The organism is Geomonas propionica (assembly GCF_016458235.1).
Lineage (GTDB): Bacteria > Desulfobacterota > Desulfuromonadia > Geobacterales > Geobacteraceae > Geomonas > Geomonas propionica.
On the sequence record NZ_JAEMHK010000010.1, the window covers coordinates 1 to 57671 of the forward strand.

The 57671-nt window shown below is 62.2% G+C and carries 49 protein-coding genes (1 of these 49 running past the window's edge); 17 read left to right on the forward strand and 32 right to left on the reverse strand.

All coding sequences use genetic code 11. The features are described from left to right. Nucleotides 1-795: 795 nt before the first annotated feature. From JFN90_RS13475 to trxB, 7 genes are all read right to left on the reverse strand, one after another. Nucleotides 796-1002 (reverse strand): hypothetical protein, encoded by a 207-nt coding sequence (locus tag JFN90_RS13475; protein WP_199395644.1) that lies wholly within the window; start codon nucleotides 1000-1002, stop codon nucleotides 796-798. A gap of 17 nt (nucleotides 1003-1019) precedes the next feature. Further along, a complete protein-coding gene (locus tag JFN90_RS13480; RefSeq protein ID WP_199395645.1) occupies nucleotides 1020-1235 on the reverse strand; it encodes a hypothetical protein in 216 nt (71 codons plus the stop codon). A gap of 119 nt (nucleotides 1236-1354) precedes the next feature. Continuing rightward, on the reverse strand, nucleotides 1355-1573 hold the full coding sequence (locus JFN90_RS13485; protein ID WP_199395646.1) for a hypothetical protein: 219 nt from the start codon (nucleotides 1571-1573) through the stop codon (nucleotides 1355-1357). Beyond that, complete coding sequence (locus tag JFN90_RS13490; protein WP_199395647.1) at nucleotides 1566-1811, reverse strand: hypothetical protein; 246 nt, start codon at nucleotides 1809-1811, stop codon at nucleotides 1566-1568. Before JFN90_RS13490 ends, JFN90_RS13485 begins: the two co-directional genes overlap by 8 nt. A 169-nt stretch (nucleotides 1812-1980) precedes the next feature. Continuing rightward, nucleotides 1981-2823, reverse strand: a complete 843-nt coding sequence (locus tag JFN90_RS13495) for a replication initiation factor domain-containing protein (RefSeq protein ID WP_199395648.1) — start codon at nucleotides 2821-2823, stop codon at nucleotides 1981-1983. Between the two features lie 380 nt (nucleotides 2824-3203). Then, nucleotides 3204-3908 carry a magnesium chelatase domain-containing protein gene (locus JFN90_RS13500; protein WP_199395649.1) on the reverse strand — a complete coding sequence of 235 codons (705 nt, stop codon included), beginning with the start codon at nucleotides 3906-3908 and terminating at the stop codon, nucleotides 3204-3206. A gap of 163 nt (nucleotides 3909-4071) precedes the next feature. Continuing rightward, complete coding sequence (trxB, locus tag JFN90_RS13505; RefSeq protein WP_199395650.1) at nucleotides 4072-5022, reverse strand: thioredoxin-disulfide reductase; 951 nt, start codon at nucleotides 5020-5022, stop codon at nucleotides 4072-4074. Nucleotides 5023-5168: 146 nt separating this feature from the next. Between trxB and JFN90_RS13510 the strand changes: the two genes are divergently transcribed. From JFN90_RS13510 to ilvA, 3 genes are read left to right on the forward strand one after another with little or no spacing between them, the layout of a single operon-like run. Beyond that, nucleotides 5169-5906 carry a hypothetical protein gene (locus JFN90_RS13510; protein ID WP_199395651.1) on the forward strand — a complete coding sequence of 246 codons (738 nt, stop codon included), beginning with the start codon at nucleotides 5169-5171 and terminating at the stop codon, nucleotides 5904-5906. Nucleotides 5907-5946: 40 nt separating this feature from the next. Then, on the forward strand, nucleotides 5947-6960 hold the full coding sequence (locus tag JFN90_RS13515; protein ID WP_199395652.1) for a cation diffusion facilitator family transporter: 1014 nt from the start codon (nucleotides 5947-5949) through the stop codon (nucleotides 6958-6960). 19 nt (nucleotides 6961-6979) lie between these two features. Next, nucleotides 6980-8188, forward strand: coding sequence for a threonine ammonia-lyase (gene ilvA / locus JFN90_RS13520; protein WP_199395653.1), 1209 nt, complete (start codon nucleotides 6980-6982; stop codon nucleotides 8186-8188). A 160-nt stretch (nucleotides 8189-8348) separates the two neighbouring features. Here ilvA and recQ read toward each other — a convergent pair whose 3' ends face one another. The 24 genes from recQ to JFN90_RS13640 form a co-directional block, all read right to left on the reverse strand. Then, a complete protein-coding gene (gene recQ, locus JFN90_RS13525) occupies nucleotides 8349-10151 on the reverse strand; it encodes a DNA helicase RecQ (RefSeq protein ID WP_199395654.1) in 1803 nt (600 codons plus the stop codon). 161 nt (nucleotides 10152-10312) lie between these two features. Then, nucleotides 10313-10984, reverse strand: a complete 672-nt coding sequence (locus JFN90_RS13530) for a TIGR04282 family arsenosugar biosynthesis glycosyltransferase (RefSeq protein WP_199395655.1) — start codon at nucleotides 10982-10984, stop codon at nucleotides 10313-10315. A gap of 125 nt (nucleotides 10985-11109) precedes the next feature. Continuing rightward, on the reverse strand, nucleotides 11110-11907 hold the full coding sequence (folE2, locus tag JFN90_RS13535) for a GTP cyclohydrolase FolE2 (protein ID WP_199395656.1): 798 nt from the start codon (nucleotides 11905-11907) through the stop codon (nucleotides 11110-11112). Nucleotides 11908-11916: 9 nt separating this feature from the next. Then, the gene (gene queC, locus JFN90_RS13540) at nucleotides 11917-12594 is read right to left on the reverse strand and encodes a 7-cyano-7-deazaguanine synthase QueC (RefSeq protein ID WP_199395657.1); all 678 of its coding nucleotides are present in this window, start codon (nucleotides 12592-12594) and stop codon (nucleotides 11917-11919) included. 205 nt (nucleotides 12595-12799) lie between these two features. Beyond that, a complete protein-coding gene (gene rpoD / locus JFN90_RS13545) occupies nucleotides 12800-14554 on the reverse strand; it encodes an RNA polymerase sigma factor RpoD (protein WP_199395658.1) in 1755 nt (584 codons plus the stop codon). 52 nt (nucleotides 14555-14606) lie between these two features. Continuing rightward, nucleotides 14607-16364: a DNA primase gene (gene dnaG / locus JFN90_RS13550; RefSeq protein WP_199395659.1), complete on the reverse strand. Its 1758-nt coding sequence runs from the start codon at nucleotides 16362-16364 to the stop codon at nucleotides 14607-14609. A gap of 12 nt (nucleotides 16365-16376) precedes the next feature. Further along, complete coding sequence (locus JFN90_RS13555) at nucleotides 16377-16943, reverse strand: CvpA family protein (protein WP_199395660.1); 567 nt, start codon at nucleotides 16941-16943, stop codon at nucleotides 16377-16379. 116 nt (nucleotides 16944-17059) lie between these two features. Then, nucleotides 17060-17503 carry a GatB/YqeY domain-containing protein gene (locus JFN90_RS13560; RefSeq protein WP_199395661.1) on the reverse strand — a complete coding sequence of 148 codons (444 nt, stop codon included), beginning with the start codon at nucleotides 17501-17503 and terminating at the stop codon, nucleotides 17060-17062. Between the two features lie 12 nt (nucleotides 17504-17515). After that, on the reverse strand, nucleotides 17516-17713 hold the full coding sequence (gene rpsU, locus JFN90_RS13565) for a 30S ribosomal protein S21 (protein WP_011940832.1): 198 nt from the start codon (nucleotides 17711-17713) through the stop codon (nucleotides 17516-17518). Nucleotides 17714-17844: 131 nt separating this feature from the next. Beyond that, entirely contained in the window at nucleotides 17845-18174 is a 330-nt protein-coding gene (locus JFN90_RS13570) for a phosphoribosyl-ATP diphosphatase (protein WP_199395662.1), read from the reverse strand. A 137-nt stretch (nucleotides 18175-18311) separates the two neighbouring features. Beyond that, nucleotides 18312-19070, reverse strand: coding sequence for an imidazole glycerol phosphate synthase subunit HisF (gene hisF, locus JFN90_RS13575; RefSeq protein WP_199395663.1), 759 nt, complete (start codon nucleotides 19068-19070; stop codon nucleotides 18312-18314). A gap of 20 nt (nucleotides 19071-19090) precedes the next feature. Next, nucleotides 19091-19822, reverse strand: a complete 732-nt coding sequence (gene hisA / locus JFN90_RS13580; protein ID WP_199395664.1) for a 1-(5-phosphoribosyl)-5-[(5-phosphoribosylamino)methylideneamino]imidazole-4-carboxamide isomerase — start codon at nucleotides 19820-19822, stop codon at nucleotides 19091-19093. 13 nt (nucleotides 19823-19835) lie between these two features. Then, nucleotides 19836-20459: an imidazole glycerol phosphate synthase subunit HisH gene (gene hisH / locus JFN90_RS13585; protein WP_199395665.1), complete on the reverse strand. Its 624-nt coding sequence runs from the start codon at nucleotides 20457-20459 to the stop codon at nucleotides 19836-19838. A 151-nt stretch (nucleotides 20460-20610) separates the two neighbouring features. Beyond that, the gene (gene hisB / locus JFN90_RS13590) at nucleotides 20611-21198 is read right to left on the reverse strand and encodes an imidazoleglycerol-phosphate dehydratase HisB (protein ID WP_199395666.1); all 588 of its coding nucleotides are present in this window, start codon (nucleotides 21196-21198) and stop codon (nucleotides 20611-20613) included. 46 nt (nucleotides 21199-21244) lie between these two features. After that, complete coding sequence (gene hisD / locus JFN90_RS13595; protein WP_199395667.1) at nucleotides 21245-22534, reverse strand: histidinol dehydrogenase; 1290 nt, start codon at nucleotides 22532-22534, stop codon at nucleotides 21245-21247. A 198-nt stretch (nucleotides 22535-22732) separates the two neighbouring features. Beyond that, a complete protein-coding gene (gene hisG, locus JFN90_RS13600; RefSeq protein WP_199395668.1) occupies nucleotides 22733-23371 on the reverse strand; it encodes an ATP phosphoribosyltransferase in 639 nt (212 codons plus the stop codon). A gap of 123 nt (nucleotides 23372-23494) precedes the next feature. Next, a complete protein-coding gene (murA, locus tag JFN90_RS13605; protein ID WP_199395669.1) occupies nucleotides 23495-24760 on the reverse strand; it encodes a UDP-N-acetylglucosamine 1-carboxyvinyltransferase in 1266 nt (421 codons plus the stop codon). Between the two features lie 99 nt (nucleotides 24761-24859). After that, complete coding sequence (gene prmC / locus JFN90_RS13610; RefSeq protein WP_199395670.1) at nucleotides 24860-25714, reverse strand: peptide chain release factor N(5)-glutamine methyltransferase; 855 nt, start codon at nucleotides 25712-25714, stop codon at nucleotides 24860-24862. A 57-nt stretch (nucleotides 25715-25771) separates the two neighbouring features. Beyond that, the gene (gene prfA, locus JFN90_RS13615; protein WP_199395671.1) at nucleotides 25772-26845 is read right to left on the reverse strand and encodes a peptide chain release factor 1; all 1074 of its coding nucleotides are present in this window, start codon (nucleotides 26843-26845) and stop codon (nucleotides 25772-25774) included. 146 nt (nucleotides 26846-26991) lie between these two features. Continuing rightward, nucleotides 26992-27897 (reverse strand): DUF1385 domain-containing protein, encoded by a 906-nt coding sequence (locus tag JFN90_RS13620; protein WP_199395672.1) that lies wholly within the window; start codon nucleotides 27895-27897, stop codon nucleotides 26992-26994. A 22-nt stretch (nucleotides 27898-27919) separates the two neighbouring features. Further along, nucleotides 27920-28609: an FAD-dependent thymidylate synthase gene (gene thyX, locus JFN90_RS13625; RefSeq protein WP_199395673.1), complete on the reverse strand. Its 690-nt coding sequence runs from the start codon at nucleotides 28607-28609 to the stop codon at nucleotides 27920-27922. A gap of 97 nt (nucleotides 28610-28706) precedes the next feature. Beyond that, entirely contained in the window at nucleotides 28707-28928 is a 222-nt protein-coding gene (rpmE, locus tag JFN90_RS13630; protein WP_015722394.1) for a 50S ribosomal protein L31, read from the reverse strand. 99 nt (nucleotides 28929-29027) lie between these two features. Further along, nucleotides 29028-30275, reverse strand: a complete 1248-nt coding sequence (gene rho, locus JFN90_RS13635) for a transcription termination factor Rho (RefSeq protein ID WP_199395674.1) — start codon at nucleotides 30273-30275, stop codon at nucleotides 29028-29030. A 356-nt stretch (nucleotides 30276-30631) separates the two neighbouring features. Then, a complete protein-coding gene (locus tag JFN90_RS13640; protein ID WP_236019006.1) occupies nucleotides 30632-31060 on the reverse strand; it encodes a peptide chain release factor family protein in 429 nt (142 codons plus the stop codon). A 164-nt stretch (nucleotides 31061-31224) separates the two neighbouring features. Between JFN90_RS13640 and JFN90_RS13645 the strand changes: the two genes are divergently transcribed. Next, nucleotides 31225-32079 carry a metallophosphoesterase gene (locus JFN90_RS13645; RefSeq protein WP_199395675.1) on the forward strand — a complete coding sequence of 285 codons (855 nt, stop codon included), beginning with the start codon at nucleotides 31225-31227 and terminating at the stop codon, nucleotides 32077-32079. On the opposite strand, the gene JFN90_RS13650 is transcribed toward JFN90_RS13645, so the two are convergent. After that, a complete protein-coding gene (locus JFN90_RS13650; protein ID WP_215906801.1) occupies nucleotides 32076-32774 on the reverse strand; it encodes a cytidylate kinase-like family protein in 699 nt (232 codons plus the stop codon). The two genes, JFN90_RS13645 and JFN90_RS13650, sit on opposite strands and share 4 nt — an antisense overlap. A 272-nt stretch (nucleotides 32775-33046) precedes the next feature. Here JFN90_RS13650 and JFN90_RS13655 point away from each other — a divergent pair, with 272 nt between their 5' ends. From JFN90_RS13655 to JFN90_RS13715, 13 genes are all read left to right on the forward strand, one after another. Continuing rightward, nucleotides 33047-33916, forward strand: a complete 870-nt coding sequence (locus JFN90_RS13655; protein WP_236019007.1) for an EamA family transporter — start codon at nucleotides 33047-33049, stop codon at nucleotides 33914-33916. 442 nt (nucleotides 33917-34358) lie between these two features. After that, nucleotides 34359-36164: a tetratricopeptide repeat protein gene (locus tag JFN90_RS13660; RefSeq protein ID WP_199395676.1), complete on the forward strand. Its 1806-nt coding sequence runs from the start codon at nucleotides 34359-34361 to the stop codon at nucleotides 36162-36164. A gap of 150 nt (nucleotides 36165-36314) precedes the next feature. Further along, the gene (locus tag JFN90_RS13665) at nucleotides 36315-37508 is read left to right on the forward strand and encodes a tetratricopeptide repeat protein (RefSeq protein WP_199395677.1); all 1194 of its coding nucleotides are present in this window, start codon (nucleotides 36315-36317) and stop codon (nucleotides 37506-37508) included. Nucleotides 37509-37944: 436 nt separating this feature from the next. Continuing rightward, nucleotides 37945-39141, forward strand: coding sequence for a nucleotide sugar dehydrogenase (locus JFN90_RS13670; RefSeq protein ID WP_199395678.1), 1197 nt, complete (start codon nucleotides 37945-37947; stop codon nucleotides 39139-39141). Further along, nucleotides 39141-40160, forward strand: a complete 1020-nt coding sequence (locus tag JFN90_RS13675; protein ID WP_199395679.1) for an NAD-dependent epimerase/dehydratase family protein — start codon at nucleotides 39141-39143, stop codon at nucleotides 40158-40160. Before JFN90_RS13670 ends, JFN90_RS13675 begins: the two co-directional genes overlap by 1 nt. After that, nucleotides 40161-41480 (forward strand): class I SAM-dependent methyltransferase, encoded by a 1320-nt coding sequence (locus JFN90_RS13680; protein WP_199395680.1) that lies wholly within the window; start codon nucleotides 40161-40163, stop codon nucleotides 41478-41480. A gap of 9 nt (nucleotides 41481-41489) precedes the next feature. Continuing rightward, nucleotides 41490-42413 carry a glycosyltransferase family 10 domain-containing protein gene (locus JFN90_RS13685; protein WP_199395681.1) on the forward strand — a complete coding sequence of 308 codons (924 nt, stop codon included), beginning with the start codon at nucleotides 41490-41492 and terminating at the stop codon, nucleotides 42411-42413. Between the two features lie 16 nt (nucleotides 42414-42429). Continuing rightward, entirely contained in the window at nucleotides 42430-43788 is a 1359-nt protein-coding gene (locus JFN90_RS13690) for a B12-binding domain-containing radical SAM protein (protein ID WP_199395682.1), read from the forward strand. 14 nt (nucleotides 43789-43802) lie between these two features. Further along, nucleotides 43803-47744: a glycosyltransferase gene (locus tag JFN90_RS13695; RefSeq protein WP_199395683.1), complete on the forward strand. Its 3942-nt coding sequence runs from the start codon at nucleotides 43803-43805 to the stop codon at nucleotides 47742-47744. 20 nt (nucleotides 47745-47764) lie between these two features. Further along, complete coding sequence (locus JFN90_RS13700; protein WP_199395684.1) at nucleotides 47765-48532, forward strand: glycosyltransferase family 2 protein; 768 nt, start codon at nucleotides 47765-47767, stop codon at nucleotides 48530-48532. Then, nucleotides 48529-53100: a glycosyltransferase gene (locus JFN90_RS22555; RefSeq protein ID WP_199395685.1), complete on the forward strand. Its 4572-nt coding sequence runs from the start codon at nucleotides 48529-48531 to the stop codon at nucleotides 53098-53100. The genes JFN90_RS13700 and JFN90_RS22555 overlap by 4 nt, the downstream gene beginning before the upstream one ends. Further along, the gene (locus tag JFN90_RS13710; protein ID WP_199395686.1) at nucleotides 53097-56414 is read left to right on the forward strand and encodes an O-linked N-acetylglucosamine transferase family protein; all 3318 of its coding nucleotides are present in this window, start codon (nucleotides 53097-53099) and stop codon (nucleotides 56412-56414) included. Before JFN90_RS22555 ends, JFN90_RS13710 begins: the two co-directional genes overlap by 4 nt. A 1-nt stretch (nucleotide 56415) precedes the next feature. Next, a protein-coding gene (locus JFN90_RS13715; RefSeq protein ID WP_199395687.1) for an O-linked N-acetylglucosamine transferase, SPINDLY family protein crosses the window boundary here: on the forward strand, nucleotides 56416-57671 show its 5' portion. 520 nt of this gene lie beyond the right edge of the window; the window shows 1256 of its 1776 coding nt (coding positions 1-1256); its start codon is at nucleotides 56416-56418; the stop codon falls past the right edge of the window.

Genomic DNA, 57671 nt, shown 5'->3' on the forward strand with positions numbered 1-57671 from the left:
AGACAAGACATTTCAACTTCGGTGGATTACCCACCCCAGCAGAGACAAGACATTTCAACTTCGGTGGATTACCCACCCCAGCAGAGACAAGACATTTCAACTTCGGTGGATTACCCACCGCTAGACCTCCCACGGTACGTTGTCAGCGTCGTCGGCTGCGGGATCGTGGATCATGTCGAGTTGGGCGCGGTACGGGGCTAGTTCGTCGTGGTCTTGCTGCGGGTCTCGGTCTGCGAGGCCGTCGTGCAAAGGCCTGTAAATGTCGAGGGTAGACGGCGGGAGCTTCCGGCGCTTTGTCGGCCTGGGCTTCTTGTAGCTGTTCTCGCTGGGGTACCACACCCCGCACCGGCACTGCTTGCCGGGGGCGATGCTACGGGAACCGCAGAAAAGGCACGCTTGCCTGTCGCCTGCGTAGGGGATCTCAAGTTTGTTTCGTCTGGGGAGATGGAGAATATGTTCGAGGGGCATGATTACTTATTTACCTATTTACCCCACACCACGGTATGGGTCTGACTGAGAAATGCCTTTTTAGGCCTAATTTTGGAAGCCTCAGCTAGGAGGCTGCAGTGATTGAGAGCGGGGTTAGATGCTGGATCATGAGCCAGGAGCGAACCACACGTTCAGCTACCGTTGATGAGATAGCCGGGACGGTGACTTGCCGGGTGACAGTGCGGCCTCTGGATTGGATCGAGTAGAAAACCGGGAAGAGCTGCAATGGATCTCCTTGAACGACAAGAGCCGCCCTTTTCGGGGGCGGCTCCTGTGTGTTTGGTCTGGGGTGTCGGTGGTGCGGGGTTAAGCGACGCCGATGCACTGCACGGAGAGGTCTTCTACCTGGCCCGGGTCAATGCCTACGAGAGCCGGGTGTCGGGTGTATTTGGTATTGTGACTGCGGATGGCACCTGCGACTGCACGGCAGGCTGCGGCGGGGTCGGTACCGGGAACGGCTACAGTGCCAGAGGTGACGGTGCCGTCGATCATCTCGACTCGAAAGGCCAGCATCAACTGCGGGGTGCTCATTATGCTACCTCCTGGGGAACTGGCAGGAGAAGCAACCTGAAGGTGCGCCCCTGAACGCACTTGGAATCCAGGATGGTGAACCGCTCACCGTTGAGGGCGGTTACAGTGTTGCCGATGTAAAAGCCTTCCATATCGCTGTCGGTGTAGATCTCGATGGGGTTCAGCGACAGAGAGGTGAAGGTGCAACCGGATTGGTTTCTATAGGTCTGAATCATTTTTGTCCTTTTAGTTTTGATTGGGCGGCTGGCCGTAACTCCAGCCGCCCCGGTATAGGAGAGCCGGTTAGTACCTGAACCGGCGGCAGGTTGCCGGGTTGCTGAAGCCCGGAAAGTGGTTAGTGTTGGTTCGCCAGTACGCGGAGGGCCTTAACGATCTCGGTCATGGTGACCGTTGCAATCAGCGCGTCTGCTTCGTCCTCGGCGTGTTGGCGGGTCTTGTCCAGGATCAACGCCTTTAACTCGAAGTCGTCCAGGTGAGCGACTGTTTCGGGATCTTCTTTGCGGATCTCTGCGGCGGTGCGGTCGATGTAGGCTTTCAAGTTCGCACTAAGCAAGATCTGCCTCCAAGATCTCCAGGAGACACTTTGCGATGTCTCGAAGTTGGGCGAGGGTTGTGTAGTCGTGCTTGGTCTTCATGGTGTCCAGGTGGCTGAGGAGGATCGCCGGGGTCTTGCGGTAGACGGCCTCGATGGTGGCTTTCACGGTGTTGACTTGATCTTGATGGAGATCCTTGTCGGCTTCGTTGCGGTCAAAGATGTCCTGGATCTGGTTGTAGAGTGCTTCGGTAGTCATTGGTAAAGCTCCTATGTTGATGTGGTTGGTACTAAGTAGATGGCGGTGCAGGGCCTGCGGCCCTAAGAACGCACCTCCATTGCCTCGGCTAAAGCCTCGGCTCCCCACTCTTACTGGGTGGGGTAAGTAGTTAAATTTTCAGCGTGAGTGGTCAGACACTACTATATGGTTATAGAGAAGCGCGTCGGAGTAGTTCATTCCACCAGGGCTGCAGTTTTCTCCGGCTGGATCTCCGACCGGGAACCACAAAAGCAAAGTGCTTTCCGAATAGGTCAACTACGGCCTCCCCCATCGTGGTAATCGTGCCGCCGAAAGCAGCGATGCTGGATAGCTTTGAAAGCAGCGATGCACCTTGCCGCTGGGCCGCTGCTCCGCGCAACTTTAGTTCGTACCGGATATACGGATACTTCAACTGGTTGTCAGGTTCGTAAACCCGCTGATTAGGGCATAGGCTCTTCTGGTAGAAGAGCACTTTGCAGTAGCAGCGGCCCCGTCTCCCGTAGTAGATCGACGTTCCCCCGTACAGCTCCGGTTCAGTCGGCTTCCCCCGGTAGTCCTTCAGAAACGTGGACCGGATGAAATCCTTGTAGCGGTGCGGTAGGGACTGTTCATAGACCTGGGCTATCGGCGTGATGCCTGCGGCATCGTCAATTACGAGATCGATCTCCGACACGTGGGCGTCGAGTTCCGCAGCACCGTCAATCAGCTTCTGCAGGTCAAGAGGCCGAAGAGCGTTGAGTGCTGAATCGCTGAATGCTAGGCCGTGGACCTGGAGTAGATTACGACGCCCGAAGGTCGAGGTTGACTCTGAATGGAAGGCGGCGAGGACATCGCCGTTAGTGGTTGTGAGTAGCCGGGTTGAACGGTACCACTTCTGCTTTTTCTTCTTCCTCGCCGGTCTGAAGTCGTTGGCAGTGATGCCGGTGAAGAGTGTCTGGATTATCGTCTCCAAGCTGTGTGCTTCGGAGAATGTGAGATGAAGGTGGTCGATGCCTGTTGTAACTCGCTGCAAGATGCCCTCTATAGCATTAGTAAATTTTTACCATCTACAGAGTTATATACGTCTGAGTCGCCGTTTTTTCCGCGAGATCGGAAATTTTGTTCATAGTGGCTCTATATGCTGAAGTTGCCATAGGCACATCCGGCGAGAGTTTCGACAACTCCAGGTAAAGGAAGGAGTGTGGGGTAGTTCCCCGTTTTGGCTGGGGTCGCTGCAGCGTGGTGACGTGTACTAGATATGGGAGGAGGATGACGGCGAGGAGAGGGCTAGGGTAACACCCGACGCATTATAAACATTCATATATTTATATTTAATACTGAGGGGGTTGGTGGGGTCTGTATCGGGTGAGGTTGTTTCACGGCGACGGCCTAAAACACCTTGGAATTAGGGTCTTAAGATTGAGAAGGCGGCGGGGCGTTTAATTGGTCTTGTAAAAACAACCTCAGTAGATTGTGCGAGCCGGCGGCAGCGACTTCGAGAGCGCGCTTCGCGTGCTCCTGCCCCTTCACCTCGGAAAAGTCGTCGCCGGCCTCGCACCCCTGGCTGAAAAGGGCCTCGACGTCGGCGCGGTACGGGTCGATGGCGAGGTTGCCGTTCAGGAACTCCACCACTTGGGAGAGCTCGGTGACGCCGATTACCTGAACCCCCTCGACGACGCCCCCTTCGCAAACGTTCTCCGCCGGAATGATGATGCCGGCGAGCCCCGCTTCCTTGGCGGCGACGGCAACCGAAAGGCAGCCGCGCACGGGCTTGACGCCACCATCCAGGGACAGTTCGCCCAAGAGGATATAGCGCTGCAGCAAATCTTCCTTGATTACGCCGGTGGCGGCGAGGATGCCGATGGAGATGGGAAGGTCGAAGGAAGCCCCCTCCTTCTTGACGTCGGCGGGGGCGAGGTTAACGGTGATCTTGCGGTTGGGGAAATCGTAGCCGGAGTTCTTCAACGCGGCCTTGACCCGGTCCTTACTTTCCTTGACCGCGCCGTCGGGGAGGCCGACCGTGGCCAGTTGAGGGAGTCCTTGGGTGATGTCGACTTCCACGTCGACCAGGATGGCATCGATGCCCAAAAGCGCGCTGGCGAGAACCTTGGCAAGCATGAGAACCCCCAACTAACGGTGAAGGGTGAGTTCCTGCGGTGGCTGCGGTGGTGCTCTGCGTCTGGTTAAGCGGCCCTCTTGCCTTCGCTCGCCCCAAAGGGGGTAAAAGGGGACAGGCACCTGACGGAGCCAGTCCCCTTACGGGGAAGGAGAAGGTGGTTAATCAGGCTTTCAGCATCTCGAGGTAACGGTCGGCGTCGAGGGCGGCCATGCAGCCGGTGCCGGCGGAGGTGATGGCCTGCTTGTAGTTTCTGTCCTGCACGTCGCCGGCGGCGAAGACACCCGGGGTGCTGGTGGCGGTGGTGTTCCCCTCGTAGCCGCAGTTGGTGCGGATGTACCCCTCGTCCATCTCAAGCTGGCTGTCGAAGATGTAGGTGTTGGGCTGATGCCCGATGGCGATGAAGCAGCCGTGCACGTCGATGTGCTTGTCTGAGCCGCTCTTGTGGCGCAGCCTGATGCCGGTCACACCGGATTCGTCCCCGAGCACCTCTTCCAGTTGGTGGTTCCACTCGATGGTGACGTTGCCGTTCTTGGTCTTCTCGATGAGCCGGTCGGCCAGGATCTTCTCGGCGCGGAACTTGTCCCTTCTGTGCACGACTGTCACGTGGCTCGCGATGTTGGAGAGGTAGAGCGCCTCTTCGACCGCCGTGCTGCCTCCGCCGATGACGGCCACCGGCTTGTTGCGGTAGAAAAAGCCGTCGCAGGTGGCGCAGGCGGAAACGCCCTTCCCTTTAAAGGCATGCTCGGAGGGAAGCCCCAGGTACTTGGCCGAGGCGCCGGTGGCGATGATGAGGGCGTCGCAGCTGTAGCTGCCGCTGTCGCCTTCCAGTACGAAGGGAGGCTTCATCACCTGCGCCTTGTTGATATGGTCGAAGATGAACTGGGTGCCGAAATGCTCGGCATGCTGGCGCATGCGCTCCATGAGATCGGGCCCCATCACCCCGGCCGGGTCGCCCGGCCAGTTATCCACCTCGGTCGTCGTCATCAACTGCCCCCCCTGCTGCAGCCCGGTGATTAGGACAGGGTTCAGGTTGGCGCGCGCCGCGTAGATCGCGGCAGTGTACCCCGCAGGACCTGAGCCTAATATGATGAGACGATGGTGAATCGGTTCCATTTGTACAGACCTCCGACATAATTTTGCCGGAAAGATAACAGTATATAGTTAAAATTGCAAGGCGCCATGCCGCTAACACATTGACCCAAATAGGGAGCTCTGCTAAGATTCAATCCGTTGTGCCATATAATGAAAAGGAGGGAAACATGAAAAAGCTCGCGGTTTTACTCGCCTTCACCTGCGCACTTTGCGGTGCGTCCCAGGCGCTGGCCAAAGACATCAGCTTCACGAGCCCTCTGACCCAGAAGAACTTCAGGGAGCTCACCAGGGAGGCGGGTGCCGCCATCTCTTACAAGAACGTGGCCCCGGCCGAACCGCTGGGGATCCCCGGATTCGACGTCGGCGTCGAGCTTTCGGCGATCGACATCAGCAACAGCAGCTACTGGAACGCCGCGTACGGCAACGACGCCCCCTCGTACCTGGTGATCCCGAAACTGCGTGCCAGGAAAGGCCTCCCCATGGGGATCGACGTCGGCGCCATGTACTCCTACGTGCCCGACTCCAACATCAAGCTCTGGGGCATCGAGGTGAGCAAGGCGATCCTCGAGGGGACCGCGGCGACGCCGGCACTGGGAGTCCGCGCCACCTACAGCCGACTTTCCGGGGTCAACGACCTCGACTTGCAAACCGCCGGCATCGACGCCTCCATCAGCAAGGGCTTCCTGATCCTGACCCCTTATGCCGGCGTGGGCGGAGTGTGGGTGAACAGCGAGGCCAAAGGGCACCTGAAGGCGCTTGCACCGACCCTCGACTCCGAGAGCGTCTTCCAAACCCGCGTTTTCGGCGGCATCAAGTTCTCGCCCCTCCCCCTTGTCGGCGTCACCGCCGAGGTGGAATACCAGGAGCGCTTGATCTATTCCCTGAAAGCCGGGCTCAGCTTCTAACCAAGAGGGAGGGGCCCGCCCCTCCCATCGGGACACGCCTATGCATGCTCATGCCGACAGCCACCTGGACCAGAGCATAACCGGACGCTTCAAGTATGCCATCCTGTTGACCTCGCTGACCCTGGTCGCGGAATTGGCCGGCGGCATCTGGACCAACTCGTTGGCCCTCTTGTCCGACGCGGCGCACGTATTCCTCGACCTGTTTGCCCTGCTTCTTTCCCTGGGCGCCATCAAGCTCGCCTCCTACCCCGTCAGCGACACCCGGACCTTCGGCTGGCACCGCACCGAGGTCTTCGCCTCCTTCATCAACGGCAGCACCGTCTTCATCATCGCCGGCATCATCTGCTATGAGGCCTTCGAGAGAATGATGGCCCCACAGGCCGTGAAGAGCCTGGAGATGCTGATCATCGCCGCCGTGGGCCTGGCCATGAACCTCCTTTCCGCCGGCGCGCTGCACTCGCACTCGCACGACGACCTCAACGTGCACAGCGCCTTCCTGCACGTGATCGGCGACGCGGCCGCCTCGGTAGGCGTCATCGTGGGCGGCATCATCATGTACTTCACCAACTGGTACCTGCTCGACGCCATCATCTCGGTCGGCATCGGCTTCATCATCTTCTGGGGGTCGTGGCGGGTAATGCGCGAGTCTGTGCACATACTCCTGGAGGGGGTGCCGCGCGGCATCGACATCAACCAGGTCGCGTTCTCCATGCAGGAGGTCGAGGGGGTGGCAGAGGTGCACCACCTGAACATCTGGACCATCTGCTCCCACATCATCGCCCTGTCGGCACACGTGGTGGTCCCCGACTGCTCCGCCAACGATCAGGCCGAGATCCTGCGCAAGATCGAGGAGAAGCTGTTCCAGCATTTCCACATCTCGCACACCACGCTGCAGGTGGAGAACACCCGCTGCACCGAGACGGCAGGCGCCAAGCAGTTCCGGCACCGTCCCCGCGCCGCCTCCCTGGCGCATGCCCACGCGCACCCGCACCATCACCCGCACGGCACGTGCCAGGGGCACCATCACTGCCACGACCACGACCACACACATTAACCTGCGAATGGAACCATAGATGCTCGATTACAACCTGATCCTCGACGCGGCCCAACGACTCAAGAAAAGGGTGCGTCGCACGGAGCTGATCCAAGCCCATCACTTCAGCGAACGACTCGGCCTCCCCCTCTATTTCAAGTGCGAGAACCTGCAGCGCACCGGCGCCTTCAAGATCCGCGGCGCGCTGAACTTCATGACCGCCCAGTCCCGCGACGCCCTGGCCGGCGGCGTGATTACCGCCTCGGCAGGTAACCATGCCCAAGGTGTTGCGTTTTCCGCCGACCTCCTCGGCGTGAAGGCGGTGGTCTACATGCCGGAAAGCACCCCGCCGCAAAAGGTGTTCGCGACCCGCGACCTGGGGGCGGAGGTGGTGCTGGAGGGGAAGAATTTCGACGAGGCCTGCGCCGCCGCCCTGAGGCAGGCCGAGCGAACCGGGGCCCTTTTCGTGCACCCCTTCAACGACCCGTTGGTGATGGCTGGCCAGGGGACTATCGGGCTTGAGCTGTTGGAGGACATTCCCGATCTGGCCAACGTGCTGGTGCCGATCGGCGGCGGGGGGCTGATTGCCGGGATCGCGCGGGCCATCAAAGAGACCCATCCGCACGTGCGTATCATCGGCGTCGAGTCGGCCGCGGCTCCCTCCATGCGGCAGGCGCTGAAAGCGGGCGAGGTCATCACCGTCCCCATTCGCGCCAGCCTTGCCGACGGCATCGCGGTGAAGACCGCCGGGAGCAACACCTTCCCGGTGGTGCGGGATTACGTGGACGAGATCGTGCTGGTGGACGAGGAAGAGATCGCGCTCGCCATCGTTTCGCTGATGGAGCGCAACAAGTTGATGGTGGAGGGCGCCGGGGCGGTCGGCCTGGCGGCGTTGTTGAACGGCAGGGTGAAAAAGATTACTGGCAAGACCGTGGCGGTATTATCGGGCGGGAACATCGACGTAAAGACCATCGCGGTGGTTGTGGAGCGAGGTCTGCTGGCGGCGGGGCGTTACCTGAAGCTGAAGGTGGAGTTGGATGACGTGCCGGGTGCGCTGGCGCGGCTCGCGGCCGAGATTGCCGAGGCTCGGGCCAACATTTCCATCATCACCCATGACCGGCGTTCCGAGTCTTTGCCGATAGGAAAGACCGAGGTGTTGGTCGAGTTGGAGACCCGTGGCGCCGAGCATATCCAGGAAGTGATCCGCCACCTCGGCAAGTGCGGGTACCAGATCGAGGTCATTAAGTAAAAAACCTAAAACCATTGGCCACGGAGAAAATCTGAGGACATCTGAGAAAATCAAAACCTTTAAAAAGGTTTCTCCGCTTTTACTCAGATGTCCTCAGATTTTTTCCCAGTGAATGGTTTTAGGTTTGTTTCTCTCCGATTTTCTCAGATTTTCTCCGTGGCTAATGGTTTTCAGTTTTCGCCTCGTGCTCTTTAATGACCCGCAGGAACGCATCACCATAGCGCGCCAGCTTGTGCTGCCCGACGCCCGTGATCTTCAGTAGCTCCCACTTGTCCTTGGGCATCTGCGCCGCCATCTCGGCCAGCGTCGCATCCGGGAAGACGACATACGGCGGCACCTGCTGCTCGTCCGCGATCTGCTTGCGCAGCTCCCGCAACTCCCCAAACAGCTCGCCGTCGTAACTCGGCTTCTTCGCCGCAGCCTTCTTCTCGACCACCCTGGTATCCCTCGGTTTCGCCAACTCCAGCGCCATCTCCCCCCGCAACAGCGGCCGCGCCTTTTCCGTCAGCTTCAGCACCGAATAATTGGCCATATCCTGCTCCAGGTACCCCAGGTGGATCAACTGGCGCAAGAGGTTGCCCCAAGCCTCCTGGGAGTGGTGCTTGCCAAGGCCAAAGGTGGAGAGCTGGTCGTGCTTCAGCTCATGGATCCTCTGGTTCTGCGAACCGCGCAACACGTCGATGACGTGCCCCATCCCGAAGCGCTGCCCGACCCGGTAGACGCAGGAGAGCGCCTTCCTGGCATCGTCGGTGGCGTCGAAGCGCTCGGGAGGACTCTCACAGATATCACAGTTCCCGCACCCGGCCGCGAGGCTGTCCCCGAAGTACCCCAAAAGCACCTGGCGCCGACAGGTCTGCGCCTCGGCGAACCCCACCATGCAGTTGAGCTTGTGCAGCTCGATCCGGTTCTGCTCTTCGTTGCCGCCGTTGCCGATCAGCCCCCGTGCCACCGCGATGTCGCCGTAGCCAAAGAGCAGCAACGCATCGGCGGGAAGCCCGTCTCGGCCGGAACGCCCCGTCTCCTGGTAATAACTCTCGATGCTCTTGGGCATGTCGTAGTGCACTACGAAGCGAACATTGGACTTGTCGATCCCCATACCGAAGGCGACCGTTGCGACCACGACCTTCACGTCGTCGCGCAGAAACGCTTCCTGGACTTGGTGGCGCTCCTTGTCCGGCAGCCCCGCGTGGTAGGCGGCCGCCTTCACTCCCGCCTCGCATAGCTTCCTGGCCACTTCCTCCACCCTTTTGCGGGATAGGGCATAGACGATGCCCGCCTCGTCCTTACGAGTGGATAGAAAGGCCATCAGCTGGTTGAACGGTTTGTTCTTCTCCATGACGCTGTAGCGGATGTTGGGACGGTCGAAACCGGTGCAGAAGCAGGTGGCATCCTGGAGCCCGAGCCGGGAGAGGATGTCGCCGCGGGTCTGGGCGTCGGCCGTGGCGGTGAGAGCGATCATCGGGATCTGCGGGAAGATCTCGCGCAATTGGCCCAACTGTGCGTACTCGGGACGGAAGTCGTGTCCCCATTGCGAAACGCAGTGGGCTTCGTCGACGGCGAACAGGGAGATTGGGAGGGTCTTGATGCGGTCGATGAAGCCGTCGGAGAGGAGCCGCTCCGGCGCCACGTACAGGAGTTTCAGCTCACCCGCGTGTAACTCCGCCAACACCCGGCGTGCCTCGGCCTCCCCCAGCGAGGAGTTGTAGCAGGCCGCGGCGACACCATTCTCACGCAGGGCGTCGACCTGGTCCTTCATCAGCGAGATCAGCGGCGAGACGATGAGTGCGGTGCCCGGTAAGCAGAGGGCGGGGACCTGGTAGCAAAGGGACTTGCCGCCGCCAGTCGGCATCAGCACGAAGGCGTCCTTCCCGGAGATCACCGTCTCCACGATCTCCTGCTGGCGCGGCCGGAAGGAGTTGAAGCCGAACACCTCGTTTAGGATCTGGATATGGGAAAGCGACATGTAAAACCCTTTGAGTGGAAGGTTGATTGGTGGCCTTCGCCTTTGCTAGCTCCCAGCCCCTAGTCCCGCTCTTAAAGCGGTACCGTTGAGAAAACGAAAAGCGTGGCCTGAGCCACGCCATAGATCAAAACAGGTCTGGAAACCTTGTCAACTGAACAGCGTCAAACCGCATCGGCGGCAAGCGGAGCGACAAGATCCAGCGCCGCGATAAAAGCCCGGGTGCGCGGCGCTCTGTTGGCCGGCTCCAGGAGGCTCGGGCGCTGCAGATCATCCCAGCTGTCGACATCGTACCAGCAAGGGAGCATGGCGGCGGTCAGGCACGATGCTTCCGACCGCCTGAGGCTCGTTTCCAGCACCTTGTCGCTGGACCAGGGGATGTCCTGAAAAAGGGTGCCGTAGCCGCCCCTCACCCCGACCAGGTAGTAACCGCCGTCCTCAGCCGGACCGAACACCGCCTTGCTCCCCTGTTCCAGCTTTTGGAAAGCCTCCTCGATGAAAGCCAAGGGGAGGTCGGGGGAATCGGTTCCTATCACCACGCGGGCGCCATAGCCGTGCGTGGAGAGCTCATCAAAGGCGTGCTCCAGTCGCTCGCCGAGCCCTCCGGCACTCTGGTGCACCAGAAGCGCATCGGGCGCTGCGTCCCTGAAGAAGTCCGCGCTCCCCTCGTAGAAGATCACCATGTCCGCCCTGAGCTCCGCCGCGCGCCCGATGATGTCGAGCAGCATGCAGCGGTAAAGCTCGGCCGCCTGGTCCGGCGACAGGGGAGGTGAAAGGCGGGTCTTCACCCGTCCCGGCAGCGGCGTCTTGGCGAAGATGGCGAGCGCACGTTTCATTAGAGAGAGAAACCTTAAGGGAGTTAAATGAAGGGGTAAAAGCTAGAGTTGTCCACAATTTTGGTACTTTTCAACAAAGTTATCCACAGGCGGTGCCAGTCAAGCTGTTGACGTGGTGGAAATGGCTACCCTTTTTTTCGCTCTATTGCGGCGTAGGCGGAGTGCTTGTGGATCGACTCGAAGTTCTCCGCTTCTACGGAAAACCACGTGATATTTTGCATAGATAGCAGACGCACCGTCGCCTCGCGCACCATATCCTCGACAAAGCGCGGATTCTCGTAGGCACGCTCGGTCACGAACTTCTCGTCCTCGCGCTTGAGGAGCGAATAAACGGGCGACGAACCGCACTCTTCGATGATGTCGATCAAGTCCTCGATCCAGATGAATTCGCTGTAGCGGATCTGGACGGTCATGATGGAGCGCTGGTTATGGGCGCCGTAGCTGGAGAGTTCCTTGCTGCAGGGGCAAAGCGATGTCACCGGCACCTTGATCCCCAGCACGAAGTCGAATTGGTCGGAAAGCGAGGCGCTGAAGGTGCAGGTGTACTCCATGAGGCTCTTCGCCTTGGAGACCGGCGCCTTTTTCTCCACGAAGTAAGGGAATTCCATCTCGAGGTGTGCGTTGGAGGCGCCCAGTTTCTCCTTCATGGTGGAGAGAATCACCTCAAGCTTGTCGAGGGCAATGTTCTCCCGGTACTTGTTCAGGATCTCCACGAAACGGCTCATGTGGGTCCCCTTGAAGTGGTGCGGGAGGTCGACGTACATGTTGATGCGCGCGATGGTGTTTTGGAACTTCTTGTTCTTGTCCATCACCACGATCGGGTAGGAGACGTCCTTCACCCCGACCTTGCCGATGGGGATGTTGCGCGTGTCGCGGGTGAGCTGCACGTCGGTGAGTGCCTTGTCTTCTTTCTTCTGCTCCATAGTTTTGCTCTACCTCTTGATGTAGCGGACCGGGTCGGTGACGCCCAACTCGCCGAAACCCTTCAGGCGCAGACGGCAGGAGTCGCACAGTCCGCAGGCGGCGCCGTCCTCGGTCGGATCATAGCAGGAATGGGTCTTGCCGTAGTCCACCCCCAGGGTCAGGCCGGTCTTGATGATCTCGGCCTTGGTGAGGCTGATGAGCGGCGTGTGGATGGTCATTTTCTTCCCTTCCACCCCAGCCTTGGTGGCGAGGTTGGCCATCGTCTCGTAGGCCGCGATATATTCCGGTCGGCAGTCGGGATAGCCCGAGTAGTCGAGGGCGTTCACGCCGATGAAGATGTCGAATGCTCCCAGCGTCTCGGCCCAGCCCAGGGCGAAGGAGAGGAAGATGGTGTTCCTGGCCGGCACATAGGTGACCGGGATCTCCTCACCCACCCCTTCCTTGGGGACCGCGATGTCGGAGGTGAGCGCGCTGCCCCCCATCATCCTCAGGTCGAATTCGACCAGCATGTGGTCCACCGCCCCCATCGGGCGCGCGTTCTGCTTGGCGAGGGCCACTTCGTGCTGGTGGCGCTGACCGTAGCTGAAGCTCATGGCGTACGGCTCGAAGCCCTGGTGCTTGGCGATCGCCATGCAGGTCGTGGAATCGAGCCCGCCGCTGTATAGGATTACCGCTTTCTTCTTCATCGCTTACCTCTATTGGGAATCATCAGGGCAGAGGCCCCTCACCCGGCCTGCGGCCGCCCTCTCCCGGAGGGCGAGGGCTTTGGGGAGCTCAAAGGAACTTTACTCTGTGTCCGCTCCGGCTTTTCCTCTGTGCCCTCTGTGTTCCGGGTTTCGTTTTCGGCAAAAGAAAAAGGCCGCGCCGGCGATTCCGGTGCGGCCTTGGTGACTACTCTACGAAGCTTTTCAGCTTCTTCGCCCGGCTCGGGTGCCGCAGCTTCCTGAGCGCCTTGGCCTCGATCTGCCGGATCCTCTCGCGGGTTACCTCGAAGTCCTGACCGACCTCTTCCAGGGTGTGGTCGCTCTTCTCGCCGATGCCGAAACGCATCCTGAGCACCTTCTCTTCACGGGGGGTGAGGGTGGAGAGCACGCGGGAGGTCTGCTCGGAGAGGTTCGCCTTGATGACCGCCTCCAGGGGGGATACAACGCCCTTGTCCTCGATGAAGTCGCCAAGATGGGAATCTTCCTCCTCGCCGATCGGGGTCTCCAGGGAGATGGGCTCCTTGGCGATCTTGAGGACCTTGCGGACCTTGTCCAGCGGCAGCGCCATGCGCTCCGCGATCTCCTCCGGGGAGGGCTCGCGGCCGATCTCCTGCACCAGCTGGCGGCTGGTACGGATCAGCTTGTTGATGGTCTCGATCATGTGCACCGGGATACGGATGGTGCGGGCCTGGTCCGCGATGGCGCGGGTAATGGCCTGACGGATCCACCAGGTGGCGTAGGTGGAGAACTTGTAGCCGCGCTGGTACTCGAACTTGTCCACCGCCTTCATCAGGCCGATGTTCCCTTCCTGGATCAGGTCGAGGAACTGCAGGCCGCGGTTGGTGTACTTCTTGGCGATGGAGACCACCAGGCGGAGGTTCGCCTCGACCAGCTCGCTCTTGGCCAGCTTGGCCTTGTGCTCCCCTTCCTCGATGGCGAGGAGCGCGTTGGCAAGCTCGCTCGCCTTGAAGCCGGACTCCTGCTCGATCTTCTTCAGCTTCGCCTCGCTGGAACGGTAGCGCTTCTCGAGCTTCTGCCCTTCCTCGAGGGACATATTCATCTTCTTGGAGAAGTCGGCGTCGGATGCGTTCTTGAGCCCCTCATATGCGGCCAGGAACACGTCCTTGACGGTGCTGGTCTCCTTCTCCAGTTCCGTGATCTCCTGCATCACGGTGTCCACCTTGCAGGAGAGTTCCTTCAGACGCTGGGCGATCTTCTCGATATGGCGGTCTTTGAGGCGCAGCGACTTCAGGGTCTCCGCCATCTTGACCTTCAGCTCGCCATGCTCCACGTTGAGCGCCTCGCCTTCCTTGGCGGAGACCTTGCCTTCCAGCGTGTTCTGGATCTGCTCCATGCGCTGAGACATCTCGTGGATCTCGTCGATGATGCCGAGAACGCGCAGGGCCTGCAGGTCCTCCTCGCCTTCCTCCAGCACCTCTTCCTCGACGTCCTTGGAGATCTCGATGGCGCCGATCTGCTGCTTGCGCAGACGCTCGCCCAGGGCGACGACCTCACGCACGGTAATCGGGGTGTTCAGGATGACGCTGGCCACGTCGCGCTCGCCGACTTCGATCCTCTTGGCGATCTCGACCTCGCCCTCGCGGGTCAAAAGGGACACCGAACCCATCTCACGCAGGTACATGCGCACGGGATCGCTGGTGCGGCCGAGGGTGCCGGGCTCGAACTCGACTTCTTCACCCTCGCCACCTTCGTGCTCTTCCTCTTCCTCGAGGTCCATCTTGATCTTCGGGATCTTCACCTTTTGGGCAGAGTCCACGATCTCGATGTCCATATCGCCAAACATGCTCATCACATCGTCAATCTGGTCGGAAGAGACAATGTCAGGGGGGAGGAGGTCGTTCACCTCTTCATAGGTGAGGAAACCTTTCTCCTTGCCCAGGTCGATGAGCTGCTTCACTTCGTCCATGCTTTTCTTGGCCATTTACCACGCTCCGCTACAGCTTGAATCCAGCACCTCTACCGCTTGAATCCTACTATAGTAATTTCGATTTTTTATTACGCAACCGCTCAAGTTCAGACAGGATCTCCAGGTATCTCGGAGAATCCGGATCGACCGTGGCCAATTCCCTTGCCAGGGCCTTGCCGTCCCCCTTGAGCGCTCGCCGTTCCAGGGCTTGGCAGCACTGCTCGAAAGCCTTGACGGGATCAAGGTCCTCCAGGTGCGCGTCCTCCACGAACAGCGAATAGAGACGGCTTCTTTCCTCGTGCGACTCGATCTGTTCCAACACCAGGGGGAGATCGAGATCCCCCGTTTCCGAATCGGCCACGATGGCCTGTGCCAGCTTCAGGTGGCTGGCGCTGAAGAGCTTATCGGCACCGTGATCCCGAACCCTTAGCACGACGTCCGGATACTTGACCATCAGGGTCAGCAGCACCTCTTCCGTCCCCTTCTGCTGCGGCGCCCCCTTGGGCTGCGGGCGCGGCGCCTGGGGCCGGGCCGGGATGCCCACTTTCTGGAGCAGCATGGCGCGGTCGATGCCGAGTGCTCGGCAGATCTCCTTCTCGTAGAGGCCGCGTTCCACCGGATCGCCAATCTTCAGCAGCCGGGGCGAGACCTCGTTCACGACGGCGACCTTCCCTTCCACGCTCTTCACGTCCATGCGCTTGAGGAGTCCCTTGTAGAAGGACTCGAAGATGGGGAGCGCCTTGTCCAAAAGCGGCTGGAAGGCGTCGCCGCCTTCGCGGTTGATGAAGGTGTCCGGGTCGTCCTCCGCCGGAACTTCGACCACCCGCGCCGGGAACCCCTCTTCCAGGAACAGTTCCATGGAGCGGACCGTCGCCTTGCGCCCCGCCTCATCGCCGTCAAAGAGCATGAAGGCCCGGTCGGCGTAGCGGCGCAGCAGCTTCACGTGCGGCGGCGTGAGCGCCGTGCCGCAGGTGGCCACCACGTTGGTGAAGCCGGCCCGGTACAGTGCCAGGTGATCGAAATATCCCTCGACCACGATGGCACTCCCCTTCTCCCGCATCCCCTTCTTGGCCAGGTCGACCCCGAAGAGGACCTCGCTTTTGCGGTACACGATGGACTCCGGGGAGTTTATGTACTTGGGGAGCGAGTCGTCCATGACCCGCCCGCCGAAACCTATGGCGCGGCCGTGCAGGTCCGCGATGGTGAAGAGGAGACGGTTTCGGAAGGTGTCGTAGTAGCCGTCCTTCCCTTCCCTTTTCCGTAAAAGGCCGAGCTTCTCGGCCGCATCCAGCGGGATCCCCTTGCGCCGAAAAAAGGTGGTCAGGTTGTCCCATCCCGCCGGTGCGAAGCCCATGCGGTAGGTGGCGGCGGTGGCTTTATCAACCCCGCGCTTCTCCAGGTACGCCCTGCCCGCGGCACCCGCCTCGTCCGTTTCCAGCACCCGGCGGTAAAACTCGCAAGCAGCCTCGTTGATCTGGTAGGCCTGCTCTTGCTCGTCCACCTTGCGCTTCTCTTCGCGGGTCAGCGGACGTTCGGGGATTTCCACCCCCACTTTCTTGGCCAGAAACTTGACCGCCTGCGGGAAGGAAAGCCCTTCCATGCGCATGACGAAATCAACCGAATTGCCTCCCACGCCGCAACCAAAGCAATGGAAGATGCCGCGCGCCGGGTTCACGTTGAACGACGCGGTCTTCTCGCCATGAAAGGGGCAGACCCCCTGGTAGTTGGCCCCGGACTTCTTGAGGCTCATGTAGTCGGAGACAACCTGGAGGATCGGGGCCCTCTCGCGTACTTCCCTGATCTTCTCGTCCGGTATCGTCGACACTGCGGTTGTTCCTTATTTCTTATGCGCTCCGTGCGGAGTCGACGCCTTTACTTCCTTTTTTTCCCCGGGTTCTGCGGCGTCCTTTGGTTCCCTGTGCTGGGCTATGGCACCTTCCCAGCCGGCGGCTATATCCGCTCCGGTCGAGGCGAAGGCCGCCCCGGTCTTTGAGCCGTGGATCCAGATCTTCACCTTTTCCGGCATCGGCTTGGTGGTCGCCAGGTAGAGGAGCACGCAGAGGATGAAGCCCCCCTGGAGGAAACCGAAGACGATCCCGCCGGCGCGGTTGATTCCGCCCAGGAGCATGACTTTCAAGACGACGGTGAGCAGATGACCGAGGAAGTAGAAAAGCATGCCGAGCAGCATGAAAATAAGGAGGAACGCCAGCGGCTGCGCGACCTGCGGGGGGAGGTTGATGAAGTGCCTGATCCCCAGACTGAGAGTGGAATAGTATCGGAAAGCGGCCCAGCCGCCCGTGACGAGGCCAAGCAGGGAGCACGCCTCCCGGACCAGCCCCTTCGAGAATCCCTTCGCCACAAAGAAAAGCAGTACGACCCAGATAAGGATGTCAAGAAGGATCATGCAAACACCTGGTCACTAGCCACAAAGCAAAAGAAGGGGGAATCGCTGCGATTCGCCCCTACTCATGACACCCATAACTCGCAAGCTCCCCCGGGAATAGGTCCCGGGGGAGTTCTTTATGCGAGTTTTTCCTTCACAACTTCGCTCACCAGTTTGCCTTCTGCACGGCCTGCGACGAGGGGCTGGAGGGCCTTCATGACCTTGCCCATATCCTTGCCGCCGGTAGCGCCGACTTCCGTGATGACTTTCGCCACCAGGTCGCCCAGCTCTTCCCGTGTCAGCTGCTGGGGGAGGTAGTCCATAAGGAGCGCGAGCTCCGCTTCCTCTTTATCCACCAACTCCTGCCTGCCTGCTTCCTTAAAGAGTCGGATGGATTCCCTGCGCTGCTTGCAGAGGGTAACGATGGTTTCGGTGATCTCGCTATCGCTCAGTTCACGTCTGAGCTCGATATCGCGGTTTTTCACCGAGGAGAGCACCATGCGGATGGTAGATAAACGCAGGGCGTCGCGACTTTTCATCGCCTCCTTCAGTTCCGCGTTGAGTCTCTCCCTCAGTTGCATGAAACCCTCTTCTTAGTCGACCATCTTGCGCTGTTTTTTCAGAGCGCGCTTGCGAGCGGCAATGGCCTTTTTCTTCTTCTTGATGCTCGGCTTCTCGTAGTGCTCTCTTTTGCGGACCTCAGAAAGGATTCCGGCTTTCTCGCACTGCTTCTTGAACTTCTTGAGCGCAAGCTCAAACGGTTCAGCTTCTTTTACCTTTACTCCCGGCATTCATATTCCCCCCCCTTCTCTAGCTAGATTTACAACTTGTGTGGGTACGGGCCGGCAGACATTATTCAAGGAACCAGCAATATACCATCGCGGTCTTTTTTGTCAAGGCATTTGTGCCATTGTGGAACGAACTAGCCGATGCGGGAATTCTTCTCTTCGATGCCGGACATGCCGAAGCGGCGCCTGAGTTCAGCGTAGACCTCCTCCGGATCGATGTCGTAGAAGCCCAGCAGGACCAGGCTGTGGAAGAAAAGGTCGGCGGTCTCGTAGACGATCTCCTCGCGCTTGCCGCCCTTGCCGGCGATAACGACCTCGGTCGCCTCCTCGCCCAGTTTCTTGAGGATCTTGTCGATCCCCTTCGCCATGAGGCTCGCGGTGTAGGAGTTCTCGCTCGGGTTGGCCTTGCGTTCCTGGATCACGCGGTAAACCGCGGTGATGATGTCGTCTTTATGCTGCTCCATGATGAAGCTCCTTCGTTTGTTCTTCTGCTCCTCACCCCGGAGGGGGGAGGTTGGGAGGGGGGCTATTCTAGCAGGAGAAAACCATCCCCCTCCCTGACCCTCCCCCTCCGGGGGAGGGAACAAGAATGGTCAAGGGATTACAGCCTGACCGGCACGCCGCGCTCGCGGAGGTAGGTCTTGGCTTCCTCGATGGTGTACTCGCGGTAGTGGAAGATGGATGCGGCGAGGCAGGCGCTGGCGCCGGCCTGGGTGAAGCCGTCGTAGAGGTGCGACAGGCCGCCGACCCCGCCAGAGGCGATGACCGGGATGCTGACCGCATCGACCACGGCCCGGGTCAGCGGCAGATCGTAGCCGTCCTTGGTGCCGTCACGGTCCATGCTGGTGAGCAGGATCTCGCCGGCGCCCAACTCTTCCATGCGCTGCGCCCATTCGACCGCGTCGATGCCGGTCGGGTTGCGGCCGCCATGGGTGTAGACTTCCCAGCCGCCATTGGCGCGGGAGCGGGCGTCGATGGCGACCACGGTGCACTGCGAGCCGAACCGCTCGGCCGCCTCGTTCACGAACTCGGGACGGTGCACCGCGGCCGTGTTGATGGAGACCTTGTCGGCCCCTGCGTTCAGCAGGCGCCTGATGTCGTCGACCGTGCGGACGCCGCCGCCGACAGTGAGCGGCATGAAGACGCGCTCGGCGGTCCTGCGCACCACGTCAATGATGATGTCGCGCTCGTCGGAGGAGGCGGTGATGTCGAGAAAGGTCAGCTCGTCGGCGCCCTGCTGGTCGTACAGCTCGGCGATCTCGACCGGGTCGCCCGCATCGCGCAGGCCCAGGAACTGGACACCTTTAACTACCCGGCCACCTTTGACGTCCAGGCAGGGGATGATTCTTTTTGTAAGCATCTTAAAACTCCAGCTTTGTCTTAGCGCTGCTTCTTGGTCAGTGCGATAGCTTCGGCGAGGTTGATGGCGCCGGAGTAGATGGCCTTGCCGGTGATGACACCGGTGACTCCGGAGGACTCGATGGCGATCAGGTTCTCGATGTCCTTCAGCGAGGAGAGTCCGCCGGAGGCGATCACCGGGATGTTGATGGCTTCAGCCAGTGCCTTGGTGGCCTCGATATTCGGCCCCTGCATCATGCCGTCGCGGCTGATGTCGGTGTAGATGATGGCGGAGACGCCGTCCCCTTCGAACTGCCTGGCGAGTTCGGTCGCCGTGATGCCGGTCACTTCGGCCCAACCCTGGACCGCGACCATGCCGTTCTTGGCGTCGATACCGACCACGATCTTGCCGGGGAACTTGGCGCAGGCTTCCTTCACAAAAGCAGGGTTTCTCTGCGCGGCGGTGCCGATGATGACGCGGCCGATGCCGAGGGAGAGATAGGCTTCGATGGTGGCGATGTCGCGGATGCCGCCGCCCAACTGGGTCGGGATGGTGACGGACTTCACGATGGACTCGATGGCGGAGCGGTTCTTCGGCTCGCCCGCAAAGGCGCCGTCCAGGTCGACGATGTGCAGGATCTCGCCGCCCTGACGCTGCCACTCGGCCGCCTGTGCGCCCGGATCGTCGTTGAAAACCGTGTCCTTCTCCATCAGCCCCTGCTCCAAGCGGACGCAGCAGCCGTTCTTCAGATCTATTGCCGGAATAATGATCATTTCAATCCCTCAGTTATTTCATTGCAGCGAAGTTCTTCAGCATGGCGAGCCCCTTGTCCTGGGACTTCTCCGGGTGGAACTGGGCGGCCACGACGTTGTCGCGCCAGATGGCGGCGCAGAAGTCGATGCCGTAGTTGGTGGTCGCCGCCACCACGCTCTCGTCGTTCGGCTTCACGTAGTAGGAATGCACGAAGTAGACGTTGGAACCGTTATCGACGCCATTGAACAGCGGCGAAGGGCGCTTGATGTCGAGCTGGTTCCAGCCCATGTGCGGCACCTTCAGCTCCTCACCCGCCTGCTCCATCCCTTCCGGGAAGCGAAGCACCTTGCCGGGGATCACGTCGAGGCCCTTGTGGATGCCGAATTCCTCGCTCTCGGTGAAGAGAAGCTGCAGCCCCAGGCAGATGCCGAGGAAGGGTTTGCCTTCCTTGATCACCTTGAGGATCGGCTCCACGAATCCACCTTCCTCGAGGTTCCTGATGCAGTCGCGGAAGGCACCGACGCCTGGCAAGACGACGCGTTCGGCGTCCAGAAGCACTTTAGGATCAGAGGTAACGATGGCCTCGCAGCCGACCTTCTCGAACCCTTTCTGCACGGAGCGCAGATTCCCCATGCCGTAATCTATGATCGCGATCATCTCTTTATCCTTCTGTATGCCAGTTCTTGTTGCGGTAGTCAGATCTCAAATAGTGCCAGCGCCCTCATCCGCCCCTGCGGGGCACCTTCCCCCGACGGGGGAAGGAAGGCCCCCCCTCGCCCTCCGGGAGAGGGCCGGGGTGAGGGCAGGCTTACAGCTTGCCCTTGGTGGACATGACCCCTTCGATGCGGGGGTCCATCTGGGTCGCCATGTCGAGGGCGCGGGCCGCGGCCTTGAAGCAGGCTTCCAGGATGTGGTGTACGTTGTCGCCGTACATCACGTTGATGTGGAGGTTCGCGCCGCAGTGGTTCACGAAGCCCTGGAAGAACTCGCGCACCAGCTCGACGTCGAAGTCGCCGATCTTCACCTTGGGGAGCTGAACGTTGTAGACCAAGTAGGGACGCCCGGAAAGGTCGGTGGCGACGCTCGCCAGGGTCTCGTCCATCGGCACGGTGGCCTGGCCGTAACGGCGGATGCCGCACTTGTCGCCAAGGGCTTCCTTGAACGCCGAGCCGAGCACGATGCCGATGTCCTCGACCGTGTGGTGGAAGTCGATGTCGATGTCGCCATGCGCCTCGATCTTGAGGTTAAAAAGGCCGTGCCTGGCGAAGAGGTCCAGCATGTGATCCAGAAAGGGGACCGAAGTGCAGAGCTGCGCCTCGCCTTTGCCGTCGATTTCAAGGGAGAGCTTGATCTGCGTCTCCTTGGTGATGCGTTCGATGTTTGCCGACCTGGCCATGCCTGCCTCCTTTAATTACATGATCAAAGCTGCCATGAATTTGAAACTAGCTGTCCAGCCTGAAGCTGACCGACTTGCCGTGGGCTTCCAGCCCTTCCAGCGTGGCGATGCGGACGATATCGGCACCGACCCGCTGCAGGCCGCCCTTGGTGAAATAGATGAGGGAGCTTTTCTTGATGAAGTCATCCACCGACAGCGGCGAGAAGAAGCGCGCCGTGCCGCCGGTCGGGAGCGTGTGGTTGGGGCCGGCGAGATAATCGCCGGAGGCCTCGGGGGTGTAGTGTCCCATGAAGATCGCGCCGGCGTTGGTGATGAGCGGCATGATCTCGAACGGGTTCTCCACTGCGAGTTCCAGGTGCTCCGGGGCGATGCGGTTGGAGAAGGCAATGGCCTCTTCCAGGTCGCCGGCCACGATGATGACGCCAAAGGATTCCCAGGACTTGCGGGCGATCGCCTCGCGGGAAAGTTCCTTCAACTGGCGCTCCACCTCGGCCGCCACCTTCTCGCCGAAAGCGCGGTCGGTGGTGATCAGTACGGAGGAGGCAAGTTCGTCGTGCTCGGCCTGGGAGAGAAGGTCCGCCGCTATGTGGGTCGGGTTGCCGCTGCCATCGTTGATGACCAGGATCTCGCTCGGGCCGGCGATCATGTCGATGCCGACCTGGCCGAAGACCAGCTTCTTGGCGGTGGCGACGTAGATATTGCCCGGGCCGGTGATCTTGTCGACTTTCGGAACGGTGGCGGTGCCGTAGGCGAGTGCCGCGACGGCCTGCGCGCCGCCAATGCGGAAGATGCGATCGACGCCGGCAAGCTTGGCGGCTACCAGCACGTGGGCGTTGGTCTCACCGCCCGGGGTGGGGACGACCATGATGATCTCGCCGACGCCGGCGACCTTGGCGGGCACGGCGTTCATGATGACGCTGGAGGGATAGCAGGCCTTGCCGCCGGGGACGTAGATGCCCACCTTGGCGAGCGGGGTAACCTTCTGGCCCAGCATGATGTCGGCTTCCTCGGTGGAAAGCCAGGTCTGCTGCTTCTGCTTCTCGTGATAGCGGGCGACGCGCTCGACGGCGAGTTTCAGCGCCGCGAGGTCCTTCTCGTCCACCTGGGCGAAGGCCTTGGCGAACTCTTCCTCGGTGATCTCCAGCCCAGCCGCGTCGCACTCCAGCCGGTCGAAACGGCGGGTGTAATCAAGGAGCGCCGCGTCGCCGCGCTTGCGCACATCCGAGATGATGCCCAGCACCACCTCTTCGACCTCGCGCCCCGACTCCTCGCCACGCTCAACAATGGCATCGAACTTCGCCTGAAAATCTGCTTCCCTGATGTCGAGGAACTGCATCTTTAAACCTCGCGAATGGTGGAAATAAAATCTTTATACTCTCGCATTCACCCCTCTCGAGCACCCTGCCCGAAGGAGGGGACTGGCTCCGCCAGGTGCCTGTCCCCTTTGGGCTTGGGTAAGGTGGGTGGGCGGAATGGAGCGTTCCGCTAGAGGGCCTGGCACCTAACGGAGCCAGTCCCTTCTGCGATCCGGTCGTTATATATGCTGCTCCAGCCCTTCGATGATCTTGGAGATGCGCTCGTGCTTGGTCTTGAGGCTCGCACGGTTGACGATCAGGCGGCAGGTGATCTCTGCGATGGTTTCAATCTCCACCAGGCCGTTCTGCTTCAGCGTCTCGCCGGTGGAAACGAGGTCGACGATGCGCTCGGAAAGGCCGACCAGCGGAGCAAGCTCGATGGAGCCGTAAAGCTTGATCAGCTCGACCTGTATGCCCTTCGCCGCGAAGTACTTCTCCGTCACGTTAGGATACTTGGTGGCGATACGGATGTTGTTCCAGGCGGAGGGGTCGTCCTTGCTGGAAAGTTCGACCGGCTCGGCGACCATGAGGCGGCAATAGCCGAATTTCAGGTCCAGCGGCTCGTAGAGATCCTTCTCCGCCTCCATCAGGGTGTCCTTGCCGACGATGCCGAGGTCGGCACAGCCGTACTCCACGTAGGTGGGGACGTCGGTGGCGCGCACGATCATGTAGCGCATCTTCTGCTCGTGGTTCTCGAAAACAAGCTTGCGGGTGTCGGAGAGGAGCTCTTCACAGTCGATGCCGATCTTCTTGAACAGGGCAACGGAGTCCTGCAGGATGCGGCCTTTCGGGATGGCGATGGTGACGTAGTCGGTCATTTTAAAAACTCCGTGGGAGCATGGCATTTATGTGTTACGGATCTTGCGGGCACCCTCTCCCAGAGGGAGAGGGAAGGTAAAGCTTGGGGGCACGACATCAGCGTGTCATGCCCCCAATATGCACTACGGCCCGTCGACGTCCGGGACGCGGACGATGTCCGCGCCGAGTCCGGCGAGCTTCTTCTCGATGTTCTCGTAGCCGCGGTCCAGGTGGTAGATCCTGGAGATCTCGCTGGTGTTGTCAGCGGCCAGGGCGGCAAGGATCAGCGACGCGGAGGCCCGGAGGTCGGTCGCCATGACCGGCGCGCCGGAAAGCTTCTTGACGCCTTTGACGGTTGCGGCGTTGCCTTCGCAGATAATGTCAGCGCCGAAACGCAGCAGCTCGGAGACGTGCATGAAACGGTTCTCGAAGATGTTCTCCGAGATCACGCTGGCGCCTTCCGCGACGCACATGAGGGCCATGAACTGGGCCTGCATGTCGGTCGGGAAGCCCGGGTAGGGACGGGTCTTGATGTTGACGTTGCGAATCTTCTTCGGCCCCTTGACGCGGACCACATTGTCCTTGTTGATGATCTCCACGCCGGCGTCCTGCAGCTTGAAGGTCAGGGCGTCCAGGTGCTCCAGGCGCATGTTCTTGATCTTAATGTCCCCGCCGGTGATGGCGGAAGCGATCATGAAGGTACCGGCCTCGATGCGGTCCGGCATCACCGCGTGCTCGGCGGCGGTCAATTGCTCGACCCCTTTAATGCGGATAGTGTCGGTGCCGGCCCCTTCGATGTTGGCGCCCATCTTGGTCAGGATATCGGCGAGGTCCACGATCTCCGGTTCGCGCGCCGCATTCTCCAGGATGGTCTCCCCCTGCGCGGTGGCGGCCGCCATCAGGAGTTGCTCGGTGCCGCCCACGGTGGAGATGTCGAAGTTGATGCGTGCACCCTTCAGTTTCTTGGCCTTCGCTTCCACGTAGCCATGCTCCAGGGTGATCTCAGCGCCCAGCGCGGCAAGACCTTTCAGGTGCAGGTTGATGGGACGCGCGCCGATGGCGCAGCCGCCAGGGAGCGATACGCGGGCCTGGCCGAAACGGGCCAAAAGCGGGCCGAGCACCAGCACGGAGGCGCGCATGGTGCGCACCAGGTCGTATGTGGCTTCCCAGCTGTTCAGGTTGGTGGTGTCGATCTTGACCACGTTGCCGCGACCGTCGACCGTGGCGCCGAGTTTCTCCAGCACCTTGATGGTGGTGTTGATATCCCTCAGGAAGGGAACGTTGCTGATGGTGTGGCACCCGGGCGCCAGAATGGTGGAGATGAATATGGGGAGGGCGGCGTTTTTCGATCCGCTGACGGTCACTTCTCCGGAAAGTTTGTTGCCACCTTTGATTATCAGTTTTTCCACTGTTACCTCTGTGTTCTTTTCTTTTGTTCAACGCCCCGAGGGGCGGAGGGAAATGTCTCAGTCCCTAAGGGGACAGGCACCTGGCGGAGCCAGTCCCCCTCAGAGCCTGCCGCCGACCACGCGCTCGATGCCTGCAGGATCGGTCTGGGTGAAGGTTTCCCCGGCGAAGCCGCCGGACTTCAAAAGTCCCAGCACCTGGGGTGCCTGTCCGGCGCCGACCTCGAAGATCAGCCAGCCGCCGGGGTTCAGATAGCCGGGCGCGTCGCTCACGATACGCCGGTAAAAATCGAGGCCATCGGCCCCGCCATCGAGCGCGCCCATCGGCTCGAAGCCGCGCACCTCTGCCTGCAAGGTCGCCAGTTCGGAATTGGGAATATAGGGCGGGTTGGATACTACCATGTCGAAGCGTCGTCCCGCAAACGGTTCGAACATAGAGCCCTGGAAAAATTGCACGGCGGCCTCGTTGCGCTCGGCGTTGCCGCGGGCGACCTCGAGGGCTTCCGCGGAAACGTCCACGCTGCAGACTTCCGCCTGCGGCAGTGCCTTGGCCAGCGCGATGGCCACGCAGCCGCTGCCGGTGCCGATGTCGAGGATGCTCCGGGCGGCGGAACCGCGCTCGATCGCCTCGGTCACCAGCACCTCGGTGTCGTGGCGCGGGATCAGTACCGCCGGGGTGACCCGAAATTCGAGTCCCATGAATTCCTGGGTCCCCAGGATGTACTGCAGCGGCTCGCGCTTGCCGCGTCGCGCCACCATAGTGCGGTAAGCGGCCAGCTCGGCGTCGGAAAGGGGCTTGTCGAAGTTCAGGTAGAGACCGACCCGGTCCAGGGACAGCGCCTCGCACAGCATCCACTCCGCCTCCAGGCGCGGGTTTTCCACGCCTTTCTCGGAAAGGTAGCCTTTGGTCCAATTAAGGATCTTGAGGACATCCCATTTTTCGGGGGTGGTGGTCATGTCAAATTACCTGGACATTGTGGGTCCGTCGAAGGTGGCCGACCCGGAAGGCATGAATTACATGCCTTCGCTTTGGGCCTGCAGGGCTTCCATCTGGTAGTGGGCGCGCAGGGAATCGGCGATCTCGGAGATGTCGCCGGCCATGATGGAATCGAGGCGGTACAGGGTGAGCCCGATGCGGTGATCGGTCATGCGCCCCTGCGGGAAGTTGTAGGTCCTGATGCGCTCGCTGCGGTCGCCGCTGCCCACCTGGCTCTTCCTGTCGGCGGCCATCTTGGCGTTCTGCTCCATCACGATGTTGTCCAGGATCCTGGACTTCAAGACCTTCATGGCTTTCGCGCGGTTCTTGATCTGGCTGCGCTCTTCCTGGCAGGCGACGACGGTGCCGGTCGGAAGGTGGGTGATCCTGACCGCGGAGTCGGTGGTGTTGACGTGCTGGCCGCCCGCGCCGGAGGAGCGGTAGACGTCGATCTTCAGGTCGGTCGGGTTGATGTCGATGTCGACGTCCTCAGCCTCGGGCATGACCGCCACGGTGCAGGCCGAAGTGTGGATGCGCCCCTGCGCCTCGGTCTCGGGAACGCGCTGCACGCGGTGGGTGCCGGACTCGTACTTCAGTTTGGCGAAGACACCGTCGCCCTCGACCAGCGCGATTACCTCTTTGAAGCCACCCCGCTCGGACTCGGATGCGGAGATCACTTCGACCTTCCAGCGGTTGGTCTCGGCGAAGCGGCTGTACATGCGGAACAGGTCGCCCGCGAAAAGTGCCGACTCGTCTCCGCCGGTGCCGGCGCGGATCTCCAGGACGACGCTCTTGTCGTCGTTGGGGTCCTTGGGCAGCAGGAGCACTTGGATCTCGCTTTCCAGCTGCTCGCGGCGCTCCTCCAGGGTTTCCAGTTCGGCCTGGGCCATCTCGCGCATCTCCTGGTCCGGCTCCTTCAGGAGTTCCTTGTTCCCTTCCATGTCGGCGAGCACTTTCTTGTACTCGCGGTAGGCGGCGATCAACTCGGTGAGGCCGGCGTGCTCCTTGGAGAGCTTCCTGAACTCAGTCTGGTTCGCCAGCACCTCCGGATCGGAAAGGAGCGATTCCAGCTCGCCGAAACGGGTTTCAAGATCTGCGATTTTATCGAACATGGACATACAACACCTCAAAAGACCCTTGGGCCTGATTCAATCAAAAACATTCTGCCTGGTCACCCAAGCGGCAAGGCGGGCGAATGATTATTCGCCCCTACAGGTGCGGGATCCCCGCTGAGAGCTCCCCTTACCTCACGTGCCGGCTAAACGACCAGCCGGTCGTCTTTGAAGCCGTCGTTCAGCTCGAGGGCGACCTGCATCGACTTGATGGCGACCTCAATCTGGCTGTCGTCGGGCTCGCGGGTGGTCAGCCGCTGCAGCGCTAGGCCCGGGGCGATCACCATCCGCACCAGCGCGTGGCTGTCGTGCTTGGCGGTCCACTTGAGGACCTCGTAGGAGAGCCCGGCGATCATCGGCAGCAGGACGATCCTGGAGCCGGCCTTGAAGTAGAAGGGCCACAGCTTCGGGATCAGGGAGAACACCACGATGCTCACCAGCATGACGATCAACAGGAAGCTGGTACCGCAACGCGGGTGCAGGCAGCTGTACTTCCTCACGTTGTCGACGGTGAGCTCCTCGCCCGCCTCGAAGGTGAAGATCGACTTGTGCTCGGCGCCGTGATACTGGAACACCCGCTGGATGTCCTTCATGCGCGAGATGCCGATGATGTAGATCAGGAACACCGCGACCCGAATCACGCCATCCACCAGGTTGAAGACGATGTTGGAGTCACCGATGATCGGGATGAGCAGCTTGGTCAGGTAGAGCGGCAGGATGAAGAAGAGCAAGATGCCGAAACCGAAGGCGACGGCCATGGTGCCGGCGATGGCCCAGTCGTTGATCTCTTCTTTTTCCTCGCCCTCGGTGAGCGCCTCGTTGGCGGAGAAGTTGAGCGCCTTGATGCCGATGATGAGCGACGAGAAAAGCGCCACCGCTCCACGGACGATGGGGAGCTTGGTGATGGGGAAACGCTCGGAAAGCGGGATCACCGTCTCGCTCTTCACCGAGATGTCGCCGTCGGGCCTTCTCACTGCAATGGCCATGGAGCGGGGGGCCCGCATCATGACGCCTTCCAGAACCGCCTGTCCGCCAATGTTTATCTTTGACACGTTGTTACCTCGTGTTGAAAGGCTATAGAGCCCGGAAGAACTCCCGCACCTCGGCCATCTTGCCGCAGCACATGGCGCCTTCAGGGCAGGGGCCGGCAAGGCAGCCGGGGCCGGCCTTGTCGAAAACGGTGGGCGCCACCGGCTTCACGAGACGCAGCATCTCGACGGCCATGGCGCGAATCTCCCACTGGGCCCGCTCGCAGCAGCGCACGGCGAAGAAGTGCAGAAGCTCCCGGGCGTTCATGGTGATGATGATCTTGGTTTCGGTGGCGTTGGGAAGCAGGTAGCGTGCATCCTCGGCCGGGACACCCGCCTCGACCAGGGTGGCATAGGCCGCGTGTAGCGAGGCGACCTGGGCCTCGAAGAGCTGCAGGTGCTCGGGGTTGTCCGCTATCGACTGCGGCGTCACCACGGCAAAGCGTTCTTTATGCGAGACGTAGCGCTGGGACTGCTGTGAAAAGGAGGCGACCCGGTGCCGCACCAGCTGGTGGCTGGTGACGCGCGAGATCCCGTCCACGCCGAAGGTGAACGAAGCGTGCTCCAGCACCGACTGGTGCCCAAGCGACATGATCTTGTCCAGGAATTTTTTGACGTCGGCGCCGGAGAGTTTATCCTTGAGCGCCTCGATGTCGGCCGACGAATAGCAGAGCCGGGCCGCCAGTGCGATGGTCAACTCGGGCTCGGGGGTGTGCTGCAGGAGGGCAACCTTCATGAAGATCCTTCAAACACTGTCGTGCTGTAGAAAACGAAATAAGGGGATTTCGCCATAGACAAAATCCCCTCGAACCGATTCGCGAACGCGAAAGCCTCTAGCTTTCTTCGGTCGGCGCCGCAGCGATGTTGTAGCGCTTGCGGAAGCGCTCGACGCGGCCTGCGGTGTCGATAAGCTTCTGCTTGCCGGTGTAGAACGGGTGGCACTGCGAGCAGATCTCGGTGGAGATCTCCGCTTTGGTGGAACGGGTCTGGAACTGGTTACCGCACAGGCACTTCACGGTAATCTCTTCGTACTTGGGGTGGATCCCTTCTTTCATATCTTCCTCCTGGCGGGGCGCACCCCGTTATCTGACTTTGATGTTCTTGCCGGAAAGTAGCCATAAATAGCACCTTCACTGCAAGATTTCAACACTTTTTTACTTGCTCATGGAATCGAGGAAGTCCTGGTTGGTCTTGGTCCCCTGCAGCTTGGAGATCAGGAACTCCATGGAATCCACCACGTTCATGGGGTGGAGCACCTTCCGGAGGATCCAGATGCGGTTCAGAGAAGACTTCTCGATGAGCAGTTCCTCTTTCCTCGTGCCCGACTTGTTGATGTCGATGGCGGGGAAAGTCCTCTTTTCGACCAGCTTACGGTCCAGGTGCAGCTCCATGTTGCCGGTGCCCTTGAACTCCTCGAAAATGACCTCGTCCATCTTGGAGCCGGTATCGACCAGCGCGGTGGCGATGATGGTGAGCGAGCCACCTTCTTCGATGTTGCGCGCCGCGCCGAAGAAGCGTTTGGGCTTGTGCAGCGCGTTGGAGTCGACGCCGCCGGAGAGGATCTTGCCGGAAGGCGGGATCACGGTGTTGTAGGCGCGGGCCAGACGGGTGATGGAGTCCAGCAGGATGACGACGTCGCGCTTGTGCTCGACCAGTCGCTTGGCCTTCTCGATGACCATCTCGGCTACCTGGATGTGGCGGGAAGCCGGCTCGTCGAAGGTGGAGGAGATGACCTCGCCCTGCACGGAGCGCTGCATATCGGTAACCTCCTCCGGACGCTCGTCGATCAGGAGGACGATCAGGAACACCTCGGGGTGGTTGACGGCGATGGAGTTGGCGATGTTCTGGATCAGCATGGTCTTGCCGGTGCGCGGCGGAGCGACGATCAGGCCCCTCTGCCCCTTGCCGATCGGCGCCACCAGCTCCATGACGCGGCTGGACATGTTGTCCGGCGCGGTCTCGAGCTTCAGCTTCTCTTCCGGGTAGAGCGGAGTCAGGTTGTCGAAGAGGATCTTGTCGCGGGCGACCTCGGGAGACTCGTGGTTCACGGTCTCGACCTTCAAGAGGGCGAAGTAACGCTCCCCTTCCTTGGGCGGCCTGATCTGGCCGGCCACGGTGTCGCCGGTGTGCAGGTTGAAGCGGCGGATCTGCGAGGGCGACACGTAGATGTCGTCGGGACCCGGCAGGTAGTTGTAATCCGGCGCCCTCAGGAAGCCGAACCCGTCCGGCAGAGTCTCGAGAACCCCTTCGCCGAAGATCATCCCGTTCTTCTCGGTCTGGGCGTTGAGGATGGCGAAGATCAGGTCCTGCTTCCTGAGACTGGACGCCCCCTCGATGTTCAACGCCTTGGCAATGGCCGTGAGATCGTTGATTTTCTTTTCTTTAAGTTCCTGTAGGTTCATCTGTTCTCCTGATATGGCGCAAATATAGATCTAACGGCAAATTGCCTGACTGGAATACGGGAATGTTTCACCGATGCGGCATGGGTAACATGCGAGGCGTGCCTGACGAGCGCTATCGTGTAAAGGATCTGTGAGTAAGTAAGCCTTGAGTTTATCTTGAGGTGTCGGTACCGGTTCGGTATGAGATAAAAATCGGGGTATTTAAAGGTGTCTGCAAAAGGTCTGATTGAGGATATTGAGAATTTATACCCTTCCCCTCATTACCTTGTCAACTTTATTTTTTCCGCCCTTTACGGCCCGGACCGCGTCGGACCACTAAGAACCTCAAGGGGTTCCGCCCACCGCGAGCGGTCAAATTATTGGCACTCTTCCGGGCCCGTTGACGCTGCAGACCCCGTTTCCGGCTCCCGCCCCGCATCAGTTGCAGCATCGGTGCCATACTTGGCGCCGCCGCGCCGTTTTCTGCGGGCCTTCTGCCTTTTCAGCTTTTCCGCGGCCAATTCCTTCTTGGTCATGCCGCCGCCGGCGCCCTCGATCTTCTCCAACAGTAGGCGGCGGGCAAGGAACCGGTTCAGCGACTGGCTGCGCGATTCCATGCATTTCACCTCGAGCCCGCTGGGGAGGTGTTTCAGGTAGACGCAGGAGGAGCTCTTGTTGACGTGCTGCCCGCCCCGCCCCGATGCATGGACGAAACGCTCCTCCAGGTCCTTCTCCGCGACCCCGAGCTGTTCCATCTTCGCTTTCAGCCAGCGGTTCTTTTCCTCGCTCACCGCGAAATCTGCCATCGCCCCCCCTTTCGTTCCAGGGGAGCATGATAGCGTCCGGCAATGGGGAAGTCAAAAGGTGTCGACGAGAGGCCCGGGTGCCGCGGGAAGGGCGAATAATTATTCGCCCCTACAGGTCCGGGGCCTCCTTGGTATAATCTCCGGCTGATTCCGGAGGTGCGTTCATGACAACTATCAGCAGGCGCGCATTCCTGGCCGGCGGGATCGCCTTTTTGCCCTACCTCTACTATCAGCGGGTCTCGGTGGCGGTGCGGCGCTACCGGGTGCCGGTGCAAAACCTCCCCCGACCTTTCCACGGCTTCACCATCCTGCATATCACCGACCTGCACGACAAGGAATTCGGCGAACACGGCAAGGATCTGCTGGCGATACTGCGCGGATTATCCTTCGATCTCCTGGCCGTCACGGGAGACCTGGTGCTGCGGACTTCGCCAAAGGTCGATGCGGCTCTCGAACTGATCCGGGGGATTGGCGGCTTTTCCAAAAGCCCGGCCTTCTCGGTGAGCGGCAATCACGAGTGGGGCGCGCAACTGGCGCCGCAAGTCAACGCGAAACTTGAACAGGCTGGAGTCAGGGTTCTAACCAACGAATCGGAGGTGCTACGGAGGGGGGAGGACCGGCTCTGGGTGGTCGGGGTGGACGACCCCGTCACCGGGAGGGCGAACTTGACGCAGGCGCTAAGCCCTACCGATGCCCGCCAACCGCGCCTGTTGCTGGCCCATGCGCCGCACCCCTTCCCGCAGGCGGTGCAGGCCGGTGTGGACCTGATGCTGGTTGGCCACACCCACGGGGGACAGATCCGCGTCCCCTTGATCGGCGCGCCCTACATCCCCTCCATGGGCTACTTGCCGAGGTGGGATTACGGCCTGTACCGCCAAGGGAAAAGCACCATGATCGTCAACGGCGGTCTGGGGGAGAGTTGGTTCCCGATCCGCATCAACAACCCTCCCGAAGTGGCGCTGGTGACCCTGTACCCTTCGGACCCCGCACAGTTCTCCGGCAAGGAGGGCCTCGGCTAGCCGCGCGTCGTCGGCATGACTACGTCAGCCATGACCTCCGCCATCCGCTGCGCCGACAGGCGGGCGTTGTTGAAGACGAGGTGGTACAGGGTCGGGTCGGTGATGTCACGCCCGAGGAAATCTTTGAGGAAGGCGTCGCGCTGGCGCTGTTTCTCCGTAACCATGTCTTGCGCCTTGTCAGGCGAGATCCCGCAGCGGGCCGCCACCGCCTTCACCTTGAAACTCATGGGGGCGATGATGCGGAAGTGATAGCAGTTGCCCGTGTTCTGGGTGAGGATGGAAGCGCCCCTGCCGACCAAGATCACGTTTCCCTCGGTGGCCAGCGCAACGATCTGGCGGCAAAGCAGGCGGTAGTAGTCCTTGTCGCTTTTCCAGCGCGAGGAAAAGCTGGAAAGCATGTCGTCGAGGAAACGGTTCTTGGTGCCGAGGTTGCGTAGGATCCCTTCCGAGAGGTTGTGGTCCTTGGCCACCGCGTCGAGCAGGGCCCGGTCCATGACGACCCACGGTTTGCCGCAGCGATGTTCCAGTATCCCCTGCAGCCTCTCGGCAACCGGGTACCCCTCACAACCGAACTCCCGGGTTATGGTCACCGTGGGGTTGGCCCGCTCCATGCCGTGTTCGTGCAGGTTCCTCCGGCCGACCTCCATCAAGCCGCGCAACCGCTGTTCAATCGACGGGATCAAAACGTTGCCCATGATGACGCCCTCCCTGAACTGTTAGCAGCCTCGGTCTACGTCTTTAATTAGGCCCCCGATTTCCTGTGCAGTCAACAGTGCTGCGTGTTTTTTAAAAGCAGTTAAGCAAAGAACGCGAAGTCGGCGCAAAGTTCACAAAGATTTTTTGTATTCCAGCATTTCTTCGCGCCCTTCGCGGATTCCCGGCGTTCTTCGTGTAACAGCTTTTGAAGTATCTGAGGGAGGTCACAACCTCTGCTGCGCAGGGCCCTTTTTCAGTTATCATTAACGCCATGATGCCGCTATGGTTTCCTCTCACCGTTTTGTCCGCCTTTTTCCTCGCCACCAGCGACGCGACCACCAAGCGCGCGCTGACCGGCAGGAACGAGTACCTGGTCACCTGGCTGCGCATCGTCCCCACCCTGCCACTGTTCCTGGCTGCCCTCCCCTTTATCCCAACCCCGAAACTCGGTGATGACTTCTACTTCTGCATCTTTACGGGGCTGCCGTTGGAGGCGGTGGCCATCATCCTCTACACCAAGGCCCTCAAGCTCTCGCCGCTGTCGCTCACCCTGCCGCTACTGTCGCTCACGCCGCTTTTGCTGCTCGTGGTGCCGTACCTGCTCTTGGGGGAAAGGATCTCCCCCACCGGGGGAACCGGAATCCTGCTGATCGCCCTGGGCGGCTACCTGCTCAACACCGGCAGGGGCGAAACCGGGGTGCTCGCGCCGCTGAAGGCGCTGGCCCGGGAGAAGGGGGCGCTGTGCATGCTCGGGGTCGCGACCATCTACAGCATCACCTCCACCCTGGGCAAGCGCGCCATAGCAGCCTCCTCCCCCCTCTTCTTCGCCGGGATTTACCTCCCCCTCTTAGTGCTCGTCCTCACACCGATCGCCCTGTACAAGTCCCGCGGCGAACTGGGCCCCGTGCTGCGCAACGGCACGGCCAAAACCGTGGTGCTCCCCGCCATCTGCTACGCGCTGCAGGCCCTCACCCACGTTTATGCCGTCAACCTCACCAACGTCGCCTACATGATCGCGGTCAAACGCCTGAGCCTTCTTTTTGGCGTCCTGTACGGCCATTACCTCTTCAAGGAGCGCGGCGGCATCGTCTCCACCATCATCATGCTCCTGGGGGTCTTCCTGATCGTCGCGGGAGGCTGAACGGCCGTTTTACCTCTATGCTCACCGGTACTTTCAGCTCACCAGCACCTGCAACTACGACGGGTATCAGTACGGCTACGACATCTACCCGCCCCTGCCGAGTCTCGAGATAGCCTTGGAAAGGGAACTGTCGGATAATTGACCTCGCCGGTGGCAGCGCCTCTTTCAAAAATTTGACGGCGATATTGCCCCCCCTGGTGGCCCCGTCCCCCGCGCACGCTGCGCATATTGCAAAACCCGCGCGGAAAGCGGATTTGACGAGCGGACCGGAGTGCGGAACTCGCCCGGAGTGGCAACGACACCCTGCCGCAGGCGGCGCGCCGGACGGTTTGTGCCGGCGCTGGCATGCCAGTTGCTTCCATCTTCCCTGTTTGCCCCGTGTCCCCGATCACCTGCCAGACACGCGGCACCCGCAGGCTATCAAACCGAAATGGAGAATTTCATGAGCCAGTTAGTTACCCGCCCCAGCGGCGCGATCGCCGTCATGGAGAATGGACCGCTTGTTTCCGCCATAGTCGTCACCCGTGACGGGGAAACCCACCTCAGGGAATGCCTTGGCGAGCTGATGGAACAGACGGTCGCCAGCAGGATGGAGGTAATCGTCGTCGACGCCGGCTCGGCACAGTGCGAATGGGCGGTGGTGGCGGACCTGCAACAGCGCTACGCGAACCTCGCCGCGCTGAAACTCGCCTCCGGGGCGGCAGGCCGCGGGGTCAACATGGCGCTCAAGATGGCGTCGGGCAGGTACCTCACCAACCTCGATGTGACCGACCGCCTCAGGCGGGACGCCTACGAGCAGTTGACGGCCGCCCTGGAGCAAAATCCCACAGCCATGGCGGCCTACGGTGACACCTGCTTCACTGCCATCGCCCACGAGAGCTTCGCCAACCACACCAGCTACGGCAAGGTGATCTGGCCCGACTATACCCCCCAGCAGCTCTCCCAGCTCACCGAGGTCGCTCCTCACCTGCTCTGGCGCAGGGAGGTGCACGACAGCGTCGGCTTCCTGCCGGAAGGCTATCCGAACCACGGGCTGCGCGAGTTCCTGCTCAGCGTGGTGGAGCGCTTCCGCATCCAGCACATCAGTGAGTTCACCGGCCTTAAGCTGATCGTGTGCGCTCCGCAGCAGCCCCCCAAAAAGGCGCCGCAGCCGGTGGAGGTACAGAGCGCTCCCGCAGCCGCGGCGCAGCCGTTCACGGTGCCGCTTCGGGCCGAGTCTGCGCCGATGCCGGAGCCGGCCGCCGCACCCGATGCGACTGCGGCCTATGCCGCTTTGAGGTCGCAGCTCCCGGCCGACGACCTGGAACAGGCCGCGGCACTGCTGCGGCAGTACCTGGCCACCTACCCCCGGCACGCCGTGGCCCATAACGATCTGGCCGCTATAAGCTACCAGCTCGGCGACACCGACCAAGCCCTGGTCCATTACCGCGAGGCGGTGGCCCTGGAGCCCGACGAGGACGTCTACCAGAAGAACCTGGCCGACCTCCTCTATGTCGAGACGGGACAGACCGACGAGGCGATCAACATCTATCTGAAACTGCTGGAGAGGTCGCCGCACGACGTGGAAACCCTGCTGAACCTCGGCATCATCTGTGAAGGAGTCGGGCAGCCGGACGCCGCCGAGTCTTTCCTGCAAAGGGCGCTCGAGATCGAACCCACCAACATGGCGGTGCGCGAGCGGCTCTCCGAACTGAGGCAAAACGCTTCCGCAGCGGCCACACCTGCCACAGCGGCCACAACCACAGCCACAGCACCGGCGACAGCCGCCGAGGAGGACGATTTGACTGCAGAGGACATCTACCTGAACTCGCAGGAACTGGTGAACCGGGGCGACCTGGCCGGGGCCGAGCGGGAGCTGCAGAAGATCGTAGCGCTCTATCCTGATTTCGCGCCGGCCTACAACGACCTCGCCGTCCTCGCCTATCAAAACGGCGACAAGGACAGCGCCCGCCGCAACTACGAGAAAGCGGCAACGCTGGCGCCGGGCAACAACACCTTCCAGAAGAACCTCGCCGACTTTTATTTCGTGGAGGGGTACGACGTGGACGGGGCGATCAACATCTACCTGGACCAGCTCAATAAAGAGCCCCGCAACATCGAGACGCTGATGAGCCTCGGTAAGATCTGCACCATCTTGGACCGCCCGGAGGAAGCCGAGACCTTCTACGGCAAGGTGATCCACCTGGAGCCCTGGAACCGCGACGCCCGCGAGTGCCTGGACACCTTGAAACAGGCCGCCAACGGATAGCAGCCAAGGTGCGCCAACGAAGCAGACGCCCGGTCGACCTGAAGGTGCAACCGGGCGTTTTCGTTGTCGAAAGCAGTTTTGATTAAAGTTTCCAGCGCGGGATGCCGATACGACAGGCGGGCTAATGAGCATCTAGGCGCGGAGGATGTTATGGCAATGCAGAAATCGGCCTGGGACTACCTGGGCGACATGTTCGACACGCTGACCTCGCAGGACACCATGAAGGCGCAGGCAGCGACCGGCGCCATGGCCACCGGCGCAGGGTTCTTCCAGAAGAAGGACTACGCCCGGGCGGCAAGCGAGTTCAAGCGCGCCATCTCCCTGGACCCGACCAACGCGCAGTCGTACAACTACCTGGCCAACGCCTACCTGGCCCAGAAGAAGTACGACGACGCCATCAAGACCTACAAGACCTCCCTCACCATCGATCCGACCCAGGATTCGGTGCACACCAACCTGGCCAACATCTACCTGCAACAGAAGAAATACAACCTGGCGGAGAAGGAGTTCAAGGACGCCGCCCGCCTCAACCCCTCGGACACCGTGGCGCCCTACACGCTGGGACAGCTCTACCTGCAGACCGGCCGGTTGCACGAGGCGGAGGCCCAGTTCAAGAAGGTCTCCAAGATGGCGCCCAACGACCCCAACCCATACTACAGCCTCGGGGCCACCTACAACAAACAGGGTAACTACGCCGAGGCGGTGAAGCAGCTGACCAGGGCGGTCAAGATCCGCCCGAAGATGGAGGCGGCCCATTTCGAGTTGGGCGTCGCCTATGCCGCGCTGGGCGACAGCACCAACGCGCAGAAGGAAGTGGACACCCTGACCCGGCTCAATTCCGCCCAGGGAGCGCTGCTGCAAGCGACCATCGCTCAGCCCAAGATGGTGGCCGCCGGCGGCGGCGAGACCGACACCTTTACACCGGCCCTGCAGGCCGGCACGGACCTCGGCAGCCTGCTCGGCGTCGCTACCAACGGGGCCAACATCCAGGCCAAGGAGTTCAGCCTCACCTTCTACTTCGATTCCGCCATGGATGCCACCTCCGTGCAGGACACCAGCAACTGGACCATAGCAAAGGCCAGCGGCGGCGCCGCAGGGTACTACAACAACCTGCTGCCGGTGCTCCCCACCGAGGCGTACATCCCGCAGAACCCCACCAGCGTGGTGTACGACCCGGAAAAACAGGCGGCCACGGTCACCTTCACGCTGAGCCAGAACTCCACCGGCAACGCCACCATCGACCCGGCCCACATGGTCTTCAAGTTCACCGGGACCGACGCCCGCGGCAAGATCATGGACCCGACTGCGGACGAATTCGCCGGCGCCGCGGAAAGCCCCTTCTAGCGCCGAAGCTCACCGCCTCAATCAAGCCCGCGGCTCTCACCGCGGGCTTTTTTTATCCCCGTGCATCTGGCCGTCCCGCAGACATGCTTTCTGCTGATGAACGGTAGGACCCCGATCCCGAAGACGAACGGGGGCCGCGCAGCCACTGGAAAGGAAGATCCATGCGAGGGATATCGATCGTACCCCCCCACCTATAACCAAGCCGACTACCTCGAACAGCTTGTGTGTCTTATCGTCCGCGTTGAGCCACCCCATGACCGGCTTGGCGGAGAGCAGGAATCCCTCGTTGTTTGCCTGGTACTGCCCCCCCCCCAGCCACCCGCTGCCACTGCGTCAAGAAACGACACATTCCTTTCAATTTTTTGTCACCGCCTCTGGCACATCATTTGCTTAACCGAAACAGTCTCCATAAGCTCCTGACCACAAAAGGATTACCATGTCTGACATCGAATATGAAGTGTGCATCATCGGAGGTTTAGGACACGTAGGACTACCACTGGGCATTGCCTTCGCGTCAAAACGAAAAAACGTGGTCCTCTACGATATCAACGAGGAGGCCACCACGCTGGTCCGCAAAGGCGTGATTCCTTTCATGGAGGAAGGTGCCGAAACAGCCCTGGCCGGGGTGATTAACCAAACGCTTTACGTCTCCACGGACCCATCAGTAATTTCCAAAGCAAAGTACATTATCATCACCATTGGCACACCTGTGGATGAGCACCTAAACCCCAACCTCAAGCAGTTCACCAATTGCATCGCAGACCTAAAGCCGTACCTTCGGGATGGCCAGCATGTGGTGCTGCGCAGCACCATCTACCCTGGCATTACGGAGAAGGCGCGGGACATGCTGCTGGAAAGCGGCAGGAAGCTCTCCGTCTCCTTCTGCCCGGAGAGAATCGCAGAAGGGAAGGCGCTGAAGGAACTGGCCGAACTGCCCCAGATAGTTTCGGGCTTCGACCGTGACAGTCTGCGCGAGGCCCGCGAGCTGTTCCAGTCCATCACCGAGGACGTGATAGAGTTGGAACCGCTGGAGGCAGAACTCGCGAAACTCTACACGAACACCTGGCGCTACTTGCAGTTCGCCATCTCAAATTACTTTTACCAGCTCAGCACGCAGAACAATGTTGACTTCTACAAGATCTTCCACGCCATAAAGCACAAGTACCCCCGGGCGCAGAATTTCCCGGCTCCCGGCTTTGCTGCCGGCCCGTGCCTGTTCAAGGACACTATGCAACTGGCCAGCTACAGCAACAGCAACTTCTTCATGGGGCATGCGGCGATGCTGGTGAACGAAGGTTTGCCCAACTTCATAGTGCAACGTCTCAAGGAGCGCGGCGGACTAAAGAACAAGACCGTTGGCATCCTCGGGATGGCGTTCAAGGCCAACAACGATGACAAGCGGGAGTCCCTTGCCTACAAGCTGCGCAAACTCTTCACCCTGGAGGCGCGCCGCGTACTCTGTTCCGACGCCTACATCGAGGAGCAGGGGTTCATATCGGCACAGGAAGTCGTCGCTGCGGCCGACATAGTGGTCCTTGCCACTCCGCATGCGGAGTACGCTCAACTAACCATCGCGCCGGAGAAGCATCTGGTCGACGTATGGAACTTCTTTGGAAAAGGCGGGTTGTTCTGATGAAAATTCTTGTCACGGGTTCGGCCGGTTTCATCGCAGGGTATCTGGTCGAGGAGATCCTGGCGCACGGCCATGAGGTCATCGGCATCGACAACTACTCGAAGTACGGAAAGGTCGAGAAGAGCTACGACAACAACCCCAGATACCACTTCGTCCTTGGCGACGTCAAGGATACCGGGTTAATGAAGTCTCTTGCTGGCGAATGCGACCAGATGGTCGCTGGCGCCGCCATGATCGGCGGCATCTCCCTCTTCCACGAGTATGCCTACGATCTCATTGCCGAAAACGAGAGGATCATAGCGTCCACCTTCGACGCCGCAATCGACTCCTTCACAAAAGGGAAGTTGAAGAAGATAAACGTAATCTCATCTTCCATGGTTTACGAGAGCACCACGGTCTATCCCACACCGGAAGGGGAACAGCTCCGCTGCCCTCCGCCGCTCTCCACCTACGGCTTCCAAAAACTCTCTTGCGAGTACTTTTGCAAGGGGGCGTGGGAGCAGTGCCGCCTCCCTTACACCATCGCCAGGCCGTTCAACTGCATCGGTACCGGTGAAAAACGGGCACTGTGCGATAAGGAGGTCTACTCAGGCAACATCAAACTCGCCATGAGCCACGTGGTTCCGGACCTGGTGCAAAAGGTGCTGAAGGGGCAGGACCCTTTGCACATACTGGGCGATGGCAACCAGGTGCGTCACTACACCTACGGGGGCGACCTGGCCAAGGGACTCTGCTGTTGCATCGAGAACCCGGCGGCGCTGAACGAAGATTTCAACCTTTCCACCCCCACCTCGACCACTGTGTTGGAACTGGCACGACTGATCTGGCAAAAAGTCAACGGGGACAAGACATTCAGCTTCGTCTCCGACACCCCGTTCACCTATGACGTACAGAAAAGGGTACCGTCCGTTGAAAAGGCGAAGCGGATCCTGGGCTTCGAGGCGCGCAGCACGCTCAGCGACTGCCTGGACGAGATCATCCCCTGGGTTGCCGAACAGATCAGAATCGGAGGTATCTAAATGGCAGTGGCGGCCAACACGGTAGAACGCCTCCATATAGGCGGACGTGAGAAAAAAGACGGGTGGCACATCCTGAACATAGAGCCAGGCGAAGAGGTCGATTTTGTCGGCGACTGCTGCGACCTGAGCCGGTTCGAGGACGGCACCATAGGCGAGGTCTACGCAAGCCACGTGATAGAGCATTTGTCGCACACGGATGAGTTGGCAAGAACGCTGACTGAGATCAATAGAATCATGCGCCCAGGAGGAAAGCTCTATCTCGCCGTCCCCGACCTCGAACGCCTGGTGCAGCTCTACTTCAACCCCAATGCAGGCACCTCCGCGAAGATTGGAGTAATCAACATCCTCTTCGGAGGTCAGACCGGCCCCAACGATTTCCACAAGTGCGCCTTCGACAAGACGCTCCTCTCCCAGTACCTGAATTGGGCGGGATTCGGGGATGCCCAGCAGGTTGCGGAGTTTGGCATCTTCACCCAGGATGCCACCACCTACCGCTATGAGGGGGTGCCCGTTTCTCTCAACCTGATCGCGCACAAGCGCGGCAGCTCCAGGCTCGCCCCCCCGGCGCCGGCGATGCAGGGAAAGGAGCCGGAACAGATCATGGGGCCAAAGTTCACCATACCCGATCACATGCTTGCCTCGTTCACCATGAACGGCAACGTCCCCATCACCCTCTATTTCCTCTCGGAAACCTCGGGAGGGACCCTGCACTGGACCAACGAGTACTTCAACAAGATGAAGCAGAAGGCCGCTCTGGTCGCCGGCACCGAGACGGCTTACTGCTATGACACGGATCCACACCTGTGCCGGATGCTAAAGGCCCACAGTATCGCCGGCAAGGACGTCTTGGTGGTCGGTTCGGTACATCCCTTCTACGAGGCGCTGGTGAGCCACTTCCAGGGACGGCCCGCCACCCTGGAATACCGGGAGATCGTCCATGACATACCGGGGCTTAGAACCTACACGGTCCGCGAGTTCGAGCGGCATCCGGTCCCGTACGACATAGCGCTGTCGATCAGCTCCATAGAGCACAGCGGCTTGGGCCGATATGGCGACCCCATCGATCCAGATGGAGACCTAAAGGCGATGAGAAAGCTAAAGTCCTGCGTCGCCAAGGAAGGAATTCTGTTCCTGGCGGTCCCAGTGGGAAAGGACGCGGTCTGCTGGAATGCGCACAGGATTTACGGGCGGGCTCGCCTGCCGCTGCTATTAGATGGATGGCGGCTGATCGACAGCGCGGGTTTTTCCGAGGAGCAACTCGATGCAGGCCAGTTGGGCATCGACTTCGTGCAGCCGGTGTTCGTGCTGCAAAACATCTGAGGGTTTCCCATGGCACGTAGGCTGGCACGAATAGCTTGGGGAAGGTACCTGCACAAACCCCATGAAGAGAGAAGGATACTGGAAGGACTCCTCAGGCAGACCCCGGGGGCACAAGGCATCTGGGGCGAGGTGGAGTTCACCATAGAAAGGGTCGACAGCTGCGATTTCCTCCTGATCGCGGACCAGCCCAGCGCAGACATCGAGGTCACCGTCCCTCCCGGCAACGTCTGGTCCTTCACCATCGAGCCCCCGAACGAGTATTTTCGGCATCTGCACGCGGCGGAGCGGAGCATTGCCCGCTGCTACACCTCGGATCCCGAGCCGGCCAGTGCAAACGCGGTCCAGACCTTCGTGCCGATAAACTGGCACATCGGCAAGTCCTACGACGAACTCGTCGCGGCCCCCTGCCCCGACAAACTCAAGAGAACCTGCTTCATCACCAGCAACAGCACGCATTTTCAGGGACACAAGGACCGCGTCAATTTTCTGAAGGCACTTGCCGGGGTGATCCCCTTCCACCTGTTTGGCCGCGGCTACGCCGACTTCACCTGCAAGGGGGACGTCCTCGCCCCGTACAAGAACACGATCGTGGTGGAGAACTTCTCCAATTCGCTCTATTGGTCGGAGAAATTGGCTGACGCCTTCCTGGGCTACTGCCTCCCCATCTACTTCGGCTGCAACAGGGTTGCCGAATACTTTCCAAGGGACTCCTTCCTGGAGATCGACATCCATTCGGAAAGTGTCTTCGAAGAGCTGGCATCGCTGGACCTGGACCGGCTCTGGCAGCAACGGTACGAGGCGATTCGGCAGGCGCGCTCGCGGGTGCTGTATGAGTACAACTTCTTCTCCTTTTTCGCACACCAGATCCTTATGTCCGAGGTCGGCCGGCCGGAGAGGATCACCATCCCTGCATCTGCGGCAGGGAATCTGTAGCAACAGGACCTTTATCATGGCAAACCCGAAGATACTTTTTTCCAACCCTCCGTGGTGGGGTGAACGCGAGATGATCCAGGACGACCGGGGTGAACTGCAGACCCGGTGCTGGAGCGGCGCCAGGGCCGGCTCACGGTGGCCGCACACCTTTGCCGTCACCAGCAGCCCGGACAACTTCCGCTACGGCAACTACCTCCCCTACCCCTTCTTCATGGGGTACGCCGCGAGCTACGTGCAAAAAAAGAGCGGCGCAGCGGTCAGGATGCGCGACAGCCTCGCCCTCGCGGAGTCATACCGGAGCTATCTCGAACATCTCGAGGAAGAGCGCTACGACTACATCTTCATTGAGTCAGCCACCACAAGCTGGGAGCACGACGCACAGTTGCTGCGCCGGATCAAAAGTGTCTCCCCTGAGAGCCGGATCGTCATCACCGGCCCGGTATGGGTGCAGGGGGAAGCCATCCTGGCGGAGCAGCCCGTCCACGCCGTGATCAAGGGGGAGTACGAGAAGGGAGCACTGAAGGTGTTAAACGGCGCCTGCGGGATGATCGAGTTCGACCTGTTGACGCCTGAGGAGATGAACGCCGCCCCCTTCCCCTACTATGACGACACCATCGCCCTGCGCTATTTCGACTGCAACCCCAAGGGGATGCTCCTGCCGCATCTCCAGGCCTGGTCCAGCCGCGGCTGTCCCTTCAAATGCATCTTCTGCGTATGGCCCTCCACCATGACCGGCAACGATCCCGACGGCACCGGACAGCGCACCGTCAGGTACTACAGCAAGGAATACATGGAGGAGTTCCTGCTCCACATGACGCGGCGCTACCCGTACCGCTCGGTCTACTTCGACGACGACACCTTCAACCTCGGCAATCGTCACGTGCGCGAGATTTGCGAGGTGATGCGAAAGGTCGGCATCCCTTGGAGCGCCATGTGCCGCTCCGACACCATTTCCAAGGAGTGCTGGCGCGATATGAAGGAAAGCGGCTGCTTCGGGGTCAAGATCGGTTTCGAAAGTGGCAACCAGCACGTGGTGGACAACATTGTGAACAAGCACATCGACCTGGAGCAGGCCCGCGAGGTCATCCACTACATCAAGGGGCTCGGCATGACCGTCCACGGCACCTTCACCTACGGTCTCCCCGGGGAAACGGCCAAGCAGATGGAGGACACCAAGCGCTTCATCGCCTCCCTCCCCTTCGACACCTACCAGGAGTCCGGGTGCGCCGAGATTGACGGCACGCCGCTGCATCACGTGGCCCAGCACGGGGCCAACGAGGTCTACCCGGGCGCCACCATTACCGCGGAGTACCGGCGCGGGCTCGACGGGAGCAAGAAATGGCGGGAAATGATAGCGAAAATGGAAATGGAATGAACTACGGAGCAAAGATGCGTTTACTGGTTATCGACCACAGTCTCATAAATCTTCGCGGCCATCACTTCAACTACAATACGGCCATCTATCGCGCGGCGCGCAGAAGCGGCGTTCCCAGCATCTTTTTCTGCCACAGGGCCTGCACCATGGAGATCCTGAACGAGCTCCCCGCCCAGCCGGTCTTTTCCGCCGACACTTACTGCCAGCTGACCCGGCTGCCGATTGAGTCCCCAGAGCACGTGCTCGACGATTACCACCTTCACTGCGCCATCTTCGAGCGCGAGCTCGCCTCATGCGTCACGCCACTCATGCAGCCGGACGACCTGCTGCTGTTCCACACCATACAACTGCCGGAGTTGGACGCGATCCACTCCTGGTACGCCGCGCTGCAAGGTACGAAACCGCGCCTGGCCATAATCCTCAGGTTCGACATCTTCGCCGGTCTGCGCTACCGGTGCTGCCCTGAGAAATCCCAGGAGATCTACCAGAACCTGATCCCAGCCCTGCACCGGATCGACCCCGAAAAAGTGCGTTTCTACACCGACACGAGATCCATGGCCGAACAGTACCGCAGCTGCGGGACCCCCTTCCATCTGATCCCCATACCTTTGGACGCCGCGTCGGATGCCCCTGCCTGCGCGAGCGCGTCACCGCATTTCGTCTTCCTGGGCGACGCCTTCCCGCACAAGGGGTTCGGTCAGGTCGTGGAGATGATCCCCGAGGCCCTTGGCGCCAGGCCGGATCTGAGCTTCACCATCCAGGTGACCAATTCATCCCAGCCCTTCGAAATCCTGCGCGGGTACCCTCAAGTGCAGTTGGTGGAAGAGCGTCCGCCAGAGGAGGATTACTACCGTATCCTCTCCAGCGCGTCGGCATTGCTGCTTCCGTATGACCCGGCTATCTACCGCTTCCAGTCCTCCCACATCTTCATAGAATCCGTGCTGCGGGGGATCCCCGTCATTTGCTCGGAAAACGGCGCCATGCTGCCGGACCTCAGGACCTGCTGCATGACGGACCTGGTGTTCACCCCTTACGACCACCGACAACTGACCCAGGCGGTGCTGCGCTTTGCCGAGGCACCGCAGGTCTGGACCCGCCTATTCCGCCACCAGACCCGGGAACTCGCGGCTTTTCACACCTGGAGCAACTTCATCTCCGTGCTGGTCGACAGGGATGCGGGGCTGCTCCCGAGTTCCCCGCCCCCCGGGCTTCCAACAGCGGGGTCGGAACTTGACCAGGTGATACCACCGGAGATACAGGGGGACGAATTCTACTTCCTCATCCGGCAACTTTGCGCCTCCGAACGTCTCGAAAGCGTGCTGGAGATCGGATCTTCGGCAGGGGGCGGAAGCACCGAGGCCTTCGTAGCCGGCCTGCAGCTCAACGCCAGCGCCCCCACCCTTCACTGCATGGAGGTGTCGCAGCCCCGTTTCCAGGAACTGCAGAAGCGCTACCGGGACCGGCACTTCGTGAAGTGCTACAACACCTCGTCCGTAGCCCTCTCCCGTTTCCCCAGCGAAGCCGAGGTCGCCTCCTTCTACCACTCGCAGCGCACCGCCCTCAACAGCTATCCCCTGGAGCGGGTCCTGGGATGGCTGCGACAGGACCTGGACTATGTTCGGCGCACCGGGGTCGACGAGGACGGCATAGCCCGCATCCGGCGCGAAAACGGGATCGACTTCTTCGACATGGTACTGATCGACGGCTCCGAGTTCACTGGGAAGCCGGAGCTGGAGCAGGTATATGGGGCATCCTGGATCCTCTTGGATGACGTGAACGGCTTCAAGAACTTCGAGAACTACCAGCGGCTGAAAAACTCCCCCGACTACCGGCTTTACCAGGAAAACTGGCAGGTGAGAAACGGCTACGCCGTCTTCCAAAAGGTCCGGCCCTCCCTACCTGTCCACTTCTTCACCATCGTCCTTAACGGGATGCCCTTCATCCGCTACCACGCCGACGTCTTCAGCAAACTCCCCTTCGACTGGCACTGGCACATCGTCGAAGGGGTGGCCGACCTCGTGCACGATACCGCATGGTCGCTGCAAACGGGGGGACGCATATCGGACGCCTTCCACAGAAACGGCCTGAGCAACGATGGCACCACGGAATACCTGGACGAGTTGGTGCGGCAATACCCGGGGAGGGTCACGGTCTACCGCAAGCAGGGTGGCGCCTTGTGGCAGGGGAAGCTGGAGATGGTGCAGGCCCCAGTCCCCCACCTGCCGGAAGAATGCCTCCTTTGGCAGGTGGACGTAGACGAGTTCTGGAGCGAGGAGCAGGTCGCCGCGACGCGGGATCTCTTCCTCGCCCACCCCGAAAAAAGTGCCGCCTTTTACTGGTGCCACTTCTTCGTAGGTCCCCGCATCGTCGTGGGGAGCCGCAACTGCTACAGCCAAAACCCCGCCATGGAATGGCTCAGGACCTGGCGCTACACCAAGGGGTGCCAATGGATCGCCCACGAGCCGCCGCGCCTGCACCGCCCCCTCCCCGACGGCGGCTCCGTTGATCTCGCCTGCATCGATCCGTTCCTGCACGGCGAGACCGAGCGGGAAGGGCTCGTGTTCCAGCATTTCGCCTACGTCCTACCGGAGCAGCTCCGGTTCAAGGAAACCTACTACGGCTACCGGGATGCGCTCGCCTGCTGGCACCGGCTCCAGGAGCAAAAGCGCTTCCCCCTCCTGCTCAGGGACTACTTCCCCTGGGTCTGCGACCAGACCACGGTGGTTCCGGTCGAAGAAAAGGGAATCGTGCCCATCGAGCTCCCGGGGACGCCCGCCCCGCAGCTGCCGGTCACGGTGGTGGACGGCGTCTTTTACCAGATGAACATGACGGGAATCGCCAGGGTCTGGACCTCGCTCCTCATCCAATGGGCCGGGACCGACTTCGGCCGGTCACTGGTGGTGCTGGACCGGGCCGGGACCGCGCCGAAGGTGTCAGGTATCCGCTACCGCAGCGTCCCGTGCTACGAGGCGGGGGATTGGGACCGGACCATGCTGCAGACGGTGTGCGACGACGAGGGGGCCGACGTTTTCGTATCCACCTACTACTCGACGCCGCTCACCACGCCGTCGCTGTTTCTGGCCCACGACATGATTCCCGAATTCACCGACTGCTACGACCTGTCCGACGCCCAGTGGCAGGAGAAGCACCATGCCATCAACCGCGCCTCGGCCTTCGTGGCCGTTTCCCGCAGTACCGCGAGGGACCTCGTGAAGCTCTACCCCAACCTCGAAGATCACGTGGTAGTGGCGCACAACGGCATCGACCACGACACCTTCGCGCCGGCCCCGGAGGAGGAGGTACAGGCTTTCCGCAGGCGCCACGAACTGGACAAGCCCTACTTCCTCTTCGTCGGCATGCGCCAGGCATACAAAAACGGGTTGCTCCCCCTGCACGCGCTCAAAAAGCTCCCGGACCCGGGCGCCTTCACCCTGCTGTACGTCGGCGGAGTGGGGGTGCTGGAACCGGAGGTGAAGGCTCTGGCGCGCAATCTGGACGTGCGGCTGGCAAAGCTCAGCGACCGGGAACTCATCTGCGCCTACAGCGGTGCCGCGGCACTGCTCTATCCCTCGACCTATGAAGGTTTCGGCCTCCCCATCCTCGAGGCGATGGCCTGCCGCTGCCCGGTCATCACCTGCCAAAACTCGTCCATACCCGAGGTAGCCGGTGCCGCTGCGCTGTACGTATCGCCGACCGACCCCGGTGAACTGTCCGCCGCCATGATGCAAGTCACCACTCCCGAAGTCCGGCAGCACCTGGTCCACCTGGGGAGCCGGCAAGTGGCCAAGTTCTCCTGGAAGAAGATGGCGGACATCATCAGGAGGATGATCTGCAGCACGTTCCCGGCGCGAGGGGGCGGCAACCGCACCCGGGAGGACGCAACAGCACCGGCCGTCACACGACAGTGCACGCCTCAACCGCACGAGGGAACCAGATGCCACGGCATGACAAGGTAGCGACAGCACCAGAGACATCCGTGAGCGGAGCCCCACGCATCTCGGTGGTGGTTCCCTCCTACAACTACGCCCGGTACCTTGAGGTGTGCCTCGAATCGATCCTGTCCCAGCGTTACCCCAACCTGGAACTGATCGTCCTCGACGGGGGATCCACCGACGGCACGGTTGAGCTCCTGCAACGCTACGACAGGCACATCGCCTACTGGCGCAGCCACAAGGATGCCGGGCAGTACGCCGCCATTGAGGAGGGGCTGAACCGCACCAGCGGCGAGATCATGACCTGGTTGAACGCCGACGACATGTTCCACCCCGGGGCCTTCGACGCCGTCGGCCGCATCTTCGCGCAGTGCGCCGAGGTCGAGTGGCTCATGGGGCGCCCCAACAGCTTCGACGAGCAGGGGAGGCAAAAGCATGTCCTCACCTACCTGCCGCTCAACTCGCGCGCCAAGTACCTGGCGGATGAGGAGTTCATCCAGCAGGAGGGGGTGTTCTGGCGCCGCGCGCTTTGGGAGAGAAGCGGGGGCTACATCGACAAGACCCTGCCGCTGGCAGCCGACCTGGAGCTGTGGGCCCGCTTCTTCAGGAGCGCGCGGCTGTTCTCGGTGGACCTCCCTATCGCCGGGTTCCGTGACCACCCGCTGCAGAAATCCAAGGACAAGGCAGGGTACACGGCCGAAGCGGACCAGGTGCTGGCTCGTGAGCGCCAGCTGTTCGCCGCCGAGCAGAACCCGTTCAGCCCGCCGGCGCCGCTCCCGATCCTTATCGAGGGCGACAGGGTGATCATGTGACCGAACCGCGCCGCTTCAGATACCTCGTCTCCGCCATCGTCTCCACCTACAACGCCGACCGCTTCCTGGCGGGCAAACTCGAGGACCTGGAGGCGCAGACCATCGCGTCCCAGTTGGAGATCATCGTCATCGACTCCGCCTCGCCGGGCAACGAGCGCGCCATCGTCGAGCAGTTCCAGAGGCGCTTCGACAACATCCGCTACCTGCGCACCGACCAGCGCGAGACCGTGTACCAGGCCTGGAACCGCGGCATCAGGATGGCGACCGGGGAGTTCGTCACCAACGCCAACACGGACGACCGGTTGCGGCACGACGCCTACGAGGTCCTGGTGCAGGCGCTCAGGGAGCGCCCGGAGTGCGTGCTCGCCTACCCCAACATGCGCATCACCAAGCAGGAGAACGCCACCTTCGAGCGGCACGAGCCCTTCGGCTTTCGCGACTGGCCGGACTTCGACCGGCTGAACCTGTTGGAGCTCTGCTGCGTCGGCCCCTTCCCGCTCTGGAGAAAATCGCTGCACGACGACATCGGCTACTTCGACGAGCGCTTCAAGAGTGCCGCCGACTACGAGCTCTGGCTGCGCGCCGCGCTCAAGTACGACTTCGTCCACGTGCCGCAGTTCCTGGGCCTGTACTGGCTCTCCGAAGAAACCGTGTCCCGCAAGGGGGACCTGCCCACTCTGGAATACCTGGAGGTGCAGAAGGAGTACCGCCCCCGCTTCGCGCCGATCACCCCGGCGCCGGTGGAGCTGGAGCCGGAACAGTGGCGGGAGTTCCAGGCCCTCGCCACCCGGCTTGACGCCGGCGACGGCAGCATCCTTCCCGAGCTGGAGGGCTTCAGCGCGCGGCACCCGCGCGCCCCCCGCTTCCACCTGGAGCTGGCCCGCATCTTCTACAAGAAGGGGGAGATCGGCTACGCCAAAAAGTACTTCGAGAAGGCCGTCATCATCGACCCCGGCAATGACAGCTACCGCGACGCCCTCCATTCCTTCCTCAAAAGCGAGCTGTACCAGGCGCTGCAGCACCAGACTGCCTTCATCGCCGGAAACCCCGACGACCTGGAGGCCCACCTCTGCGCCGGGATGATCCTCATCCTCATGGAGCGCTACCAGGCGGCGCTGCCCCACTACCGGCGCGCCCTGGAGCTCAGTCCCGGCAACGCCCTCGCGCAGTGCAACATCGCCTTCCTGGAACGGCGCCTCTCCCCCGGCGAGGATGCCGGCTACTTCACCTGCGAGCGGCCCGAGGTGCGGCGCCTGGTGAGCCGCCGCGCACGCCGGGTGCTGGACGTAGGGTGTGCCGCGGGACGGCTCGGGCTCGCGCTCAAGAAGCGGCAGGGCGCGGAAGTCTGGGGGATCGAGCCGGCGCCGGAGGCGGCACGCGCCGCCCAGGCCGTGCTGGACCGGGTGCTTGCTGGGAGCGTCGAGGAGGCCCTGCCCGGGCTGCCGCAGGACTATTTCGACAGCATCGTGGCGGCCGACGTCCTGGAGCACCTGGTCGATCCGGAACGGGTGTTGCGGGAGCTGGCGGCGAAGCTTTCGCCCGGGGGAGAGGTCATCGTCTCGCTGCCCAACGTGCGGCACTGGAGCGTGCTCAAAGAGCTCCTGGAAGGAAACTGGGAGTACCGAGACGCAGGGATCCTGGACCGCACCCACCTGAGGTTCTTCACCAGGAACAGCGCCCTCGCCCTCTTCGACAGGGCGGGCTACGCGGTGACCTCGGTCGCGCCAGTGGCCCTTTCCGGAGACGAAGGCGTGCCGGAGCTGCTGCTGCGGGCGCTGGCGACGGGGGGAATCGAGACTCCCACGCTCCAGGAGGAAGGGGGGGTCTATCAGTACCTGTTCCGCCTGGTCCCCAAAGGGCGCGAATTGACCTCCATCGTCATCCTCACCTTCAACGAGCTGGAGTGCACCAGGGAGTGCCTGGAAAGCATCGACCGGCATACCCCGGAGCCGCACGAGGTGATTCTCGTCGATAACGGCTCGACCGACGGGACCATCCCCTACCTCCGGGAGTTCTGCGCGCAAAGAAACGGCTACCGCCTGATCGAGAACGGGACCAATCTGGGGTTCGCCGCCGGCTGCAACGTCGGCATGCGGGAGGCGCACGGCGGGCACATCCTCCTTTTGAATAACGACGTGGTGGTCACCAGGGGATGGCTGTCGGGGATGCTGGACGCCCTGGCGCGGGAACCGGAGGCGGGGCTCGTCGGGCCGATGACCAACCGCATCGCCGGCCCCCAGCAGACCGGGGACGCCGTCTACCACGACACGGCCGGGATGGACGCCTACGCCGCCAGCTTCAGAAGCGCCAACTATGGGCGCCGCATCCCCGTGGACAAGCTGGTCGGTTTCTGCCTCCTGTTCACCCGCGCGGTCCTGGCGGAGGTGGGGGAGCTGGATACCCGCTTTGGCTCCGGCAACTTCGAGGACGATGACTTCTGCCTGCGCGCCGCGCTCAAGGGGTACCGCTGTGTCATCGCCGGGGATGTCTTCATCCATCACTACGGCAGCCGCTCCTTCACCGGCAACAGGATCGACCACGCCGCCGCAATGCGCCAAAACCGCCGCCTCTTCGACGTCAAGTGGGACCTTTCCTCCCTGGAGCTGGAGCTTGCGGTCCGGCTCGTGGTGCACAATGCCCAGGTGCAGGGGAAAAAGCTCGCGCAGCGCGGAGAGATGAAACAAGCGGTCGACCTGCTGCTGGAGCAGGGGATCGCCCTGGCCGGAGGCGCTGCGCTCCCCTACCTCACCCTGGCCGGCATCCTGGCACAGGCAGGGAAGCCGCGCCAAGCCCTGGAGGTACTCGCCGAGACGCCCGCAAAGGACGATCTTGTCGCACTGTTGCTGCGGGGGCGCTGCCACAGGGAGCTGGGGGAGCCGGAAGTGGCCCTGGACCTCTCCGAGGAGGCGGCGAAGCTCGATCCCGAGGATCCCGGCGTACTGCACCTGCAGGGGGTGCTGGCGCTGGATGCGGGGGACCGACAAAAGGGTGAAGAGGACCTGCGCGAGGCGCTTGCCGGCGACCCTGGCTGCGCCTCCGCCTACGGTGCCCTCGCCTCCCTCTTCTGGGAGCGCGGCGACCGGGACCAGGCGCTGCGGCTCGCCGAGCTCTCTTTTGCGCTGGATCCGCTGGAGCTGTCGGCACTCGGGCGCTACCACGATTACGCCACCGCCTGCGAGGCCCTGCCGCGGGAAGAGGAGCGCCTGCGCGAGGCACTGCTGCTCTACCCCGAGCATAAGGGTCTCTGCTACGGGCTCATCGAGCTTTTGATCCGGGGCGCCCGCTACGGCGAGGCCATCGCCGCCATCGAGGAGGCGGCGGTGCGCTACGGCCTGGACGACGCCGCCATCGACGCCGCCCTCCAGATCAGGACCCTGGCCGGCGCCCCGCCGGCTCCGCGCCCGGGCAGCGGCAGCATCTCCGTCTGCATGATCGTAAAGAACGAGGTGCAGCACCTGGCCCAGGCGCTCCTCTCGGTGCGCGGCCTGGCCGACGAGCTGGTGGTGGTCGACACCGGTTCGAGCGACCGGACCGGCGATATTGCCCGCATCTTCGGGGCCCGCCTCTTTAGCTTCCCCTGGAACGGCAGTTTCGCCGACGCCAGGAACTTCTCCCTTGCCCAGGCTGCCGGCGACTGGATCATGATCCTCGATGCCGACGAGGCGCTGGCCGCCGAGGACCTCCCCCCGCTGGTGGAGACGGTGCGGCGCGGCGACACCGTTGCCTATTCCTTCGTTACCCGCAACTACACCGGTGCCATCGCCCGGCGCAACTGGGTGGCCAACGCGGGGGAGTATGCCGAGCTGGAGCGCGGACAGGGGTGGACCCCCAGCGAAAAGGTACGCCTGTTCCCCAACCGTCCCGACCTCCGTTTCGAGGGCGCCGTCCACGAACTGCTGGAACCGTCGCTGGTGAAAAGCGGCATCGCCATCCACGCAGTCGATGTCCCTGTGCACCACTACGGCAGGCTGGACCAGGCGCGCAACCGGGAGAAACAGGAACACTACTACCTGCTGGGACGAAAGAAACTCGCGGAAAGCGCAGCCTCGCCCGATGCACTTCTCGAGCTGGCCCGTCAGGCGACCGAGCTGGAACGGCTGCAGGAGGCACAAGAGCTTTGGCACCTGCTGCTCCAGGGGACCCCGGGACACGCCGAGGCCCATTTCAACCTGGGGTACCTGCACCTGGCCGCCGGCGACTACGGCCTGGGCTATCAACATGCGCTGCTGGCGACCGAGCTCGACCCCGAGCTCAAGGAGGCCGCCTTCAACCTAGCCAAGTGCGAGCTTTACCGGGGTCATGTCCCGGCGGCGCTGGCACGCTGCCAGGACATGCTGCACCACTGGCCCGGTTACCCGGCGGCGCATTCGCTCTTCGCGGTCTGCCTGCTGCTCCAGGGAGATCGTACCGGCGGCGAGGCCGAGGTCGCGGGGCTGGCAGCACAGGGTTTCGACTGCGGCGACTTCCTGAACGAGTACGCGGGCGGGTTGCGGCGCGGCGGACTGGAGCATCTGGCCGCCCCCCTTGCCGACCTGGCGGCGCGGCTCCAGGCGGGGGTGCGGCCATGACCGAATCCCAAAGCCTGAAAGAGCTGTTCGCGGCGGCCAACGCCCTCTTCGCCTCCGGCGACCTCTCCGGCGCCGCCGATCGCTACCGGCGGGTGCTGCAGCTCGACCCCTATTTCGCCCAGGCGAGCTTCAACCTGGGCTGCACCCTGGACCGGCTCTGCGGGCCGGGCGAGGGGCTCCCCCACTTCGAGCGGTCCGCCCAGCTCGTGCCGCAGTGGAGCGAGGCGCACGGCAACTTGGGGCTTGCGCTGGCGCAGGTGGGGCGCATGGAGGAGGCGGCTGGCCAGCTGGCCGAGGCGTGCCGCCTGGCGCCGGAACACGCCGGCTACCGGAACAACCTGGGGCTCGCCCTGAGCGCGCTGGGGCGCGGCGAAGAGGCGCAGGCCAGCTTCAAGGAGGCGATCCGCCTCGATCCGGACTACCCGGAACCGCACAGCAACCTGGCCATCCTCTACGAACGCTTCGGCAACGGCGCCGCCGCCATCGACTCGCTGCGCCAGGCGCTGAGGCTTCGCCCCGACTACCCCGAGGCGCACCACAACCTGGCCAACGCGCTTAAGTCGCAGGGGAGGCACGAGGAGGCGGTCGCCCACTACCGCGAGGCGCTCCGGCTCAAGCCCGACTACCTCGAGGCGCAGAGCTCACTCTTGTTCGCGCTCCTCTATGGCACCCAGACCGCCGAAGAGACCATCTTCGCCGAGCATGCCGCCTTCGGCGCCACCCAGCGCCGCGCCGTCAAGCCCCATGCCAACGTCCCCGACCCCGACCGCGTGCTCACCATAGGCTACGTGTCGGCGGACTTCCGGGAGCATGCCGTGGCCCGCTTCATCACCCCGGTCCTCTCCCACCACGAACGGAGCCGCTTCCGGGTCATCTGCTACTCCAACGTCGATGTCCCCGACGGCAAGAGCGAGGCGCTGGCGCAGTTGTGCGACCGCTTCGTCAACATCGCCGGCCTGCGCGACGACCAGGCCGAGGAGCATGTGCGCGAGGACGGCGTCGACATCCTGGTCGACCTCTCCGGCCATTCCGCGGGAAACAGCCTGACGCTCTTCGCGCGCAAGCCCGCGCCGGTGCAGGTGACCTGGATCGGCTACCCCTTCAGCACCGGGCTGGACAGCATCGACTACCGCATCAGCGACGCCATCTGCGACCCTCCCGGCGAGACGGAGCGTTTCCATAGCGAGGAGCTGATCAGGCTCCCGGGAACCTTCTCCTGCTTCGCCCCCCCGGAGGAAGCGCCGCCCATCGTCCCGCTCCCCTGCCTCGCCTCGGGAGCGATCACCTTCGGTTCGTTCAACAACCCCGCCAAGATTACCGGGGAGACGCTGGCCATGTGGGCCGACGTGCTGCGCGCGGTGCCCGGCTCGCGGCTCCTGCTCAAGGGGTATTCGCTCGCCTGCCCGCAGGGGCGGCAGCGCTTCCTGGACGCCTTCGCCGCGGCAGGGATCGCTCCCGAGCGGCTCGAACTGATCGGCAACATCCCGTCCTACCAGGATCACCTGGCGCTCTACGCGAAGGTCGACATCGCCTTGGATACCTTCCCGTACCACGGCACCACCACGACCTGCGAGGCACTCTGGATGGGGGTTCCGGTGGTGACGCTGGCCGGCTCCTCGCACCGCTCCCGCGTCGGCGCCTCGCTGTTGCACAGCGTAGGTCTGGACGGGCTGGTCGCCCACGACGGCCGCAGCTTCGTGCAGCTCGCCCACGCCCTGGCGCTCGACCGGCACCGGCTGCAGGGGCTCAGGGAAACGCTGCGCGCCACCATGGCCGCCGCCACGCTCACCGATGGCGCCGGTTTCACCAAGGGGCTCGAACAGGAATTGATCGCCGCTTGGGGGAAATGGTGCCGCCGCCACGTCCCCCCCGCCGCGGACCCGAAACAGGAGGGGCGCGAGCTGTTGCGCGAGGGGAGGCTCGATGTTGCCCTGCAGCGTTTCCTGGAGCCGCTGCGCTTGGGCGACAAGTCCACCCTCAACGAGATCCAGGACACCCTGAACGCCCAGACCGCAGCCGACCAGGCGCGGGCCCTGGCACTGGAGGAGGGGCGCGAAACGGAAGGGAGCCCGGAAGGGATCGCCAGCGAGACCCTCGCCGAATGCGCCGAACTTCTCTGCAGCGCCGGGTTCGTCACCCCCGCCGACCTCATCTGCCGCTACCTCGGGGATCGCGGCTACCAAAGCCCGCGGGTGAGCCGCAGCCTCGGGGCGGTGGCGCTGGCCATCGGGCAGCCGGGCGCGGCGGTGGCCGCGCTCAACCGCGCGCTCGAACAGGGGGACGCCTCGCGCGCCACCCGCATCCTCTTAGTGAAGGCACAACAGGCGGAACGGTTTCCGCCCCCCCGCGAGCAGGGGGAGCGCCTGCTGCTGATCAAGGCCTGGGGCTACGGCTTCTGGAGCGACGTGAACCACGTGCTGGGCCAGCTCCTGGTGGCCGAGATCACCGGACGCACCCCGGTGGTGCACTGGGGGGCCAACTCGCTCTTCAGCGACGATCCGCTCGAGAACGCCTTCAACCACTTCTTCGAGCCGGTCTCCCCGGTCACCATCGGCGACGTCATCGCGCGCCGGCGCAGCTTCTATCCTCCCAAGTGGCAGCGCGACAACGTGCGCCACGAGAACCTGGCCAAGTTCGACGGCCCCTGGTCCCGCTGCTCCGCGCTCTGGACCCTGGAACGCCAGGAGGAAGTCGTGGTGAGCGACTTCCACTACGCCGTCAACGACCTCGCCCCCTGGATCCCGGCCGGACATCCGCTGCACGGCCTCACTACCGAGGAGCTCTACCTCTACCTGTTCGAGCGCTACCTGAAGGTGCAGCCCGCCATCCTGGAGCGGGTGGAGGCCTTCCACCGGGAGCATATGGCGGGCGCCCCGGTCATCGGGCTGCACGTGCGAGGAGGAGACAAGGTGGGTGAGGATCCCGGGCTTGCCAGGCTGAACGCCCTCTACCTGCCGGAACTGGAGCGACTGCTGCGCGAGATGCCCGATGCCCGCATCTTCCTGAGCACCGACGACGACCGCGCCCTGGCCCGCTACCGGGAGCTTTTCGGCGAGCGGTTGGTCTACACCGTCTCCACCCGCACCGCCAACGTGCAGGGGGTGCACTATCAGAAGCAGGCGAGCCGCAGGGCGCTGGGGGAGGAGGTACTCATCGACACCCTCCTCGCCGCGCGCTGCGACCATTTCCTGGGCAACGGCCTCTCCAACGTGTCGCTGGCCGTGGCGCAGATGAGGCGCTGGGCGCCCGGGACCTGCCGGCTCTTCGGCACCCGGCTCGACTACCTGCGCCAGCTCACCCTGTACCGGAGCTGACATGAACGCGGAGCACCCGGCACAGGGGCAGGCACAGCTGAAATACCTCGAGCTTCTCCTGCGCAAGGGGATGCAGGAGGAGGCGCGCGCCCGGCTCGAGGAGCTGGTGCGGCAGGAGCCGCCGGTGGCGGCGGCCTGTTACCTGTTGGCGGTGCTCAAGGGGGAGGACGGCGAGGCGCGCGAGGCGGCCGATTTGCTGCTCAAAACCCTCGCCCTGGAGCCGGAGAACCCCAAGGCGCTCAACGCCCTGGGGGCCGCGCTGCGGCAGATGGGGCAGCTCGAGCGGGCCGCAGCGGCATTCGCCGAGGCGCTGCGCATCGAGCCCGGCTTCGGCGAAGCGCGCATCAACCTGGCCCTGCTCCTCAAGGAGGCGCTGCGCTTCACCGAGGCGGAAGAGCTGCTGCGCATAGGGGTGGCACTGGAGCCCGGCTCGGTGCGTCTCAATTACAACCTCGCCAACGTACTGCACGCGCAGGGGAGGAGCCTGGAAGCGGTGGCGGCCTACCGGGAGACGCTGCGCCTGGACCCGGACCACCTGGACGCCCGGCAGAACCTCCTCTTCGCCCTGCACTACTCGCCGCAGTTCGGCAGGCGCGAGATCTACGCCGAGCATCTGAAGGCCGCCCGCAGCCGTCCCTTCCGCCCGTCCCGCCAGGACCCGCCCGCCCGACCCCATCCCGGCGGGCGCATCAGGGTCGGCTACCTTTCCCCCGACTTCAAAAGCCACGCCGTGGCGAGCTTTATCGAGCCTGTGCTGCGCGAACACGACCGCGACCGCTTCGAGATCTTCTGCTACGCCAACGTAGCCGCTCCCGATGCCACCACCGCCCGCCTCAAGGGGCTTTGCGATCACTGGCGCGACATCCACGGCATGGCCGACCACAACGCCGCAGCCCTCATCGCCGGCGACGGCATCGACATCCTCTTCGACCTGGCCGGTCACACGTCCGGCAGCCGCCTCCCGGTCTTCTGCCACCGTCCCACCCCGATTCAGATCACCTGGATCGGCTATCCCGACAGCACGGGATTGAAGGAGATGGACTACCGCATCACCGACGCGCTGGCCGACCCGCCGGGAACCGACGACCGGCTGCACAGCGAATGGCTGCTGCGCCTCCCCCGCACGTTTTGCTGCTACCTTCCTCCCGCCGAGGCGCCCGAGCTCGCCCCGCCTCCCTGTGGCGTCAACGGCTACATCACCTTTGGTTCCTTCAACAACCTCTCCAAGATCACCCCCGAGGTGATCGCGCTCTGGAG

Excerpts from the sequence above, each read along its gene's own strand:
- JFN90_RS13475 (WP_199395644.1), bottom strand. The coding sequence starts at position 1,002 with ATGCTGGCCTTTCGAGTCGAGATGATCGACGGCACCGTCACCTCTGGC.
- JFN90_RS13480 (WP_199395645.1), bottom strand. The coding sequence starts at position 1,235 with ATGATTCAGACCTATAGAAACCAATCCGGTTGCACCTTCACCTCTCTG.
- JFN90_RS13490 (WP_199395647.1), bottom strand. The coding sequence starts at position 1,811 with ATGACTACCGAAGCACTCTACAACCAGATCCAGGACATCTTTGACCGC.
- JFN90_RS13500 (WP_199395649.1), bottom strand. The coding sequence starts at position 3,908 with ATGCTTGCCAAGGTTCTCGCCAGCGCGCTTTTGGGCATCGATGCCATC.
- trxB (WP_199395650.1), bottom strand. The coding sequence starts at position 5,022 with ATGGAACCGATTCACCATCGTCTCATCATATTAGGCTCAGGTCCTGCG.
- JFN90_RS13510 (WP_199395651.1), top strand. The coding sequence starts at position 5,169 with ATGAAAAAGCTCGCGGTTTTACTCGCCTTCACCTGCGCACTTTGCGGT.
- JFN90_RS13515 (WP_199395652.1), top strand. The coding sequence starts at position 5,947 with ATGCATGCTCATGCCGACAGCCACCTGGACCAGAGCATAACCGGACGC.
- ilvA (WP_199395653.1), top strand. The coding sequence starts at position 6,980 with ATGCTCGATTACAACCTGATCCTCGACGCGGCCCAACGACTCAAGAAA.
- recQ (WP_199395654.1), bottom strand. The coding sequence starts at position 10,151 with ATGTCGCTTTCCCATATCCAGATCCTAAACGAGGTGTTCGGCTTCAAC.
- JFN90_RS13530 (WP_199395655.1), bottom strand. The coding sequence starts at position 10,984 with ATGAAACGTGCGCTCGCCATCTTCGCCAAGACGCCGCTGCCGGGACGG.
- folE2 (WP_199395656.1), bottom strand. The coding sequence starts at position 11,907 with ATGGAGCAGAAGAAAGAAGACAAGGCACTCACCGACGTGCAGCTCACC.
- queC (WP_199395657.1), bottom strand. The coding sequence starts at position 12,594 with ATGAAGAAGAAAGCGGTAATCCTATACAGCGGCGGGCTCGATTCCACG.
- rpoD (WP_199395658.1), bottom strand. The coding sequence starts at position 14,554 with ATGGCCAAGAAAAGCATGGACGAAGTGAAGCAGCTCATCGACCTGGGC.
- JFN90_RS13555 (WP_199395660.1), bottom strand. The coding sequence starts at position 16,943 with ATGATCCTTCTTGACATCCTTATCTGGGTCGTACTGCTTTTCTTTGTG.
- JFN90_RS13560 (WP_199395661.1), bottom strand. The coding sequence starts at position 17,503 with ATGCAACTGAGGGAGAGACTCAACGCGGAACTGAAGGAGGCGATGAAA.
- rpsU (WP_011940832.1), bottom strand. The coding sequence starts at position 17,713 with ATGCCGGGAGTAAAGGTAAAAGAAGCTGAACCGTTTGAGCTTGCGCTC.
- JFN90_RS13570 (WP_199395662.1), bottom strand. The coding sequence starts at position 18,174 with ATGGAGCAGCATAAAGACGACATCATCACCGCGGTTTACCGCGTGATC.
- hisF (WP_199395663.1), bottom strand. The coding sequence starts at position 19,070 with ATGCTTACAAAAAGAATCATCCCCTGCCTGGACGTCAAAGGTGGCCGG.
- hisA (WP_199395664.1), bottom strand. The coding sequence starts at position 19,822 with ATGATCATTATTCCGGCAATAGATCTGAAGAACGGCTGCTGCGTCCGC.
- hisH (WP_199395665.1), bottom strand. The coding sequence starts at position 20,459 with ATGATCGCGATCATAGATTACGGCATGGGGAATCTGCGCTCCGTGCAG.
- hisB (WP_199395666.1), bottom strand. The coding sequence starts at position 21,198 with ATGGCCAGGTCGGCAAACATCGAACGCATCACCAAGGAGACGCAGATC.
- hisD (WP_199395667.1), bottom strand. The coding sequence starts at position 22,534 with ATGCAGTTCCTCGACATCAGGGAAGCAGATTTTCAGGCGAAGTTCGAT.
- hisG (WP_199395668.1), bottom strand. The coding sequence starts at position 23,371 with ATGACCGACTACGTCACCATCGCCATCCCGAAAGGCCGCATCCTGCAG.
- prmC (WP_199395670.1), bottom strand. The coding sequence starts at position 25,714 with ATGACCACCACCCCCGAAAAATGGGATGTCCTCAAGATCCTTAATTGG.
- prfA (WP_199395671.1), bottom strand. The coding sequence starts at position 26,845 with ATGTTCGATAAAATCGCAGATCTTGAAACCCGTTTCGGCGAGCTGGAA.
- thyX (WP_199395673.1), bottom strand. The coding sequence starts at position 28,609 with ATGAAGGTTGCCCTCCTGCAGCACACCCCCGAGCCCGAGTTGACCATC.
- rpmE (WP_015722394.1), bottom strand. The coding sequence starts at position 28,928 with ATGAAAGAAGGGATCCACCCCAAGTACGAAGAGATTACCGTGAAGTGC.
- rho (WP_199395674.1), bottom strand. The coding sequence starts at position 30,275 with ATGAACCTACAGGAACTTAAAGAAAAGAAAATCAACGATCTCACGGCC.
- JFN90_RS13640 (WP_236019006.1), bottom strand. The coding sequence starts at position 31,060 with ATGGCAGATTTCGCGGTGAGCGAGGAAAAGAACCGCTGGCTGAAAGCG.
- JFN90_RS13645 (WP_199395675.1), top strand. The coding sequence starts at position 31,225 with ATGACAACTATCAGCAGGCGCGCATTCCTGGCCGGCGGGATCGCCTTT.
- JFN90_RS13650 (WP_215906801.1), bottom strand. The coding sequence starts at position 32,774 with ATGGGCAACGTTTTGATCCCGTCGATTGAACAGCGGTTGCGCGGCTTG.
- JFN90_RS13655 (WP_236019007.1), top strand. The coding sequence starts at position 33,047 with ATGATGCCGCTATGGTTTCCTCTCACCGTTTTGTCCGCCTTTTTCCTC.
- JFN90_RS13660 (WP_199395676.1), top strand. The coding sequence starts at position 34,359 with ATGAGCCAGTTAGTTACCCGCCCCAGCGGCGCGATCGCCGTCATGGAG.
- JFN90_RS13665 (WP_199395677.1), top strand. The coding sequence starts at position 36,315 with ATGGCAATGCAGAAATCGGCCTGGGACTACCTGGGCGACATGTTCGAC.
- JFN90_RS13670 (WP_199395678.1), top strand. The coding sequence starts at position 37,945 with ATGTCTGACATCGAATATGAAGTGTGCATCATCGGAGGTTTAGGACAC.
- JFN90_RS13675 (WP_199395679.1), top strand. The coding sequence starts at position 39,141 with ATGAAAATTCTTGTCACGGGTTCGGCCGGTTTCATCGCAGGGTATCTG.
- JFN90_RS13680 (WP_199395680.1), top strand. The coding sequence starts at position 40,161 with ATGGCAGTGGCGGCCAACACGGTAGAACGCCTCCATATAGGCGGACGT.
- JFN90_RS13685 (WP_199395681.1), top strand. The coding sequence starts at position 41,490 with ATGGCACGTAGGCTGGCACGAATAGCTTGGGGAAGGTACCTGCACAAA.
- JFN90_RS13690 (WP_199395682.1), top strand. The coding sequence starts at position 42,430 with ATGGCAAACCCGAAGATACTTTTTTCCAACCCTCCGTGGTGGGGTGAA.
- JFN90_RS13695 (WP_199395683.1), top strand. The coding sequence starts at position 43,803 with ATGCGTTTACTGGTTATCGACCACAGTCTCATAAATCTTCGCGGCCAT.
- JFN90_RS13710 (WP_199395686.1), top strand. The coding sequence starts at position 53,097 with ATGACCGAATCCCAAAGCCTGAAAGAGCTGTTCGCGGCGGCCAACGCC.